Source organism: Peptococcaceae bacterium 1198_IL3148, from assembly GCA_036763105.1.
In the GTDB taxonomy this organism is placed as follows: domain Bacteria; phylum Bacillota; class Desulfotomaculia; order Desulfotomaculales; family Desulfohalotomaculaceae; genus JBAIYS01.
In genome coordinates this window covers 115,343-173,013 of record JBAIYS010000003.1, presented here as the reverse complement: position 1 = coordinate 173,013, position 57,671 = coordinate 115,343, and the positions used below count along the sequence as shown (strand labels likewise).

58 protein-coding genes, 1 other RNA gene, 1 pseudogene and 1 riboswitch (2 of these 61 running past the window's edge) are annotated in these 57,671 nt (G+C 40.9%); of the genes and pseudogenes, 56 read left to right on the top strand and 4 right to left on the bottom strand.

What is annotated here, in order from left to right:
• The 31 genes from V6C27_04700 to V6C27_04550 form a co-directional block, all read left to right on the top strand.
• Positions 1–1,386, top strand: the 3' portion of a protein-coding gene (locus V6C27_04700; GenBank protein MEG6615726.1) for a proline--tRNA ligase. It extends 324 nt beyond the left edge of the window; only the last 1,386 of its 1,710 coding nucleotides appear in the window; its start codon lies beyond the left edge, outside the window; it ends in the stop codon at positions 1,384–1,386.
• A 17-nt stretch (positions 1,387–1,403) separates the two neighbouring features.
• Positions 1,404–2,585: a glycosyltransferase gene (locus V6C27_04695; protein MEG6615725.1), complete on the top strand. Its 1,182-nt coding sequence runs from the start codon at positions 1,404–1,406 to the stop codon at positions 2,583–2,585.
• 22 nt (positions 2,586–2,607) lie between these two features.
• The gene (locus V6C27_04690; GenBank protein MEG6615724.1) at positions 2,608–6,876 is read left to right on the top strand and encodes a PolC-type DNA polymerase III; all 4,269 of its coding nucleotides are present in this window, start codon (positions 2,608–2,610) and stop codon (positions 6,874–6,876) included.
• Between the two features lie 204 nt (positions 6,877–7,080).
• Positions 7,081–7,539 (top strand): ribosome maturation factor RimP, encoded by a 459-nt coding sequence (gene rimP, locus V6C27_04685; GenBank protein ID MEG6615723.1) that lies wholly within the window; start codon positions 7,081–7,083, stop codon positions 7,537–7,539.
• Between the two features lie 20 nt (positions 7,540–7,559).
• Positions 7,560–8,762 carry a transcription termination factor NusA gene (gene nusA / locus V6C27_04680; protein ID MEG6615722.1) on the top strand — a complete coding sequence of 401 codons (1,203 nt, stop codon included), beginning with the start codon at positions 7,560–7,562 and terminating at the stop codon, positions 8,760–8,762.
• Between the two features lie 32 nt (positions 8,763–8,794).
• Positions 8,795–9,067, top strand: a complete 273-nt coding sequence (locus V6C27_04675) for a YlxR family protein (GenBank protein ID MEG6615721.1) — start codon at positions 8,795–8,797, stop codon at positions 9,065–9,067.
• Positions 9,060–9,371, top strand: coding sequence for a ribosomal L7Ae/L30e/S12e/Gadd45 family protein (locus V6C27_04670; protein MEG6615720.1), 312 nt, complete (start codon positions 9,060–9,062; stop codon positions 9,369–9,371). The genes V6C27_04675 and V6C27_04670 overlap by 8 nt, the downstream gene beginning before the upstream one ends.
• Before the next feature lie 31 nt (positions 9,372–9,402).
• The gene (gene infB, locus V6C27_04665; GenBank protein ID MEG6615719.1) at positions 9,403–12,147 is read left to right on the top strand and encodes a translation initiation factor IF-2; all 2,745 of its coding nucleotides are present in this window, start codon (positions 9,403–9,405) and stop codon (positions 12,145–12,147) included.
• 29 nt (positions 12,148–12,176) lie between these two features.
• Positions 12,177–12,539 carry a 30S ribosome-binding factor RbfA gene (rbfA, locus tag V6C27_04660; GenBank protein MEG6615718.1) on the top strand — a complete coding sequence of 121 codons (363 nt, stop codon included), beginning with the start codon at positions 12,177–12,179 and terminating at the stop codon, positions 12,537–12,539.
• A 16-nt stretch (positions 12,540–12,555) separates the two neighbouring features.
• The gene (locus V6C27_04655; GenBank protein MEG6615717.1) at positions 12,556–13,503 is read left to right on the top strand and encodes a bifunctional oligoribonuclease/PAP phosphatase NrnA; all 948 of its coding nucleotides are present in this window, start codon (positions 12,556–12,558) and stop codon (positions 13,501–13,503) included.
• 1 nt (position 13,504) lies between these two features.
• A complete protein-coding gene (truB, locus tag V6C27_04650; protein ID MEG6615716.1) occupies positions 13,505–14,437 on the top strand; it encodes a tRNA pseudouridine(55) synthase TruB in 933 nt (310 codons plus the stop codon).
• A 101-nt stretch (positions 14,438–14,538) separates the two neighbouring features.
• A complete protein-coding gene (locus V6C27_04645) occupies positions 14,539–15,468 on the top strand; it encodes a bifunctional riboflavin kinase/FAD synthetase (GenBank protein MEG6615715.1) in 930 nt (309 codons plus the stop codon).
• A gap of 130 nt (positions 15,469–15,598) precedes the next feature.
• Positions 15,599–15,826, top strand: a complete 228-nt coding sequence (locus V6C27_04640) for a hypothetical protein (protein MEG6615714.1) — start codon at positions 15,599–15,601, stop codon at positions 15,824–15,826.
• Positions 15,827–15,837: 11 nt separating this feature from the next.
• Positions 15,838–16,059: a hypothetical protein gene (locus V6C27_04635; protein ID MEG6615713.1), complete on the top strand. Its 222-nt coding sequence runs from the start codon at positions 15,838–15,840 to the stop codon at positions 16,057–16,059.
• 87 nt (positions 16,060–16,146) lie between these two features.
• The gene (rpsO, locus tag V6C27_04630) at positions 16,147–16,416 is read left to right on the top strand and encodes a 30S ribosomal protein S15 (GenBank protein MEG6615712.1); all 270 of its coding nucleotides are present in this window, start codon (positions 16,147–16,149) and stop codon (positions 16,414–16,416) included.
• A 205-nt stretch (positions 16,417–16,621) separates the two neighbouring features.
• Complete coding sequence (locus V6C27_04625) at positions 16,622–18,841, top strand: polyribonucleotide nucleotidyltransferase (GenBank protein MEG6615711.1); 2,220 nt, start codon at positions 16,622–16,624, stop codon at positions 18,839–18,841.
• Positions 18,842–18,966: 125 nt separating this feature from the next.
• Positions 18,967–19,710 carry a polysaccharide deacetylase family protein gene (locus V6C27_04620; protein MEG6615710.1) on the top strand — a complete coding sequence of 248 codons (744 nt, stop codon included), beginning with the start codon at positions 18,967–18,969 and terminating at the stop codon, positions 19,708–19,710.
• A 102-nt stretch (positions 19,711–19,812) separates the two neighbouring features.
• Positions 19,813–20,940 (top strand): D-alanyl-D-alanine carboxypeptidase family protein, encoded by a 1,128-nt coding sequence (locus tag V6C27_04615; GenBank protein ID MEG6615709.1) that lies wholly within the window; start codon positions 19,813–19,815, stop codon positions 20,938–20,940.
• Between the two features lie 78 nt (positions 20,941–21,018).
• Positions 21,019–22,284, top strand: a complete 1,266-nt coding sequence (locus V6C27_04610) for a pitrilysin family protein (protein MEG6615708.1) — start codon at positions 21,019–21,021, stop codon at positions 22,282–22,284.
• A gap of 154 nt (positions 22,285–22,438) precedes the next feature.
• Positions 22,439–23,365, top strand: a complete 927-nt coding sequence (locus tag V6C27_04605) for a hypothetical protein (GenBank protein MEG6615707.1) — start codon at positions 22,439–22,441, stop codon at positions 23,363–23,365.
• Positions 23,366–23,464: 99 nt separating this feature from the next.
• Positions 23,465–23,758: a hypothetical protein gene (locus V6C27_04600; protein MEG6615706.1), complete on the top strand. Its 294-nt coding sequence runs from the start codon at positions 23,465–23,467 to the stop codon at positions 23,756–23,758.
• Between the two features lie 23 nt (positions 23,759–23,781).
• Positions 23,782–24,051 (top strand): YlmC/YmxH family sporulation protein, encoded by a 270-nt coding sequence (locus tag V6C27_04595; GenBank protein ID MEG6615705.1) that lies wholly within the window; start codon positions 23,782–23,784, stop codon positions 24,049–24,051.
• Positions 24,052–24,243: 192 nt separating this feature from the next.
• On the top strand, positions 24,244–25,044 hold the full coding sequence (gene dapB, locus V6C27_04590) for a 4-hydroxy-tetrahydrodipicolinate reductase (protein ID MEG6615704.1): 801 nt from the start codon (positions 24,244–24,246) through the stop codon (positions 25,042–25,044).
• 113 nt (positions 25,045–25,157) lie between these two features.
• The gene (dpsA, locus tag V6C27_04585; protein MEG6615703.1) at positions 25,158–26,045 is read left to right on the top strand and encodes a dipicolinate synthase subunit DpsA; all 888 of its coding nucleotides are present in this window, start codon (positions 25,158–25,160) and stop codon (positions 26,043–26,045) included.
• A 29-nt stretch (positions 26,046–26,074) separates the two neighbouring features.
• The gene (locus V6C27_04580) at positions 26,075–26,665 is read left to right on the top strand and encodes a dipicolinate synthase subunit B (protein MEG6615702.1); all 591 of its coding nucleotides are present in this window, start codon (positions 26,075–26,077) and stop codon (positions 26,663–26,665) included.
• An 83-nt stretch (positions 26,666–26,748) separates the two neighbouring features.
• On the top strand, positions 26,749–27,768 hold the full coding sequence (locus V6C27_04575) for an aspartate-semialdehyde dehydrogenase (GenBank protein ID MEG6615701.1): 1,020 nt from the start codon (positions 26,749–26,751) through the stop codon (positions 27,766–27,768).
• Position 27,769: 1 nt separating this feature from the next.
• On the top strand, positions 27,770–28,996 hold the full coding sequence (gene dapG, locus V6C27_04570) for an aspartate kinase (GenBank protein MEG6615700.1): 1,227 nt from the start codon (positions 27,770–27,772) through the stop codon (positions 28,994–28,996).
• Positions 28,997–29,082: 86 nt separating this feature from the next.
• Positions 29,083–29,970, top strand: a complete 888-nt coding sequence (gene dapA, locus V6C27_04565; GenBank protein ID MEG6615699.1) for a 4-hydroxy-tetrahydrodipicolinate synthase — start codon at positions 29,083–29,085, stop codon at positions 29,968–29,970.
• A gap of 332 nt (positions 29,971–30,302) precedes the next feature.
• On the top strand, positions 30,303–31,964 hold the full coding sequence (locus V6C27_04560) for a ribonuclease J (GenBank protein ID MEG6615698.1): 1,662 nt from the start codon (positions 30,303–30,305) through the stop codon (positions 31,962–31,964).
• 149 nt (positions 31,965–32,113) lie between these two features.
• On the top strand, positions 32,114–32,971 hold the full coding sequence (locus tag V6C27_04555) for an ATP-dependent Clp protease proteolytic subunit (protein ID MEG6615697.1): 858 nt from the start codon (positions 32,114–32,116) through the stop codon (positions 32,969–32,971).
• Positions 32,968–33,183: a YlzJ-like family protein gene (locus tag V6C27_04550; protein MEG6615696.1), complete on the top strand. Its 216-nt coding sequence runs from the start codon at positions 32,968–32,970 to the stop codon at positions 33,181–33,183. The genes V6C27_04555 and V6C27_04550 overlap by 4 nt, the downstream gene beginning before the upstream one ends.
• Positions 33,184–33,240: 57 nt before the next feature.
• On the opposite strand, the gene V6C27_04545 is transcribed toward V6C27_04550, so the two are convergent.
• Both V6C27_04545 and V6C27_04540 read right to left on the bottom strand, forming a co-directional pair.
• Positions 33,241–33,600, bottom strand: coding sequence for a spore coat protein (locus V6C27_04545; protein MEG6615695.1), 360 nt, complete (start codon positions 33,598–33,600; stop codon positions 33,241–33,243).
• Positions 33,601–33,610: 10 nt separating this feature from the next.
• Positions 33,611–33,811, bottom strand: a complete 201-nt coding sequence (locus V6C27_04540; GenBank protein MEG6615694.1) for a hypothetical protein — start codon at positions 33,809–33,811, stop codon at positions 33,611–33,613.
• Between the two features lie 125 nt (positions 33,812–33,936).
• On the opposite strand from V6C27_04540, the gene V6C27_04535 reads away from it, so the two are divergent.
• The 3 genes from V6C27_04535 (at position 33,937) to V6C27_04525 (ending at position 38,231) form a co-directional block, all read left to right on the top strand.
• The gene (locus V6C27_04535) at positions 33,937–36,195 is read left to right on the top strand and encodes a DNA translocase FtsK 4TM domain-containing protein (GenBank protein MEG6615693.1); all 2,259 of its coding nucleotides are present in this window, start codon (positions 33,937–33,939) and stop codon (positions 36,193–36,195) included.
• Positions 36,196–36,377: 182 nt separating this feature from the next.
• On the top strand, positions 36,378–37,424 hold the full coding sequence (mnmH, locus tag V6C27_04530; GenBank protein MEG6615692.1) for a tRNA 2-selenouridine(34) synthase MnmH: 1,047 nt from the start codon (positions 36,378–36,380) through the stop codon (positions 37,422–37,424).
• A 24-nt stretch (positions 37,425–37,448) separates the two neighbouring features.
• Positions 37,449–38,231 carry a RodZ domain-containing protein gene (locus tag V6C27_04525; protein ID MEG6615691.1) on the top strand — a complete coding sequence of 261 codons (783 nt, stop codon included), beginning with the start codon at positions 37,449–37,451 and terminating at the stop codon, positions 38,229–38,231.
• A gap of 42 nt (positions 38,232–38,273) precedes the next feature.
• Here the strand turns inward: V6C27_04525 and V6C27_04520 are convergent, their stop codons facing one another.
• Complete coding sequence (locus V6C27_04520; GenBank protein MEG6615690.1) at positions 38,274–38,489, bottom strand: hypothetical protein; 216 nt, start codon at positions 38,487–38,489, stop codon at positions 38,274–38,276.
• Positions 38,490–38,605: 116 nt separating this feature from the next.
• Between V6C27_04520 and rimO the strand changes: the two genes are divergently transcribed.
• The 18 genes and pseudogenes from rimO to V6C27_04430 all read left to right on the top strand — a co-directional run bounded on the left by rimO (position 38,606) and on the right by V6C27_04430 (position 54,008).
• Positions 38,606–39,940: a 30S ribosomal protein S12 methylthiotransferase RimO gene (gene rimO / locus V6C27_04515; protein ID MEG6615689.1), complete on the top strand. Its 1,335-nt coding sequence runs from the start codon at positions 38,606–38,608 to the stop codon at positions 39,938–39,940.
• Positions 39,937–40,473 (top strand): CDP-diacylglycerol--glycerol-3-phosphate 3-phosphatidyltransferase, encoded by a 537-nt coding sequence (gene pgsA / locus V6C27_04510; GenBank protein ID MEG6615688.1) that lies wholly within the window; start codon positions 39,937–39,939, stop codon positions 40,471–40,473. The genes rimO and pgsA overlap by 4 nt, the downstream gene beginning before the upstream one ends.
• Positions 40,474–40,550: 77 nt before the next feature.
• Positions 40,551–40,875, top strand: an RNA gene (gene rnpB / locus V6C27_04505) — RNase P RNA component class B.
• A gap of 173 nt (positions 40,876–41,048) precedes the next feature.
• Positions 41,049–41,627: a hypothetical protein gene (locus V6C27_04500; GenBank protein MEG6615687.1), complete on the top strand. Its 579-nt coding sequence runs from the start codon at positions 41,049–41,051 to the stop codon at positions 41,625–41,627.
• On the top strand, positions 41,611–43,083 hold the full coding sequence (locus tag V6C27_04495) for an AAA family ATPase (GenBank protein MEG6615686.1): 1,473 nt from the start codon (positions 41,611–41,613) through the stop codon (positions 43,081–43,083). Before V6C27_04500 ends, V6C27_04495 begins: the two co-directional genes overlap by 17 nt.
• 212 nt (positions 43,084–43,295) lie before the next feature.
• Positions 43,296–44,540, top strand: a complete 1,245-nt coding sequence (locus tag V6C27_04490; GenBank protein ID MEG6615685.1) for a competence/damage-inducible protein A — start codon at positions 43,296–43,298, stop codon at positions 44,538–44,540.
• Positions 44,541–44,666: 126 nt separating this feature from the next.
• Positions 44,667–45,686, top strand: a complete 1,020-nt coding sequence (recA, locus tag V6C27_04485; GenBank protein MEG6615684.1) for a recombinase RecA — start codon at positions 44,667–44,669, stop codon at positions 45,684–45,686.
• Between the two features lie 75 nt (positions 45,687–45,761).
• Positions 45,762–46,241, top strand: a complete 480-nt coding sequence (locus tag V6C27_04480) for a regulatory protein RecX (GenBank protein ID MEG6615683.1) — start codon at positions 45,762–45,764, stop codon at positions 46,239–46,241.
• A 257-nt stretch (positions 46,242–46,498) separates the two neighbouring features.
• Entirely contained in the window at positions 46,499–48,037 is a 1,539-nt protein-coding gene (rny, locus tag V6C27_04475; protein ID MEG6615682.1) for a ribonuclease Y, read from the top strand.
• 99 nt (positions 48,038–48,136) lie between these two features.
• Positions 48,137–48,514, top strand: a pseudogene (locus V6C27_04470) (reverse transcriptase domain-containing protein).
• Between the two features lie 69 nt (positions 48,515–48,583).
• Complete coding sequence (locus V6C27_04465; GenBank protein MEG6615681.1) at positions 48,584–48,913, top strand: group II intron maturase-specific domain-containing protein; 330 nt, start codon at positions 48,584–48,586, stop codon at positions 48,911–48,913.
• The gene (locus V6C27_04460; GenBank protein MEG6615680.1) at positions 48,883–49,404 is read left to right on the top strand and encodes a hypothetical protein; all 522 of its coding nucleotides are present in this window, start codon (positions 48,883–48,885) and stop codon (positions 49,402–49,404) included. Before V6C27_04465 ends, V6C27_04460 begins: the two co-directional genes overlap by 31 nt.
• 12 nt (positions 49,405–49,416) lie before the next feature.
• Positions 49,417–50,193, top strand: a complete 777-nt coding sequence (locus V6C27_04455; protein MEG6615679.1) for a TIGR00282 family metallophosphoesterase — start codon at positions 49,417–49,419, stop codon at positions 50,191–50,193.
• Between the two features lie 116 nt (positions 50,194–50,309).
• Complete coding sequence (locus V6C27_04450; protein MEG6615678.1) at positions 50,310–50,570, top strand: stage V sporulation protein S; 261 nt, start codon at positions 50,310–50,312, stop codon at positions 50,568–50,570.
• Positions 50,571–50,669: 99 nt separating this feature from the next.
• Positions 50,670–51,638: a dipeptidase gene (locus tag V6C27_04445; protein MEG6615677.1), complete on the top strand. Its 969-nt coding sequence runs from the start codon at positions 50,670–50,672 to the stop codon at positions 51,636–51,638.
• A gap of 26 nt (positions 51,639–51,664) precedes the next feature.
• On the top strand, positions 51,665–52,483 hold the full coding sequence (locus V6C27_04440; protein ID MEG6615676.1) for a PHP domain-containing protein: 819 nt from the start codon (positions 51,665–51,667) through the stop codon (positions 52,481–52,483).
• A 17-nt stretch (positions 52,484–52,500) separates the two neighbouring features.
• Positions 52,501–53,670 (top strand): LL-diaminopimelate aminotransferase, encoded by a 1,170-nt coding sequence (locus V6C27_04435; protein MEG6615675.1) that lies wholly within the window; start codon positions 52,501–52,503, stop codon positions 53,668–53,670.
• Positions 53,671–53,741: 71 nt separating this feature from the next.
• Positions 53,742–54,008 (top strand): translation initiation factor 2, encoded by a 267-nt coding sequence (locus V6C27_04430; protein MEG6615674.1) that lies wholly within the window; start codon positions 53,742–53,744, stop codon positions 54,006–54,008.
• Positions 54,009–54,069: 61 nt separating this feature from the next.
• On the opposite strand, the gene V6C27_04425 is transcribed toward V6C27_04430, so the two are convergent.
• Positions 54,070–54,597: an HD domain-containing protein gene (locus V6C27_04425; protein MEG6615673.1), complete on the bottom strand. Its 528-nt coding sequence runs from the start codon at positions 54,595–54,597 to the stop codon at positions 54,070–54,072.
• Positions 54,598–54,773: 176 nt separating this feature from the next.
• On the opposite strand from V6C27_04425, the gene cobU reads away from it, so the two are divergent.
• From cobU to V6C27_04405, 4 genes are all read left to right on the top strand, one after another.
• On the top strand, positions 54,774–55,358 hold the full coding sequence (gene cobU / locus V6C27_04420) for a bifunctional adenosylcobinamide kinase/adenosylcobinamide-phosphate guanylyltransferase (GenBank protein MEG6615672.1): 585 nt from the start codon (positions 54,774–54,776) through the stop codon (positions 55,356–55,358).
• A gap of 70 nt (positions 55,359–55,428) precedes the next feature.
• Positions 55,429–55,553, top strand: a riboswitch (cyclic di-AMP (ydaO/yuaA leader).
• A 112-nt stretch (positions 55,554–55,665) separates the two neighbouring features.
• Complete coding sequence (eam, locus tag V6C27_04415) at positions 55,666–56,925, top strand: glutamate 2,3-aminomutase (protein ID MEG6615671.1); 1,260 nt, start codon at positions 55,666–55,668, stop codon at positions 56,923–56,925.
• 101 nt (positions 56,926–57,026) lie between these two features.
• Entirely contained in the window at positions 57,027–57,350 is a 324-nt protein-coding gene (locus tag V6C27_04410) for a YtrH family sporulation protein (GenBank protein MEG6615670.1), read from the top strand.
• Positions 57,347–57,671, top strand: the 5' portion of a protein-coding gene (locus V6C27_04405; GenBank protein ID MEG6615669.1) for a hypothetical protein. The gene runs 152 nt beyond the window's last position; only the first 325 of its 477 coding nucleotides appear in the window; the start codon lies at positions 57,347–57,349; its stop codon lies beyond the right edge, outside the window. Before V6C27_04410 ends, V6C27_04405 begins: the two co-directional genes overlap by 4 nt.

Sequence of the window (57,671 nt, the reverse complement as noted above, 5' to 3'; positions counted from 1 at the left end):
ACCCATGAAGAAGTGATAACATCTTTAGTCAGGACCGAAATTAAATCATATAAACAACTACCTCAGTTGCTGTATCACATTGGTAACAAATATCGGGACGAACGTCGGCCTAGATTTGGTTTGATGCGGGGACGGGAGTTTATAATGAAGGATTTATACTCCTTTGATCGTGATGAAGCAGGTCTAGACACCAGCTACCAAAAAATGTATCAAGCATATAACAATATTTTTAGTCGCTGTGGCTTAACGTTCCGTCCTGTGGAAGCGGATTCCGGAGCCATTGGCGGCAGCAGTACCCATGAATTTATGGTGCTGGCTGATTCCGGTGAAGCTACCATCTTATATTGTGATTGTTGCGACTATGCTGCCAACGTAGAAAAGGTAACGGCACCGGCGGCGGGCCTTGATCCCCATGAACAGCCGTTAGCAATGGAAGAAATGGCTACCCCAGCAGCCCATACCGTAGAAGAAGTGGCAGAGTTTCTAAAGGTGGAGCCAAAGCAAATTATTAAGACTTTAATCTACAAAACTGATCAAGAAATAGTGGCAGCCTTGGTGCGGGGAGACCGGGAACTTAATGAGATTAAGCTATATAATCTATTGGGCTGTCTAACTCTAGATTTGGCTGGCCCAGAGACTGTACAAAAGGTTACCGGGGCACCAGTTGGCTTTGCGGGGCCGGTAGGCTTAAAGGATATTAGGATTATTGCCGACCAAGAGGTAATGGCAATGGTTAATGCCGTTACCGGTGCAAACAAAGGCGACACTCACTTTATAAATGTAAATCCAGACAGAGACTTTAAAGTGGATCTAGTGGCAGATATTCGCTTGGTAAATGCTGGTGAACCATGTCCTAAGTGTAATGGCACGTTATTAGAAGCTAAAGGCATTGAAGTGGGACAGGTATTTAAACTGGGAGATAAATATAGTAAGGTACTGAAGGCCACTTACTTAGATGAAAATGGTAAAGAAAAGCCACTGATCATGGGGTGCTACGGTATTGGTGTTAGCCGTACCATGGCTGCGGCAGTGGAACAAAACTATGATGAAAACGGCATTATTTGGCCGGTAAATATTGCACCATTCCATGCGGTGATGGTACCGGTCAATGCTAAAGATGATAAGTTGATGGCGGTGGCTGAAGACTTGTACCAACAACTTGCTGCCAACGGTATTGAAGTGCTGTTGGACGACCGGCCAGAGCGGCCAGGAGTTAAGTTTAAAGATGCTGATTTAATTGGTTATCCCGTGCGGATAGTAATTGGTAAGAAAGCTATAGAGACCAACGAGGTTGAAGTTTTTAACCGTAAAACCAAAGAAACCTTTAACATCGCCATCAACGATGTACTAGGCACAACCAAGCAGATGTTATTTGGAAATAAGTAGAGCGTGGTGATTGTTTAATGATTACCGGGGATGTATTATCTAAACACCCGGTTGCACAACATCAGGAGATTGAAAGGGTATTGATACTTACCGTAACTGCCGGAGAGGGACATACCAGGGCAGCAATAGCGGTAAAACAACAGTTATTAAAAAACAATCCCGCTGCCCAAGTGCAAATACTAGATACTTTTCGTTACACCAGCCCTAGGCTGGAAAAAGTGGTATTGGGAACTTATATTGAAGTAATTAAAATTTCACCGGTGCTTTATAAGTACCTTTATAATCAGTCAGAAAAGGGGCAACCCTTAGGGGGTTTTGCTAAGGCAGAATTCACTAAAATTATGACTAGATTGGTGGCACCAAAATTATTGTCCCTTATTGATGACTTAGAGCCACAGATTATTTTTTGCACGCACCCCTTTCCGTTGGGTATTTTGTCTACTTTAAAAGAAAAAGGCCAGTTGACAGTGCCAGTGATGGCGGCCATTACAGACTTTACTGTTCACTCATACTGGGTATATCCCCAGGTGGATTGCTATTGTGTTGCCAATGAACAATTGATACCTCGGTTTGCTGATTATGGTTTTGATTGCCAAAGGGTGACTGCAACTGGTATACCCATTGACCCAATTTTTAACGCAGACAATGATAAAGTTTTTTTCCGGGAGCAATTGGGTTTGGATGCCAAGTTACCCACAGTCCTTATAACCGGTGGTGGCTTAGGCATAGGCCCATTGGAAGAAGTTGTTAAAACACTGGGTTCGAGAAAAGATTGTCAACTAATAGTGGTATGTGGCAAAAATACTTCACTGAAAGACAAGATTAACAAATTACTGGCTAAGATCAGTGGCAACATACAGGTGTACGGCTTTGTAAATAACATTCATGAACTGATGAAAGCCTCGGACCTAATGATAACAAAAGCCGGGGGATTAACCTGTTCTGAGGCATTGGCGGTGGGGTTACCACTATTAATTATCGACCCCATACCAGGGCAAGAGGAAAGGAATGCTGAATTTTTAGTTAATCAGGGTGCAGCGGTTAATGTAAAAAATCATACACAATTATTAATAGAAATTGATAAATGCTTACAAGATAATCAATACTTAAAGGGCTTGACAATGGCTTCTGCAAAAACTGGGAGACCCAGAGCTGCCCAAGGGGTGGTTAATTTAATGCAGCAGTTAATCCAAGGGTAAAAATGACTAGGGGGACAGGATGGTGACTACAGCGGAGAGACTAATTGCTGAATTACTTCCTGGTTCTGAGGTGACCGAAGTGCAGGTAGATACCCAGCAGAGAAGCTGGTGTATTTACCTGATGGCAAAGGGACCCTATGACAATGGAGTCATTAAGCAAGTAGAGCAAGATATGTGCGATATTGTTCCCGAACTTGAAAGTGTTCAGTTAGTGCTAGTTAATCCACTAACTGAACAACAAGTGATAGATAAAATGCCTCAACTTTGGCAAGGGCTAGTTAATTATATTATGGCTGAAATGCCTGCTGTTAATGGCTGGTTAAAAAGTGCTAGGTATAATTATGCCGCTGGTACTTTAACCATCACTGTGAATAATAATTTAGGCCTAAAAGTATTACAAGAGCGTAACTGTCAACAATTAATGGCATTAAAGTTGGCTAAGCAAATTGGTTTTAGGCCTAAGTTGGTATTGCAATGTGAAAACGAAAATAATGAAGAAACCCTAATGGAATGGCAGAAAAAGACCGAACACCAGTTGGTGAAGCAAATCCAAGTCAGCAATCAAGAGGTTGCCACCAAAAGCAGGCCAGTGCCTAATAACAGTAACAAATCTACACCCGCTATACCGGGTGTTTTTGTTGGTCGCGCTATTAAAGACCAACCAGTGCCGTTAATATCTATCCAAGAGGAAGAGCGGCAGGCGATAGTTCAGGGGAAAGTGTTTGGCCGGTCAACCCAAGAATTACGCAGCGGTCGACACTTATTAACCTTTAACATTACCGACGGCACCGATTCACTAACAATAAAAAAATTCGTAGATAAAGAGAACATTGAGGCCATTGATAATATCAAAGATGGCATTTGGGTAAAGGTGCGGGGGCCAGTGCAACATGATAAATATTCCCAAGAACTGACCTTAATGGCTTATGATATAAACCAAGCTGAAGTGTTGACGGAAGAACGGGTGGATCAGGCCGAAGAGAAAAGAGTGGAATTGCACCTACACACCAAAATGAGTGCTATGGACTCAGTGTTGGATGCTGCCACCGCAGTGAAGCAGGCGGCTAAATGGGGTCATCCGGCGGTGGCCATTACTGACCATGGAGTGGTGCAGGCTTTTCCCGAGGCCTATAGTGCCGGAGAAAAGGCTGGTATTAAAGTTATCTACGGTGTGGAAGGTTACTTGATTGATGACGGTGTTCCAGTGGTAGAAAATCCTATCGATAGTGGGTTGGTTGAAACTGAATTTGTGGTTTTCGACTTAGAAACCACTGGGTTTCATCCCCGGACCGACGATATTACCGAAATTGGTGCAGTGAAGCTGCGTGGTTTTGAGGTGGTGGATAGGTTTTCCACTTTGGTGCGCCCCAATAAAAAAATTCCACCCCAGGTGGTCAAACTTACGGGTATTACTGACGAGATGGTTCAAGATGCGCCCATGCCAGCGGAGGCATTGGAAAAGTTTTACCGATTTGTGGGTAAGTCTGTATTGGTGGCTCACAATGCCTCCTTTGATGCGGGCTTTATTAGAGTACACTTTGCCAAACATTTAAATGTGACTATAGACAATGCGGTGTTAGACACACTGACGTTGGCCCGCTGCCTTTATCCCAACCTAAAGAATCATAAATTGAATACACTGTGTGCAGAATTTAAAGTGGCTTTAGAAAATCATCACCGGGCAGTGGATGATGCCGAGGCCACCGCCCATTTGTTAAATATATTTTTAGAACAGTGTCAAAACCAAGGGATTAATCGCATTGTGGATTTAAACAAATTAACTGGTAGCGCTCATATGGATAAGGCCAAACCTTATCATGTGACGATACTAACCCAAAACCAGTCGGGATTAAGGAACCTTTATAAGTTAATTACCCAATCTCACCTTAACTACTATTATCGTCGTCCCCGGATACCCAAAAGCCTGCTCAAAGCTTATCATGAAGGTTTACTGATTGGTTCAGCATGCGAGGCCGGTGAATTATTTAAAGCCATTATGGCTGGTGAACCTGAGGATAAAATTAAAAAAATATTATCCTTATATGATTATCTGGAAATTCAACCTTTGGGCAATAGTAAGTTCTTGGTGGATAGTGGTCAACTGCAAAATATTGAGCAACTGAAGGAAATATATAAAACCATCTATCAGTTAGGTAATAAATATAATAAACCAGTGGTGGCCACCGGTGACGTTCATTTTCTAAATCCGGAGGATGAAGTTTACCGACGAATTTTAATGGGGGGCCAAGGCTTTAGTGATGCCGATAATCAACCACCGTTGTATTTTAAAACCACTGATGAAATGTTAGCGGAGTTTCAGTATCTTGGCCATGAGGCCGCTTATGAAGTGGTGGTGAAAAACCCACAGAAAATAGCAGAACAAATTGAAAGAATACGGCCTATTCCTAAGGAAACTTTCCCGCCAAAAATTGAGGGCGCGGAACAACAAATTACCGATATGTCTGAAAGCAAAGCAGTAGAACTATACGGTTCACCACTGCCACAGGTGGTAAGGGAACGGTTAGATAAAGAGTTAAAATCCATTATCGGCAATGGTTTTGCTGTACTTTATTTAATTGCTCAAAAACTGGTTAAGAAATCCAATGATGATGGATATTTGGTAGGTTCAAGGGGATCTGTAGGTTCATCACTGGTGGCTACATTAACTGGTATTACCGAGGTTAATCCGTTACCGCCTCATTATCGTTGTACCCATTGTAAGCACAGTATTTTTATTCAAGATGGCAGCTATAACTGTGGCCCGGATATGCCCGATCAAAATTGTCCCCAATGTGGTACCAAAATGTTCAAAGATGGACAAGATATACCCTTTGAAGTATTCTTAGGCTTTGAGGGAGATAAAGTGCCTGATATCGACCTAAACTTCTCTGGTGATTATCAAGCAAAGGCCCATAAATATACTGAGGTGCTATTTGGTAAAGGTAACGTATTTAAAGCTGGTACCATTGGCACCATTGCGGAAAAAACAGCCTATGGCTTTGTCAAGAAATATCTAGATGAAAGACATTTGGTCAAAAGGGAAGCAGAAATTTCTCGTTTGGTTGCAGGATGTACCGGTGTAAAACGCACCACCGGCCAACATCCTGGAGGTATCATAGTAGTTCCTGATTATGTAGATGTACATGATTTTACACCGGTGCAACATCCGGCGGATGATAAAAAGAGTGGTATTATTACCACTCACTTGGACTATCACTCCATCCACGACAACTTAGTCAAGTTAGATATTCTAGGACATGACGATCCGACGGTAATTAAAATGTTAGAGGATTTAACCGGAGTAAATGCTAAGGAAATTCCGTTGGACGATCCTCAAACCCTAAGTATTTTTTCCAGTACCGAAGCACTGGGGGTAACCCCGGAACAGATCAGATCACTGGTGGGTTCTTACGGTGTCCCTGAATTTGGCACCAAGTTTGTTAGGCAAATGTTGGTTGATACTAAACCCACCACCTTTGGTGAGTTGGTGCGAATATCAGGGTTTTCTCATGGTACTGATGTTTGGTTGAACAATGCCCAGGATTTAATCAAGTCAGGCACCTGTAAACTTGGGGAAGCAATTTCTGCCCGTGACGACATCATGATTTATTTGATTCACAAAGGATTGCCGCCAAAGCAGGCCTTTAAAATCATGGAGAAAGTGCGCAAGGGTAAAGGGGTGTCAGAAGAAGATGCAGAAGATATGCGACAGCACAATGTACCTGAGTGGTACATTGAATCCTGCCGAAAAATTAAATACATGTTCCCTAAAGCCCACGCCACTGCCTATGTAATGATGGCTTTCCGCATTGCATGGTTTAAAGTAAATTACCCCGAGGCATTTTATGCCACTTACTTTACCGTACGGGCAGATGATTTCGATGCAGACTTAATTGTTCAAGGACAACAGGTGATTTTAAAAACCATTGAAGAAATTGAGGCTAAAGGGGTTACAGCGTCACAAAAGGAAAAGGGTTTGCTCACAGTTTTGGAATTGGCACTGGAAATGTATGCTCGGCAGATTAAGTTCAAGCGCATTGACCTAATGGCATCCGATGCCACCAAATTTTTGATTGTCGATGATCATCAATTGTTGCCTCCCCTTGCCAGTCTACAAGGTGTGGGCGAAACCGCTGCCCACAGCATAGTCAAAGCCAGAGAAGAAGGCCCCTTCACCTCAATAGAAGATATGCGGCTGCGGGCAAAGGTATCGAAAACAGTAATTGAAACTTTGCAACAACATGGCTGTTTGGACGGTATGGAAGCAACCGATCAGTTAAGCTTGTTTTAAAAGAATATTTTTTGTAAAGCAGGTAATAATAGTGGCATATAAAGTAACGAGTAGCAACCGTAGCAGTTATCACTTGTCAACAATTGGTTGTTATGATATACTATCTGTGGTGTTTATTGAGTTGGGAACGTCGTTTTTAAAAGAGTGGGTTGCACCCACTCTTTCGTTTTATCACGATACATGTTGAGGGAGGCCCCAAACTAAATGAGTAAAAAAGTTACCGAACTGGTAGAAGAACTTGCTAAACCTATAGTTGATTCTTTGCAATTAGTACTGGAAGATGTGGAGTACGTAAAAGAAGGGGCACAATGGTATTTGCGAGTGTTTATCGACAAACCTGACGGTATAGATTTGGATGATTGCCAGGCTGTATCAGAACAACTGGAAGAGGTGCTAGATAAACTAGATCCAATACCAAACTCATACATATTGGAAGTTTCATCCCCTGGTATTGAACGTCCGCTGAAAAAACCTGAGCACTTTCAACGCTTTGCAGGAAGTAAAGTATTAGTAAAGACCTTTGCGCCGATTGATGGTAAAAAAGAATTTATCGGTCAATTACAGGGTATAAATGACAATATGGTGTCAGTTGAAATTGATGGTAAAGAAATGATGATTTCTTTGGATAAAATAGCTTCGGCTAAATTAATGGTAGAATTTTGAATTATTTAGGAGGCTAACAAATGAATAGTGAGTTTTTAGATGCATTGTATGACCTGGAAAAGGAGAAAGGTATTTCGGTAGATATACTCCTGGAAGCGATAGAAGCGGCTTTGTTATCCGCCTACAAGCGCAACTTTGGCTCGGCCCAGAATGCCAATGTAGTCATTGATAGAGCAACCGGGGATTTTAAAGTGTTTTCCCAAAGAACAGTAACTGATGATGTTATTGACGACAGATTAGAAATATCTTTAGAAGAAGCCCAGGCCATAGATCCCAATTATAGCCTGGGCGATGTTGTGGAAACAGAGGTGACGCCGAAAAATTTTGGTCGTATTGCCGCGCAAACTGCGAAACAGGTGGTGGTACAACGAATCAGAGAAGCGGAACGCAATGTCATTTATGAAGAGTACGCCAACAGAGAGGGGGATATCATCTCTGGGACTATTCAACGGGTTGAACAGAAAACAGTCTATATTGAACTCGGTAAAACCGAGGCTATCTTAGCACCTTCTGAACAAATACCCACTGAAAACTATTACCCCGGCATGAGATTGAAAACATATATTATTGAAGTGCGCAAAGGCTCTAAAGGACCACAAATTTTAGTTTCCCGCACTCACCCAGGTTTGTTAAAGAGATTGTTTGAAATGGAAGTGCCAGAATTACAAGATGGCGTAATTGAACTTAAATCTGTGGCCCGGGAAGCTGGTACCCGCTCAAAAATTGCTGTGTATTCCAGAGATGAAAATGTGGACCCGGTGGGGGCTTGCGTTGGTCCAAAGGGTATGCGAGTGCAAAACATAGTGGGTGAGCTTAATAATGAAAAAATTGATATTGTCAAATGGGATACAGATCCATCAAAATATGTGGCCAATGCCCTTTCACCGTCTAAAGTAGTGGCAGTTGAAGTTTGGGAGGATGAAAAGGTTGCCCGGGTAATTGTACCGGATTATCAGTTGTCCTTAGCCATTGGCAAAGAAGGTCAAAATGCTCGTCTAGCTGCTAAACTGACAGGTTGGAAGATAGACATCAAAAGCGAATCACAAATGAAAGAAATTTATCCAGAATACAATCAGTATGATGCGACCAGTGAATATTACGATAACGACGACATTGACGATTATATAGACGATTATATAGAGGATTATGTAGAGGAAACCACAGATGAATTGGATGTTGCGGATACTAAGCCCAATGATGATATTGAACCAAAGGACTTATAAAGCGTAACAAGTGGATGGAAGAGGGGTTGAAAGTGCACAAAGTAAAAAAGAAACCATTGCGTATGTGTGTTGGTTGTCAGGAAATGAAACCTAAAAAAGAATTGGTCCGGATCGTGCGTACCCCTGATGAGGCTATAGAGATTGATTATACTGGTAAAAAATCAGGGCGGGGCGCATACATCTGCCCACAACTGGAATGTTTAGTCAAGGCGGAAAAGGGAAAAAGGTTGGAAAAATCTTTCAAACAAAAGATTGGTAGTGATGTTTACCAGGACCTAAAGCAGGAGTTGAGCAAAGGTGAATAAACAAGCTGCCAATATGTTAGGGCTTTGTCAGCGAGCAGGTAAATTGCTTTCTGGAGATTGTCAGGTTAAAAATAGTATTAAGGACAATAGGGCAAAGTTGGTAATTTTAGCAACCGATGCCTCAGAGCGCACCAAGAAAGATTATATATACTTGGCAAAAGCTAATAAAATCCCCTTAATACAATTCTCATCTAAAACAGAATTGGGCTTATCGGTTGGAAAAGCTCGTCGAGCTGCTCTGTCTATTATAGATACCAACTTTGCCAAGGGAATTCATCAGATAATAGGAGGGGGAGAGGCGTAGAGACTCTACGCCATCTTACGGAGGTGGATATATGACAAAAAAAAGAGTGCATGAAATAGCCAAAGAGTTAAACATAGAAAGTAAGGAAGTTATGCAAAGACTTTCTAAAATGGGCATTAGTGTTAAATCTGCTCTTAGTGTGGTGGAAGAAAGTGATTACAAAAAAATAGTACACAGCAATAATAACCCCAAGGCAGTAAACACACACAGTAATGAAAATAATGGCCCAGAAAAAAGGAATGATAATAAGCGAAAAACTAACCAGGATCATACTCCAGGGGTTGTGGACAGGGTACCCTCTCGCCCACCGGATCGCCGTTTTGAAGAACGCAAACCTAATAATACACAGGGTGGTAAAAACAGAACGGGTGCACAGGGTGGACCAAGCAGGTTTAACAATAATGCCCAAAGTGCTCATGGTGATAAAAAGCATACAGGGACCCAAGGTAATAAACCCCAAGGTGAACGCCCACAGGGTAACAAACCCCAAGGCAATAGACCCTATGGTAATCGTCCCCAGGGTAACAGACCCCAGGGAGATAGCCCCTATGGCAACAAGCCCCAGGGTAACAGACCCCAAGGGGATAGACCCTATGGTAACCGTCCCCAGGGTAACAGACCCCAAGGAGACAGACCCTATGGTAACAAACCCCAGGGCAACAGACCCCAGGGAGATAGGCCCTATGGCAACAAGCCCCAGGGTAACAGACCCCAAGGAGATAAACCCTATGGTAATCGTCCCCAGGGTGGGGGTAGACCCAATAATCGTTCCTATAATAAGCCAGCTAAAGATAGAGATATAGCTATACCAAAACCAGATCCAGTGGTGGCTGCCCAGGCTAAGGCCAAGGCCCAGGAAAGACCCCGTAGTGAGCAACGTAAGTCTAATAAGCCTTTTTCCAAGGATTTAAGGGCTGAATCCCATGATAAAAAGGAAAACGTGTTTAATAAACATCAACATCGCAAAAAGCATAAAAACAAAAAAGCTGAGAAACAATTGCCCGGTCAGCCAATGGAAAAGAAACCAATTACCATTGGCGAAAGCCTTACTGTGCAACAATTGGCAGAAAAACTGCGCCGTACAGCTGCAGACGTCATTAAAGCATTAATGAAATTAGGCGTTTTGGCAACTATCAATCAGGAAATAGATGCTGATACTGCAACACTAATTGCTAATGAATTTGGCTATGAAGTAATTATCAAGCATGAAGAAGATATTGAAGAAACTATTATGGCCGAAGAAGCAGATAACGAAGAAGATTTAGAGTTGCGTCCGCCGGTGGTTACAGTAATGGGTCACGTTGACCACGGTAAAACATCTCTGTTAGACGCCATCAGAGAGACTGATGTTACAGCCACCGAAGCGGGTGGTATCACTCAACATATTGGTGCCTATCAAGTTGAAAAGAATGGTAAAAAAATTACTTTCTTAGATACACCAGGCCACGCTGCTTTTACAGCCATGAGAGCTCGAGGCGCCCAGGCAACAGATATAGCTATCTTAGTGGTGGCGTCTGATGACGGTGTGATGCCACAAACAATAGAGGCCATCAACCATGCTAAAGCTGCCGAAGTACCAATTATTGTGGCTATTAATAAAATGGATAAACCCGAGGCCAATCCCGATCGGGTTCGTCAGGAATTGACCAATTATGGCTTAGTGGTGGAACAATGGGGCGGTGATACCATTAGCGTTGAAGTTTCTGCCATTAAACGCCATGGTTTAGATGAGTTGTTGGAAATGATTTTGTTAGTGGCTGAAATGCAAGAACTGAAAGCCAACCCCAATCGGTTAGCCAGAGGTACTGTAATTGAGGCCGAATTAGACAAAGGTCGTGGACCAGTGGCCACTGTACTGGTGCAGAATGGTACTCTGAATGTTGGAGACACTGTTGTGGTAGGTAGTGCCCATGGACGCGTCAGAGCAATGATGGATTATCGCGGTAGAAGGGTTAAAACCGCTGGCCCATCTACTCCAGTGGAAGTATTGGGTTTAAATAGTGTACCCGGGGCTGGCGATGTACTGGTTGCGGTAAAGGATGAGAAAACGGCTAAAGCCGTTGCTGAAAAGAGAGTGAACAAAAAACGGGAAGAAGAACAGAAAATCACCACCAGATTATCGCTGGATGATTTATTTAAGAATATTAAAGAAGGAACTATTAAAGAATTGCCCATTGTAGTGAAGGCTGATGTGCAAGGCTCGGTGGAGGCATTGAGACAGTCTTTAGAGAAGCTTTCTAACGAAGAAGTAAAAGTGTCTCTGGTGCACGGCGGTGTTGGGGCGATTACCGAAACTGATATTATGCTGGCCTCAGCATCCAATGCCATTGTAATTGGCTTTAATGTTAGACCGGATGTTAACGCCCAAAGGGCAGCAGAGGCTGAAAAAATTGACTTGCGCACCTACCGCGTCATTTATGATGCCATTGATGACATTAAAGCAGCAATGAGTGGTTTGTTGGATCCTGAGTATAAAGAAGTGGTAATTGGTCAGGTAGAAGTGCGTAAAATATTTAAGGTATCTAAAGTAGGGACCATTGCTGGTTGCTATGTGGTTGAAGGTAAAATTAACCGCGATGCCGGTGTGCGAGTAATTAGAGATGGCATTGTTGTACATGAAGGTAAATTGGATACATTAAAACGTTTTAAAGATGATGCCAAAGAGGTAGCCCAAGGTTATGAATGTGGTATTACCATTGAAAGATTTAATGATATTCAAGAGGGAGATGTTATTGAGGCTTTTGTTACCGAAGAAATTAAAAGAGAATTGGCCTAATAATATCTAAATTACAGGAGGTGTGTTGGATGTCACACCGCACAAGTAGAATGGCGGAAACCATTAAGCAACAAGTGGCTGAGATAATTCAGCACGGGCTAAAGGACCCGCGAGTGGGATTTGCCAGCATCACAATGGTGGAGGTTTCCGGTGACAAGCGGCATGCAAAGATATATGTTAGCGTGTTGGGTGATGATGCCAAAGCTAAAGAAACGATTAAGGCACTAAAAAATGCCCAGGGTTACATTCGTACCGAGTTAAGTAAACGGTTAAAGGTGCGTTTCACACCAGAAATTATTTTTGAATTGGATTCATCCATCAGCCATGGAGTTAAAATCATGGAGGTATTAAAACAAGTAGAAATTAAAGAGGATCAAACGCGCAATGAATAGTCTGGCGGATATTGCAATGGCCTTAAAAGCCTCACAAAATGTTATTATTTCGGGGCATATAACGCCCGATGGGGATAGTATTGGTTCAACCATTGCATTGGGGTTGGCTTTAAAGAAGGCTGGTAAAAAGGTCACCATGGCCAGCCCTGATCCATTGCCAGACAACTATCTGTTTTTGCCCGGTGCTGATTTGGTGGTTCATGGTTTGCCGGCACAACAGTACGATACGTTCATTGTGGTGGACTGCTCGGTACCTGACCGTCTAGGTAAGCATCTGGTTAGTCTACTTAATGATGGGGTTACGGTGGTGAACATAGACCATCATGCCAGCGAATCCACCTTCGGTGATCTGAGTTATATTGACTCTCAGGCCGCTGCCACCGGTGAAATAATCTATGATTTATTAGTGGAAATGGGTACTGTGATCGATAAAGAGATGGCGATCAATTTATATACTGCCATTGTCACCGATACAGGTTCCTTCAGATACGAGGGAACCTCTGCAGAAACCCATAGGCGTGTGGCATCTTTACTGGAGTGTGGGGTGCCAGTGGCTAGGCTTTCTAAATTAATCTTTGATGAAAAGCCGTTAGAAGTGATCAAAGTACTTAAGGAAGCATTGCCAACTTTAACGGTATCCCAATGTGGTAAAGTTGCTTGGATTTCCTTTGACTGGACCAGCAAAGAAAAGACCGGGGCCAAGGACGAGCATACCGACAACCTAATTAGTTACCCCCGACAAATAAAAGGTGTGGAAGTGGCACTTTTATTTAGAGAGCAGGCCCCTAATATGATAAAAGTTGGTATGCGTTCCAATTATTATGTCGATGTCAATCAGCTGGCTGGGTTATTTGGCGGCGGTGGACATAAAAGAGCTTCTGGTTGTCAAATGGCTGGCAATATAGAAGAAGTAAAAGAAAAAGTGATCACAGCTGCTTTGGCTGCAGTTAAAAGAGGACAATAGCATGAATGGAACAGGTGTTGTAAATATTTTAAAGCCACCTGGAATGACATCCCACGATGTGGTGGACTTGGTACGCAAAGTGTTTAAAACCAAAAAAGTGGGACATACTGGCACTTTAGATCCTGCCGCTGCAGGTGTGTTGCCGATAACAGTGGGCAGGGCCACTAAAATTTCCCAATATATTACAGGTGCCGATAAATTTTATCGAGCAGAGATAACACTGGGAATTAAAACTGATTCTTTGGACGCAGAGGGGCGGGTGTTGAGGAATATAGATGCCTCGGCCATCACAGAATTGGATTTTAGACAGATATTAAATGGCTTTGTGGGCAATATTCAACAGGTACCGCCAATGACTTCCGCCATTAAAATTGGTGGTAAAAAATTATATGATTTACACCGTCAAGGCGTTGAAATAGAGCGACCGGCCCGCAGTGTCAATATTTATAGTATTGATCTGGTGTGGTCTACCGGTTGGGGTACCGAGCATCCCCGGGTGTTGTTTGATGTTCATTGTTCTAAAGGGACATATATTCGGACACTATGTGATGATATCGGTGATAAATTAGGTGTTGGCGCTCATATGAGTTTTTTACTGAGGACTGGTGTCGGTGCTTTTAAAATAGAAAATACAGTGACTATTGAGGATTTGCAAAATAGAGCAAATGCCTCTGAGGTTTTAATTTCAATGGATGATGCCCTGTTAGATTATCCACAGGTATTGGTGAAAGATAAAGCAATTAAGTCGGTTTTGTCCGGTGCTAAATTGTACCCCCCAGGAGTGCAGCAGCAGCCAAAACAACTTGAAGTTGGAGAAATAGTTAGGCTAAAGGCTAACAATGAACTATTGGCTTTAGCGGAAGTGCAGATGGAAATTGAACCGGAAACACGACTGGTGTATAAACCAATATGTATATTGCAAATTAATCTCTAAACTGATATTTTCTACATACCTATAATAAAGCAACGTGTTATTTATAAAGGGACCAGGCGGGCAAACTTAATGCCGGCTGTAACTTTAGGAGGAATGCACTAATGATTGTCTTAAATTCCTTCAAAGGACTAAAAAATAAATTCCACAACATTGTGGTTGGTATAGGAAACTTTGACGGAGTACATATTGGTCATCAAAAACTGATTAAGCAAGTAATCAATACTGCCAAAAATAATGAAGGTACTGCTATTGTTATGACCTTTGACCCCCATCCATTGGCAGTACTGTCACCTAAAGATGAGCCACCCAAATTGTTATCTCAGCAGGCTAAAGAGAAAATGATGCAGTGCTTGGGAATTGATGCTTTACTATCTATTCCCTTTAATCTTGACTTTGCCAACATGACCCCCGAACAGTTTATAAATGATATATTATTTGAGGAGTTGGCTGTACAGGGAATAGTTGTAGGTTATAATTATACTTTTGGCAACCGCGGTTTGGGGGATGTTACTACGCTAAAGAAATATCAAGAAAAGTATGGTTATACTCTACAAGTAATCGAGCCGGTAACTATAAATGATCAGGTGGTTAGCAGTACATTAATTCGCAAAATGCTCTTAGAAGGTGAAGTGGAAAAGGCCACCAAGTTTTTAGGTTATACCCCCTTTGTTGAAGGGATTGTGGTAACCGGTGACCGTAGAGGTAACACCATTGGCTTTCCCACAGCTAATTTGGAGTTGAGCGACAAACTGTTATCCCCTGCCAATGGGGTTTACAGTGTACATGTGGAAATAAATGATGACACTTATTTAGGTGTTGCCAATATTGGTACCAAGCCAACATTTAATGGCCAAAGTAATTACCGCAACTTAGAAGTACACTTACTGGATTTTAATGACGATATTTATGGTGACACCATTGTAGTTAAATTTTTAAGAAGATTGCGCAATGAAAAACGTTTCAATTCAGTGAGTGACTTAATTACTCAAATTAATCAAGATATTGAAATGACCATAAGCAATCGAGTGTAAAGAAATACCAAAAATATTTTGGCCACTCCCCTAATATAAATAATTTAAAACATTAATTTACAATCGCTCTAGTTTATGCTACAATTAAATGCGGCAAACGTCTGTACACAAAGAAAGGAGACGGTTGCCAGTGGGAGTACCCAAATGTGATTCCCCTGATGAAGAGATTAAACTTTGGCTTAATCATATAGCTTTAATATGCCTATCTGATGAATTTCAAAGCCTAAAAAGAGAACTTGAAACCCAATATGTAAAGTCCAATATGGATAATGTAAGGTTGGTGGCGTTTCAAGATGCGTTATTTGCATTTCTGGCTCAAAACGATGAAGAATTTGGACAGCACAGCATGGGCTGTTAGTCAGGCTAGTTATGCGAATAATTGTAACCGAGCACGCTCGCAAGAGACTCAAGGATATGCGACAGGATAAAATAACCACCCAAGATATTATTATTGCTGCCAAGGGTATACCTGGACGCATTCCTGCTGCAACACGTTTTAGGGGTTTTTTTGCCAAATCAGGCCGAATGTTTGATATTGTCGCCAAGGACATCCCAAATGGCCGTTTGGTAATTACCATAATTGGAAAGTAATTTTCCAAATAACTGCTAGCTAGGGAATTCGTTAACTCCGGCGGTTTGCTTGGCTAACGGTGATACTAATTTAGGAGGTGAAACTACATGGCGTTGAATGCAGAAAAGAAACAAGGTATTATTGAAAAGTTTAAAACTCATGAAAATGATACCGGTTCACCAGAAGTTCAAATTGCAATTTTAACTGAGCGCATCAATTACCTCACAGACCACCTGAAAACCCATAAGAAGGACCACCACTCTCGTCGTGGTCTGCTAAAAATGGTTGGTCATCGTCGTGCTCTATTGAACTACTTACGTGACCGTGATTTCGATCGTTACCGTGCAATCATTGAAAAATTAGGTTTGCGCAAGTAAGAAAAGGCGGGTTTTTACCCGCTTTTTCTTGTATAGTAGTCACTTGTAGTTAATTTTAGTATTTAGCTGTATTTTATCCATAAATAAAAGGAAATAATATTACATATGTAGAACATGCAGACAATAGGTAATTAATGGTGCAGCACAACCAAATATTTATTAAACAACACATAAAACTTAAATGAAATATTCAGGAGGTAATTCAATGACGCAACCCAACATCCTCAGAAAGGAGATAAACCTTGGTGGTCGCAATCTTGTGTTAGAAACCGGACGGGTGGCTAAACAAGCTGGTGGTGCAGTTTTGGTGCGCTATGGGGAAACTGTGGTGTTAGTAACTGCTACCATGTCAAAAAACCCCCGGGAAGGTTTAGATTTCTTTCCATTAACGGTAGATTATGAAGAAAGAATGTATGCTGTAGGTAAAATTCCAGGCGGCTTTATTAAAAGAGAGGGTCGCCCCAGTGAAAAGGCGATACTTTCATCAAGGCTTATCGATAGACCTATCAGACCTTTATTTAATAAAAAACTGCGCAATGAGGTGCAAGTAATTGCCACTGTGTTATCAGTGGATCAGGACAATGCACCAGAAATTGCAGCGATGATTGGCGCCTCTGCTGCGCTACATATATCAAATATCCCCTTTCAAGGTCCCATTGGCGGTACCATTGTAGGTAGAGTGGACAACCAGTTTATCGTTAATCCAACGGTGGCCCAACAGGAACAAAGTGAAATGCATTTGGTGGTTGCCGGAACTAAAGATGCCGTGATGATGGTAGAGGCCGGTATTAATGAACTGCCAGAAGATGTCGTGTTGGAAGGCATTATGTTTGGTCACAGTGTAACCCAACAAATTGTAGAAATGATTGAAGAATTTCGCCAAGAAGCGTTAGCCATGGGATTGGCTAAAGAAAAATTTGTTTTAGAATTACCAGAGTATGATCCAGTGCTGGAACAGAAAGTAACTGCGTTGGCTGATGAAAAATTCACTGAAGCAATTCATAAATGTTCCGCAGAGCGACTGTCTAAGAAAGAACGGGAAGCCCTACTGGAGGAAGTGACAGAAAACCTAATTAATCAACTTGTGGAAGAATTTACTGAAGATGATCTGCCAACAATCCATGAGTTGATCAGTATGATGGAAAAGAAAGTAATGCGCAGAATGATCACTGAGGAGAGAGTACGCATTGATGGTCGTGCCATTACCGAAGTACGTCCCATTTCAGTGGAAGTGGGAATACTGCCCCGTGCTCACGGCAGTGGTTTGTTTACCCGGGGGCAAACGCAAATTCTTTCAATAGCCACATTGGGTCGGGTTAGTGAAGAGCAAATTTTAGACGGCTTGGGTGCCGAAGAAACCAAACGTTACATGCACCATTACAATTTTCCTCCCTTTAGTACTGGTGAAACTAAGCCAGTGCGTTCACCGGGAAGACGAGAAATTGGACATGGTGCGCTAGCGGAGCGAGCTTTAGTACCAGTTTTACCACCAGAAAATGAATTTCCTTATACCATTCGTGTGGTATCTGAGGCCTTAGAATCCAACGGTTCCACTTCCATGGGTAGTGTATGTGGTAGTACTTTAGCACTTATGGATGCTGGAGTAAAAATAAAAGCACCGGTGTCCGGTGTTGCTATGGGTTTGATTAAAGAAGACGATAAATTCACTGTTTTAACAGATATCCAAGGTATCGAAGATGCTCTGGGTGATATGGACTTTAAAGTTGCTGGTACCGAAAAGGGTATCACAGCTCTGCAAATGGACATAAAAATAGCTGGAATCAGCAGAGAAGTTTTTGAACAAGCTTTAGCCCAAGCCCATGAAGGCCGGATGCATATTTTAAACAAAATGTTGGCAGTGATCTCCAATCCGCGTGAAGAAATTTCTGTTCATGCTCCGGCAATTATTAGCACACACATCGATCCCGAAAAGATTAGAGATGTCATCGGGCCTGGTGGCAAAATTATTAAACGGATTGTTGAAGAAACCGGTGCCGATATTGACATTGAAGATGATGGACGAGTATTTATTTCCGCCGTTAATCGTGACGCTGGTAAGAAAGCCCACGAAATTATTGAAATGATTACCTCTGATGTACAAGCTGGTGAAATATACACAGGCAAAGTTGTCAAAGTAACTGACTTTGGTGCTTTTGTGGAAGTGATTCCCGGAGTGATGGGATTACAAGGAAAAGAAGGTTTAGTGCATATTTCACAACTGGCCTACAACCGAGTAGAAAAAGTGGAAGACGTTGTTAAAGAGGGCGATCAAATTACAGTAAAAGCACTGGGTTATGATAACATGGGTCGCTTAAAGTTATCTAAAAAAGAAGCGATGGAACCACCCGAGGGTTATGTGGAAAATGAAAAAAAACCTGCTAATCGTCCTCCGCGTAAACCAAGGGTACCAAATAAAAAGTTTTAACGATGGCAAAACCTCATCAACTTGATGGGGTTTTTATTGTGTTTTCATTTCTTTCCACCCTTTTGTATATTGGAAGACCATTACGCATAAATTTGTCTTAGTAGAAAGGGAGGGATTAGAAGAATATGAGAATATTGTATTTTAGAAAAAATTTTGCCTTTCGGCTGATAGCCTGGTTATTGCTACTGACAATGTTTATCACCATCGGCTATTTAGCTATGCGCGATCGTTATGCAGAAACAACCCTTGCCCCAATCTATCAAGGATCTGATACAAAAAAAGAAATTGCGTTAACGGTAAATGTATATTGGGGAGAAGAGTATTTGCCTCAGATGTTAAAAATTATGCAAGCAAATGATATTAAGGCAACTTTTTTTATTGGCGGTCAATGGGCAGAGAAGTATCCTGAATTATTAAAAGAGATTTCTTACCAAGGGCATGAGATTGGTAGCCATGGCTATTCGCATCCCCATCCCGATCATTTAACTAAGGATGGAAATTTGCGTGAAATAAAAAAATCAGAAAGTATTATTACCCAAATAACTGGTAAACCTATAAATTTGTTTGCTCCACCTTATGGGGAAAGGGGTAAAGCGGTGTTAGCGGCCTGTGAAGAAGCTAATTACCAATGTATTTTGTGGAGTGTGGACACTATAGATTGGCAACGGCCGGCTCCGGAAGTCATTACCCAACGGGTAACTCAAAAAGCCCATAATGGTGCCATTGTCTTAATGCATCCCACTGCTCCTACTGTCAAAGCTCTACCAGAGATGATTAAAGAATTAAAACAGAACGGCTACAAATTTGTTAAAGTTTCTGAAATGATTCAATCCACTGCAGAAGAGCAAAACCCAACGGCAGAAAAATAAAATATCACAAAGAGGGCTCAAAATGGGTCCTCTTTGTGGTATTAAGTAATATTTAATCGGGTACGCTTAACATCAGGGCAAAACATACTGGAGTGATTTACATTGAAGTATCGAATTATATTTTTGATTGTGGTGGCGTTTTCCCTGGTTAAATTTGATACCGCCTATGGACAAAATGTATCTATCAATGCACCCAATATAACAGCTGATGCTGCCATATTGATTGATGGCAGAACTGGCCAAGTTTTATACGAAAAGAACAGTCAACAAAAATGCCCCCCGGCCAGCACCACCAAAATAATGACTGCAATTATTGCTTTGGAAGGTGGAAATTTGGAAACGCTGGTTTCTGTCAGTCCCAAGGCTGCAGCAATTGGGGAATCCAGTATTCACCTGACACCTTACGAAAAACTTACGTTAAATGATTTGCTCTATGGTGCTATGCTTCGCTCAGGCAACGATGCCTGTGTAGCGATAGCAGAACATATTGCTGGCAGCGAAGATATGTTTGTAAATTTTATGAACCATCATGCTAAAATTTTAGGCGGATACAATACCCACTTCTGTAATACCAACGGGTTACCCAATGATTTACACCACTCATCGGCATACGATTTAGCAATGTTTGCTAAATACGCCATGACCAACGAAAAATTTTGTGACATAGTACGTACCCGCCAAAGGGTAATAGCAAATGCCGATGGTATGGATCGCTATTTGCGCAACACCAACAAGCTACTGTGGAGCTACAGCTGGGTTGACGGTATCAAAACCGGTACCACAAACGCTGCGGGTTGCTGTTTGGTTACATCAGCCAATAAAGAAGGCCGACACTTAATTGCGGTGGTGTTGCATAGCGATGACCGTTATGGTGATACATTAAAGTTATTAAACTATGGTTTGGAGAATTTTGAAGAAGTGGTGGTATTGACAAAGGGGGAACACTTTACAACGGTAAGGGTAGAAGATGGTTATCACCAAACAGTGCCAATAGTTGCTGCAGAAAGCATGAACATACTGGTACCAAAGTGGGATAAAGGCACCTTTGAGCAAAGGTTGACTTTAGAAAGACAAATGGTTGCACCGGTGAGGGCACACTGTAAAGTGGGGGAGGTAACGGTAAATGTCAATGATCGGGAAGTGGGCAGAGTAGATTTAATTACCGCGTCCGCTGTCACAAAATTGCCGAAACATTTACTGATTTATCAAAGAATGTGTGATTATTTATAGAAAAGTTTGCCAAACGGGGATAAATTTATGTATTATTAGTAAGGAGTGTAACTGCACATATTTTGAGGAGGTTATTTGATGTACCAAAAGACCACATTAGATAATGGTGTTCGTATATTGTCTGAAGAAATACCCCATGTGCGCTCGATATCTACTGGTATTTGGGTAAACGTAGGTTCAAGGGATGAAAATGATGAAAATAGTGGCATATCCCACTTTATAGAGCACATGATGTTTAAAGGCACCCATAAAAGAACTCCTAAGCAAATTGCTGAAGAATTAGATGCAGTGGGTGGGCAACTCAATGCTTTCACCACTAAGGAATATACTTGTTATCACACCAAAGTGTTGGATGAACATTTCGATTTGTCGGTGGATTTGCTATCCGACATGCTTTTTAATTCAAAATTTTCGCAAGAGGATATAGATCGAGAAAAAAATGTAATTATTGAAGAAATAAAAATGTATGAAGATGCACCGGATGAGTTGGTGCATGACATCTTTACTAAAACAATGTGGCAAGGCCACCCGTTAGGACGACCAATTATTGGTACTGCTGAAATTATTAATTCTGTCAATCGGGACCATTTGATCGATTTTTATCAAAAACACTACACCCCTAATAAAATGGTGATATCGGTGGCGGGAAATATTAAGCACGACAAAGTGGTGGATAAGCTAGCACCTATATTTGGCAGGTTAAAGGCTGATGATACTCCCCGTCAAAGCAAAGTACCGAAGGGTGTCAGTGGTTTAGCTTGCAACAATAAGGGCACAGAACAGGTACATATGATTATTGGCGTTCCAGGATATCACATAGAACATAAAGATATATATGTATTGCAAATAATGAATACTGTTTTGGGTGGCGGTTTATCCTCCAGACTGTTTCAGGAAATACGGGAACAGCGGGGTTTAGTGTACTCAGTTTATTCCTACCATAGTTCATATCAAGATGCAGGTATTTTAGGTATTTATGCTGGCTTGTCAAAAGAAAATGTCAATCAAGCGCTGGAGTTAGTTTTAAAAGAAATCAAGGATATTGCACGAAATGGCATTACCCCTGAGGAACTAAAAAGGGTTAAAGATCAGTTGAAGGGCGGTTTATTACTTTCATTAGAAAATGTGAACAGCCGCATGAGTAGGTTAGGCAAATCCGAGCTGTATATGGGCAAAGTGTTGCATCCAAATGAAATTGTTGAAAGGGTCTATAAAGTAACCAATGAAGACATTCAACGGGTGGCGGGCGATCTGTTTAAAGGGGACCAATTTACCATGGCTGCCATTGGTTCCTGGGAAGATTGCGGCGACTTAGAAAATGCTTTTAAAAAATTTAACTTCTAAAATTTAGATAAAGGGGCTGTTGCAAAACTTTGCAACAGCCCCTTTTGTGTTTATAGCCTCAGTTTATGTAATACCCAGCCGGTAATTTAATATATATTCATAATAGAACAATGATCCAGACCAAATATTAAACGGTGAGGAAGGTTTTGAGAATATGTGGAGATATAAGCATGGGGTCTCAAAACTAAAGTATTTGCTGTTAGCAGTAATGGTTTTATTAATTATTGTATTGGCGATGAAGCTATTTTTGCAAAACAATTTACCGGTTATAGAAATTAACTCCCAAACGGATATACCAGCCAATTTGCGTTTTGTTATGGAAACCACTGTTAGCGATCTGCCTGTTGAAGGGGAGTTATATAAAATAAAGGCAAAGGAGTACAGCGATGGCGAGGCTAATTCATTGGCTCAAGCCTTTGGCATAGCTGATGTTATTACTTATAATGGCGACAGCAATGAGTGGATGGCTTATCAAAATGGCGAACTGCTGATAATTAATGGTGCTACCAGTTGGTGGTTTTATCGCAATTTAGCGGCCAGTAAAAATACTTATAACATTAATGTAGCAGTTCCAACAGATGAGGAGGCCATAGTTTTAGCCAAGGAATATATTGCTAAATTAGGTATTGACACCAACAGTCTAAATACCATTGCGGTGGGCTCAACAATAGCATCAGATAAAACATTGCAAAAGGGTATTTATTTTTACCAGAATGTCAACGGACATGAACTGTTAGGTCCACCACAATTAATAGTAACCATTGGTGATAAAGGGCAGTTGGAGGGTATTACCAGTTATTACTATGAATATGAAGCTGATCAAATATTTCGGTTTAAAACCATTGACCAAGTGATGAAGGAATTACAATCACAGCAGGTGGTATATTACGGCCCTGAGACGGTATTGAGCGAGGCAAAAATTTATGATTTCAATCTGGCCTATTGTCAGTCAAACGATATTAATTTACAACATAATTATTTGGTGCCAGTATTTTTGTTTAACGGTGAGGTGGAAACCCAAGGTGGACCGATGCAGTTTAGTGCATTGGTACCGGCAATTAAAGGAATAACCATAAATTAATTGCCATTATTAACTTTATCTGGAATATTTCGCTCAACACTATAATATGATTTACTAGAGGTGGCATAGGTGAAGTTAAGTATTATTATATTTACTCTTGTGATACTAATTTTAGTTATCTTATCCGTCAGAGAACGGATTAAACGCACTCCCACCCTAACTAGAAATTGGCAAGATAATAATGCCATGGCATCACCGGTGTCCAAAGCATTGGCAAATTTGGTGGGCACTGCTGGTGGTATCTACTTATCGGTGGTTATGCTGATAGACTTTTTAAAACTAAATGTACCACCAAAGGTAGAGTTAATGGACATTAGCTTGGAACCGCTGGCAGCTATATCTATATCAATTGCCATTGTACAACCATTTATACTGAGGATGTTAGGCCGTTAGAATAAGCGAAGGGGTGACCATAGTTGAGGTTAAGTGATCTTGTGGGCAAAGAAATCGTAAATATTGTTAATGGCTCCAGGTTAGGAATTATTGGAGATTCGGACTTATCCATTGATGTTGATAGTGGCCAAATAAAGCACATAATACTACCACGGCGGGCTAATATGTTAAATTTCTGGGTAGATAGACAAAGCATGGTTATCCCCTGGGATCTAGTGCGTAAAGTGGGGGAAGAAGTGATTATAGTAGAATTGGATCAGGGAAATCTAAATTTTCAAAGGTATTCAGTATAAGCCAAAGGCAAATATTGCCCTTGGCTTATATTTTATTAAAGTTTATGTAAAGTTTTTATGTCACTTGGCATAAAATATGGCGTTAATAAATTAAACTATTAAAGTTGACAAGCAGTCCTATTTATAGAATAATTAACCACAAGTTAAATATTAATTTTAAAAATATATACATAGAACATGGGGGTTTAATAGATGATTAGAGTGGTGGTTACTGGTGCAGCAGGTAAAATGGGGCAAGAATGTTGCCGTGCAATATCACAGGCTAAAGATATGGAACTGGTGGGGGCGGTAGACCCAGGACGGGCTGGCATGGATTTAGGGAAAATAATTGGTATTGAAGATGTAAACATAAACATCCATGATAACCTTGAAATGGTTTTGCAACAGCTAAAACCAGATGTGTTAGTGGACTTCACGACTCCAGAAGTGGTTTTTGAAAATGCAAAAATCTGCTTTAATAGTAAAGTCAGGCCGGTAATTGGCACCACTGGCATGACCGGTGAACAAATTCAAGAATTACAAGATTTGGCTAAAAATAATCAAATTGGAGGGTTACTGGCCCCCAACTTTGCCATTGGTGCGTTGTTGATGATGAAGTTCTCTGCCATGGCCGCTAAATTTTTTCCCAACGTAGAGATTATTGAACTGCATCATGATCAAAAAATAGATGCTCCATCAGGTACCGCTATCAAAACTGCCGAGGCCATTGCTGATGTAAGGGGTAATTTCCGTCAGGGTCTGCCTACCGAATACGAGAAAATTGCTGGTGTACGGGGGGGCGATTTTGAAGGAATGCATATCCATAGTGTAAGATTGCCAGGATATGTAGCTCATCAAGAGGTTATTTTTGGCGGCACTGGCCAAACCCTAACTATTCGTCATGATTCGATATCCAGAGAATCCTTTATGCCTGGCCTCTTGATTGGCATTAGAAAAGTGATGACCATCCAAAAGCTGGTTTACGGTTTGGATAACCTTATATTTGAAGAATAACATAAAATTGCATTAGCTGACAGAGTAATACATTGGATATACAAGCACCTCCTTTGGCAACGCAACATATAGTGAAACATATCAGAAAGTTGTCGAAAGGAGGCCTTCCAGGCATGCAACCTGACCTGCAGGGAATCAGAATAGCTGTGTTGGGTGGGGATGCTCGGGAGATTCTATTAGTGTCTGAATTATCCCGTTTAGGTGCCCATGTACAGGTGGTAGGCTTACCAGTACAGGGAACCGAAAATGTGACAATTTACCCAGACGTGCAAGCAGCTTTGGGTAATGTTCAGGCTGTAATACTTCCAGTCCCTGGTATTAATAAAGACGGCACGGTTTATTCTATTTTTACCGAACAGCCACTGGAATTGTCCGAAAAACATTTAGTCTCACTACCGGCCAACACACCGGTATATGCCGGCTTTGCCAGAGAACGTCTTGCCGAAATGGCCAGACGGTGTAATCTGAAACTGGTGGAGGTTCTCAAAAGAGATGAGGTGGCTATACTTAATTCAATACCTTCGGCAGAAGGGGCAGTGCAGATGGCTATGGAAGCTACACCGATAACAATACACGACAGCAATAGCTTTGTATTGGGATATGGTCGAACTGGCGCGACGATAGCAACCCTACTTAAGGGGATGGGTGCTAAAGTAACAGTGGTGGCCCGACGGGATGAACATTTGGCAAGGGTTTATCAACTGGGTATGACTCCAAGAAATTATGCTGAATTACCATTGGTAATTAAGGAAGCCGACATTGTTTTTAATACAGTACCGGCGCTGGTACTAACTAATTGTATTTTAAGTAAGGCTTCCAGTGAAATGGTAGTGATAGATGTGGCTTCCCCTCCTGGTGGGACTGATTTTGAAGCAGCCAAGAGATTTGGTATTAAGGCATTACAAGCGCCGGGCTTGCCCGGTAAAGTGGCGCCTAAATCAGCAGGGAGAATACTAGCCCAGGTTATACCCCGTTTGTTGGCCGAAGAACTGTTCCAGTAGAATTATGTATAGCCACGGAGGTGCTTTGTATGAGGTTAAAAGGTATTAGAGTGGGCTTTGCTCTAACGGGATCTCATTGTACAATAGAGGAAACATTACCACAAATCGAAAGGATAATTCAACAGGGTGCAGAGGTTCTGCCAATCATTAGTCAATCAGTGGAAACCACCGATACGAGATTTGGCAAATCTGAAACATGGCTAAAGAGACTTAAAGAAATTACTGGCAAAGAGCCGATAGCTACCATTACAGATGCTGAGCCCGTTGGTCCTCAAAAATTAATTGATATTATGGTGATTGCACCATGTACGGGCAACACTGTAGCTAAACTAGCCAATGGTATCACCGACGGTGCTGTGTTGATGGCCACCAAAGCCCATTTACGGAACCAAAGGCCGGTGGTGATTGGTATTTCAACCAATGATGGTCTGGGAATCAATGCTAAAAACTTAGGCCTGTTAATTAATTCTAAAAATATATTTATGATTCCCTTTGGTCAAGATAGCCCAGTGGGCAAACCAAACTCGCTGAAAGCCAATATGAATTTAACACTGGAAACCATTGAGGCGGCATTGCAGGGTAAACAGTTACAGCCATTAATTATCAGTTATACCAAATAAAATTATTTAGACCACCGCCCAAAATTGCCCGGAAGTGATACAATTAATGTACTTACTGAAATAAATTAGTGGAGGGAATATTTTTGAAAAAATATAATGTTGCTGTTGTAGGTGCGACTGGAGCAGTGGGACAGGAAATTTTGACCATACTGGAAGAGCGAAAGTTCCCGCTGGGAGATTTGCGTTTATGTGCCACATCCCGCTCTGCAGGTAAACAGATTTCTTTTATGGGTAAAACTTATGTGGTAGAGGAAACAACACCAGATTCCTTTAATGGTATGGATATTGCACTTTTTGCGGGGGGTAAGGCCAGTGTTGAATTCGGGCCGGCAGCAGTTGAAAGAGGTTGTGTGGTCATAGATAACAGCAGTAATTACCGGATGGATCCTGAAGTACCATTAGTGGTTCCTGAAGTCAATCCCGAAGATGTCAAAGAGCATAAAGGGATTATTGCCAATCCTAACTGCTCAACAATTATTATGGTGGTGGCATTGAAACCGATCCACGACGCCGCTGGTATAAAACGGGTGGTGGTGTCTACTTATCAAGCAGTGTCTGGTGCTGGTAAGGAAGGTATTGATGAATTAACAGAGCAAACCAAAGCGGTTATCAATGGTGATGAGTACCCGCCCAAAAAGTTTATGCATCAAATCGCCTTTAACTTGATTCCCCATATCGATGTCTGGCAGGAAATGGATTACACCAAGGAAGAATGGAAAATGGTTAAAGAAACGCAGAAAATTTTTCATCAACCGGATATGAGAATTACGGCCACCACTGTCAGAGTACCAATCTACCGCAGTCACTCGGAAAGCATTAACATTGAAACCGAGCGCAAACTCACTGCTGCAGAAGTTAAAGAGCTATTTGCTAAAGCTCCAGGTGTGGTGGTTGTAGATGACCCAGCCACCAATAGCTATCCGATGCCGCTTTATACCTCCTATAAAGATGAAGTTTTTGTGGGCCGTATTCGCGAAGACAATTCCCATGATAGCGCTGTCAACATTTGGGTGGTGGGAGATCAAATCAGAAAAGGTGCAGCAACCAATGCGGTACAAATTGCAGAACTGGTAATAAAATACCAATGCTTATTGGGGAGATAATATGCGTTTTTTGATACAAAAATTTGGTGGCACTTCTTTAACTACACCGGAATTTAGAAAAGAAGTGGCAGCCAAAATTCTTTCAGCACAAAACCAGGGATTTAGCCCTGTGGTGGTGGTTTCAGCAATCGGCCGCTATGGAGCACCATATTCAACAGATACATTAATCAATTTGGTTAAACAAATCAACCGGGATGTACCCAGTAGAGAATTGGATTTATTAATATCATGCGGAGAAATAATTTCCGGTGTCATTATGGCTAACACCCTGATGGAAATGGGTTGTCAGGCAGTTTTTCTAACCGGCGCCCAAGCGGGAATAATTACAGACCAAAACTTTAGTGATGCCAAAATACTCAGGGTGGAACCGAAAAAAGTACTTGAACTGGCTGAACAGGGAAGGGTTGTGGTGGTTGCTGGGTTTCAAGGTATTTCAGAAAATGGAGAGATTACCACATTGGGTAGAGGTGGCAGTGACACCACCGCTGCCGCTTTGGGAGTAGCTTTAGACGCTGAATGCATCGATATCTATACCGATGTTGAAGGGGTAATGACGGCAGATCCCCACATCGTAGATGATGCTAAGATTCTTGAAAAGGTGACCTATAACGAAATTTGCCAACTGGCCCATGAAGGTGCTAAGGTAATTCATCCCCGGGCGGTTGAAATAGCAATGCAAAAAAACATCCCTCTCCGGGTAAAGAGTACCTTTAGCGATGCTCCTGGAACTCTGGTGACCAACCATGGCGAAGTCTATGGTGCCACCATAGACATGACGCTGGATCGAACGATAACGGGCATCACCAATGTGACAGATGTTACCCAAGTGATGATAGATATGAAGGGTCAGTCCATTGATAATATTTGTTTAAAGGTTTTTAAAGGTATGGCGTTAGCAGACATAAGCGTTGATTTTTGGAATGTTAATCCTCAGTACATTGCCTTTACAGTTAAAGATACTGTGGCTGATAAAGCTAAACAAATATTGGAGAATATGGGTATTTTCCCTGAATTAAATTCTGGTTGTGCCAAAGTGGCTGCTGTAGGTGCCGGAATGACTGGCGTACCGGGGGTAATGGCCAATGTAGTGGCATCCCTTACTGCAGCGGGTGTAGAAATTCTTCAATCATCGGATTCCCATACCACAATATGGGTTTTAGTTAAGAATGAAGATATGAAAAAGGCAATTGTAGCACTGCATAAGCAATTTATGTTGGGTAATAAATAGTATATAGAAATAGATAAATAATAGTTTTAAAAAACATAATGGTACGGCTGCTACAGGGAAGAAATATATTAGGGAAGGTGAAAGCCGTGTCTGTAGATTTTGGTAGGGTATTAACTGCAATGGTTACGCCCTTTGATCGGGAACAAAAAGTAGATATCAATCAAGCTAAAAAATTAGCTCGCTATCTGGTGGAAAACGGATCAGATGGCATCGTGGTTTGTGGAACCACTGGAGAGTCGCCAACGTTAACCAAGGACGAAAAAATTGCTTTGTTTAAAGCGGTTGTTGATGAGGTGGGTGGCGATGCAGCTGTAATCGCTGGTACTGGTAGCTATAATACCGCCGAAAGCATTGCCCTTACCGAAAGTGCTGAAAAAACCGGTGTAGATGGGGTAATGTTAGTGGCACCTTACTATAACAAGCCGTCTCAAGAAGGTTTGTACCAGCATTTTAAAGAAGTGGCCCATTGCACTAAGTTGCCAATAATGCTCTACAATATTCCGGGACGTACAGGAATCAACGTTTTGCCAGCCACAGTGGCCAGATTGGCCAGTGACGTGCCCAATATTATAGCGATAAAGGAAGCAGCGGGTTCCATGGACCAAGTAAGTGAATTACGACGGATATTGCCTGAGGGCTTTGCCATTTATAGTGGTGATGATTCCTTAACCTTACCGATATTGGCTTTAGGTGGTAAAGGCATTGTCAGTGTAGCATCACATATTATTGGCAATAAAATACAAGAGATGGTGCAGGCTTATGTAAAGGGCAATGTATCGAAAGCTATCCATTTGCATAGCGAATTATTTCCAATTTTTAAAGGTATGTTCATCACCACAAACCCGGTGCCGGTAAAGGAATCCCTTAATTTATTGGGCATTAACGTCGGCGGTGTCAGGTTGCCACTGGTTAACATTAATGCCGAAGATAAAGAAAAATTAAAAACATTGTTGACAGATAATGGCATTATTTAACACCAAACATCAAAGGGTGTGCAGTTGCTGCACACCCTTTGATGTTGTTGCCGAAAATTACTAAGCATGTGGGTGCATGGCTTTCTAGCAAGTGGAGAAATTATTACTGCATTAATAAGCAACAGGTATTAATCTGCTAAATATTGGTTATGATAACAATGTTTGATTAATTACCCTTGTTAAGTTTAGGCAATTTAAGTATAATAAAGCAGATGGTTAATTTGTACGGCTATTCTATCCCAAAAACCATAGCAATATAATCCCGCCTTCTCCTGGTAATTATCACTTATAATGTTTTAATCAGATTGATTTCAGGGTTAGGGGGTGCATTTTTGGCACGAGAAGCAAAAATTTCGATAATTCCTTTAGGTGGATTAGGCGAGATCGGCAAAAACATGATGGCGATAAGGTACGGGGACAATATATTGCTCATTGACAGTGGTTTATCATTTCCAGAAGAGGAAATGTTGGGTATTGATATAGTAATCCCGGATATTACTTATTTATTAGAAAACAAACACATGCTACGTGGAATACTGCTAACGCACGGACACGAAGATCATATTGGGGCGTTACCGTATGTATTGAGACAAATTAATGTACCGGTTTACGGGACAAAATTGACGTTAGGAATACTGGGTCATAAGTTAAAAGAACACAACTTGACCAATGTGGTTTTAAATCCAGTAAAGGCCAGAGAAACCATTCAAGTTGGGCCCTTTAAAGTTGATTTTATAAAAGTGTCCCATAGTATTCCTGATTCAGTGGGTTTGGCAATCCATACTCCGGTGGGCACCATTGTGCATACTGGAGACTTTAAAATTGACCAAACCCCGGTTGATGGTGAGGTAACAGATTTTTATAAATTGGCCCAATTAGGAGAAAAAGGCGTCTTAGTAATGATGTCTGATAGCACCAACGTGGAAAGGCCTGGATTTACTCTTTCAGAAAAGGCAGTGGGTCAAACCTTTGAACAAACCTTTGGCGAAGCAAAGGAACGTATTATTGTAGCCACTTTTGCCTCCAATGTTCATCGTTTGCAGCAGGTGATATTGGCAGCGCACAAATATGAGCGCAAGGTAGCAGTAATTGGCCGTAGCATGATCAATGTGGTAAACATCGCCTCTGAGCTTGGTTATTTACAGATACCAGAGGGCACGTTAATTGAATTAGATGAGGCTGCCAGATTGCCTAAGGACAAATTGGTGATGTTGTGCACCGGTAGTCAGGGCGAACCAATGTCAGCTTTAGCAAGGATTGCCATGTCTGATCATCGGCAAGTGGAAATTGTGCCAGGGGATACCGTAATTATTTCCGCTAACCCGATACCGGGTAACGAGAAAACGGTAGCCCGGGTGATAGATTTGCTTTTTAAACGTGGTGCTAAAGTAATATATGAATCAGTTTCAGGAATACACACCTCTGGTCACCCAAGCCAAGAAGAATTAAAATTGATGTTTAATTTACTGAAACCTAAATTTTTCATTCCAGTGCACGGCGAGTATCGGATGCTGGTAAAACATACCGAATTAGCTCAGGAAATGGGTATCCCGCCAGAGAATACCTTTGTTGCGGAAAACGGTATGGTGTTAGAGTTTACTAAAAAGCATGGACGGTTGGCAGGTCGGGTACCTGCAGGTCGGGTATTGGTTGATGGTTTAGGAGTGGGCGACGTTGGAAACATAGTACTCAGAGACCGCAAACAGTTGTCTCAAGATGGAATCCTAATTGTGGTTGTTACCATTAGTAAAGAATCTGGTCTGGTGGTGGCCGGTCCAGATATAGTTTCGCGTGGTTTTGTTTATGTCCGGGAATCAGAAAGGTTAATGGAAGATGCTAAAAATAAAGTAAAGAGCGCTTTAGAAAAGTGTTCTGAACGCAATATAACAGAATGGTCTTCCATTAAATCACAAGTGCGGGAAGCATTGAGTAGGTTCTTGTTTGAAAAAACTAGGAGAAGACCAATGATCTTACCAATCATCATGGAAGTATAAGCCGAACTCTATAACCGTAAATCTCTATTCTTTATCGAGATTTACGGTTATTATTTTTGTCTCAAAAAACCATCTCAGACAAAAATTGTGTATTTTTTAAATTGCTGTGCCATACTATGGGTAACTATATGTTAAGGAGTGGATATATCATGTATGATATTTTTCAAGAGTTCCCAGTGGCGCAGCCAGGGCCTAATTTTAATCCAAACTTGCCGCCGCCCGGCCCTAACGTTAATCCCAATCCCAATGTGACCTTTCCTGGTACCCCTGACACCTATCCGCAAACATTTAACCCAGATGCAAACAAGAGTAAACGTGTTGTGGGTAAACCTAAGGGGTCCCTTGAAGCAATACGTGAATTGGGAACCACCGATGTACCAGAAATTAAAAGCAATATTCATTGTGTGACCATAGTGGGTCAAATTGAAGGTCATTTAACGTTGCCACCACAGAATAAAACAACTAAATATGAGCACGTGATCCCACAGCTAGTGGGTATTGAGCAAAGCGACGACATAGAAGGAGTATTGCTAATCTTAAATACAGTGGGCGGAGACGTGGAGGCGGGTTTATGTATAGCTGAAATGATTGCCAGCATGAGCAAGCCCACAGTAAGCATTGTGTTGGGTGGTGGTCACAGCATTGGTGCTCCGATAGCTGTCAGTAGTGATTATTCCTTTATTGCCGAAACCGCCAGCATGACAATACATCCCATCAGACTAAATGGTTTAGTTATTGGGGTACCGCAAACCTATGAATATTTAGATAAAATGCAGGATCGCGTGGTTAATTTTGTTACCGGTCATTCCAACATCACTGAATCGAAATTTAGAGAACTAATGTTTAGAACCGGAGAGCTGGCCAGGGATATTGGTACGGTGTTAATTGGCAAAGATGCGGTAGATGTGGGTCTAATAGATGAAGTGGGTGCCGTGGGACAAGCAGTGAGAAAATTAAAAGAACTCATCGAAGAAAATAATAACATGAGGGGAGTGCCTTTGCAGTGATCCTCTATACACCAATGCAATTGGAATTGGTATTGGCAGGGATGGATCAGTGTAACCAATATGCTCAGCAACGGGAAGTATTATTTAATGGTTCAACACTGGTGGTGGCCGATAATGGTCAGGGAAGCTCCCAAGTTGTGCGATTAATATCCACAAATCCATACGATTATTTAAAACCAGAATTTAGCCCAGGTGCCGAAATTAAATTATAGTAGCGATCAAAATCCAAAACCGCCTGTACATGTTGTTATTGTACAGGCGGTTTTGGATTAATATAATTGATGTCCTTGATTGCCCCTTTGATACATAATGGGCTGTTGATATTGTGGTTGATAACCAGTGGCATTTACTGTTTGCATAACTTCATTTTGCGTATTGCTAATTTTAGTAATTATCTGATTGTGTTGTTGGGGCGGGGCCATCATTGGCTGATACCAGCCCCGTTGGGTCATCAGATCAAATAATTGTTTGTGTTCATTAAAAGTTTCGTTTAGAATGTTGATGTAGTTTTGTCTCAATTGTAGGTTGGATGTTTCCAATATTTTTTGGTTTAGGCACTGACAGGTAAACTTTAAATCATTTAACATGGCTAAGGCCAAGTCTTTGTCTTCGATGTTATCGATAACCATTATTTACCCCTTATTGGATGTTGGCGCCCACACTGTTGACTAACATTTGAAAGGCCTGCATGCGACGGGTTGCCATTTGTTGGCAGATGGCCTTTAATTGTGGGTCTTGGCACTCTCTAGAATAATGATTGAAAGTGCGAATGTTGTTACTTTCCAGTTGTAAGTGTGCTTCCAAATCTATCAATTCTCTGAGGGCTAGGTTGTTATGCATGATTTACCTCCTTTCAAGAACGGTCGGTTGTATTATGCTCAAAATAAGGGGTGTTATACTGGGCTTTGCCAATGAAACAGGAATATGGAAATTTTTGTGGTATAATAAAAGAGGAGGTGTATCATTTGGGTCTTTTTAAAATCGTTAAAGAAGATTTGAAATATGAAATTGCTGGCATAGTTCTATTAGCGCTGGGGCTTTTAGGACTAACTAGTTTTTATAATTCGTCGCTGGGCACCGTCGGAAATTTCATTGGCAGAGTATTAAAGGGAATATGCGGCGAAGGCAGAATAATTTTTCCGATATTGTTGTTTATTCTGGGTATAAGATTGATAGCCCAACGCAACCGAGCAGCGTTATCCACCAAGGTCTACGGTGGCCTATTGATGTTTATCATTACCCTGACTGTTCTTCACCTCCAGTACCCTGTAGATCAGGCCTTTATGCTAGGTTATGAAGGTGTAGGGGGCGGCTTAGTGGGAGCAACTTTTAGCTTTTTGCTGCAAAAAGCCTTTGGACAATCCGGAACATACATAATTTTGGCGGCCTCCACCTTGGTGGCGCTATTGTTATTAACCAATAAACCTTTGGCAATTATGGCTAAGGATGTAGTGACGGTCAGCAAAAATAGCTGTATAAATTTTAAAAATTCCTTAGTGAATTTCTTGTTTACCGACAGTGCAGACACCACTGAACCAAAAGAACAGCATCTGCAAACCATCGAACCTGAAACAATTTTCATTGATGGGTTGAATCAACATCAGCAGGATAGGATAAAAACGGACCAAACACCTGTGGATCAACCAACTGGCCCATTACCGATAATTAGGACAAAAACTAACAAATCCACCATCGCTAAAGAGTTAAAGGAAGTTGAAGAACCATGGAACGATCAGCAACAGCCCATTAATTATACGCAATTGTCAATTGAGGACATGCCAACCTATCAATTACCACCAATAACATTGCTATCGCGACCAAAGAGCAAAAGCAATGTTAGCACTAAAGACATCACCGAGCGGATACACACGTTAGAAGATACTTTGGCCAGTTTTGGTATCAAAGCTAAGGTAACCCAGGTTTCTCGCGGTCCAACCATAACTAGGTTTGAAATTCAACCGCCAACAGGGATAAAAGTAAGCAGAATAGTTGGGTTGGCTGATGATATTGCCTTGTCGATGGCCGCACCCGACGTGCGCATAGAAGCGCCGATACCGGGCAAGGCGGCAATTGGTATTGAAGTACCCAACAAAGAGGTCACAATGGTGCACATTAGGGATATTTTAGAAAGCAGTGAATATGTGCAATCCACGTCAAAACTTTCCATAGCTTTGGGAAAAGATATTGCGGGTAATTCGGTGGTGGCTGATTTAAGCAAAATGCCCCACTTGCTTATTGCCGGGGCCACCGGGGCCGGTAAGAGTGTATGTATTAACACATTAATAGCCAGCATACTATTTAAATCTACCCCCGATGAGGTAAAGTTGCTGATGATTGACCCTAAAATGGTAGAACTGGCTATGTACAATGGTATCCCACACCTGGTATCTCCGGTGGTGACTAACCCCAAAAAGGCGGCGGCCTCCCTTAGGTGGGCGGTTAAAGAAATGGAAAGACGTTATAATTTATTTGCAGAAACCGGGGTTAGAGATATTACTAGGTATAACAATTTGATTAGAACTAATGACGCCGATGCCGAAGACAAGCATTTGCCTTTAGTGGTTGTAATAATTGACGAGTTGGCTGACCTAATGATGGTAGCACCGGCTGATGTGGAAGATGCGGTTTGTCGTTTGGCGCAAATGGCCCGTGCTGCGGGCATTCATTTAGTGGTTGCCACCCAAAGGCCTTCGGTTGATGTTATAACAGGCTTAATTAAAGCCAACATACCTTCGCGGATTTCCTTTGCGGTGTCGTCCCAAGTGGATTCCCGTACCATCCTAGATATGGCCGGTGCAGAAAAATTATTGGGCAAAGGAGACATGCTGTTTTACCCAGTGGGTGCATCTAAACCGGTGCGGATACAGGGTGCGTTTCTTTCAGATAAAGAAGTGGAAGAACTGGTTAATTTCCTTAAAAAACAAGGTCAACCGGTGTATGATGATAAAGTTACCAAGGATGTTCCTAACGAAACAACGGTGGAGCCGCCAGTTGAGGATGAATTATTGCCACAGGCGGTAAAGATCCTAATTGAACAGGGACAGGCGTCAATTTCGATGCTACAACGGCGCTTACATATTGGCTATGCCCGGGCAGCGCGATTAATTGATATTATGGAGCAACGAAAAATAGTGGGACCTTACGAAGGCAGTAAACCACGAGCTATTTTGATGACGTTAGAACAATATAATCAAGTGTTTGGCGAGAAAACATCCCCAGATTAAATCGGGATGTTTTCTTAATCCTTACATAACTTGACCATTTATGACAGATGATATATACTCGTTTATATGTAAAAAATGTAAAATATTTAAATTATAGGTTTAAAAATTGCCTGAATTAGTTTTTTGGCAAAGCAGGATTGTCTGACAAAGCATAGAATAAATTGTAATATGGAAGGATAACCATGGGTAGAAACGACATAACTATTGAAGAAGCATTAAACATGAACAATGTATGTTACGTAGACTTACGTTCTGAGGGAGAATATGCAGAGGACACCATACCGGGCGCCATTAACATACCGATATTTAACAACCAAGAACGTGCATTAATAGGTACAACCTATAAACAAATTGGAGTGGAGCAAGCTAAAGAATTAGGGTTGGAAATTATTGCTCCTAAATTGCTCGTTATATATAAACAATTAAGGGATATCGCAGCCACCAAAACTTTAATAGTATTTTGTTGGCGCGGGGGAATGCGCAGTAAATTTGTGTTATCGGTGGTGTCAAGCCTAGGTATACCGATGTTGCGTATATCTGGCGGTTATAAATCATATCGCAAATATGTTGTTCAATATTTAGATAGAGAAAAACTACCACATAAAGCAGTGGTTTTGCACGGACTAACCGGTGTGGGAAAGACAGAAGTATTGGAAAAATTAACATCAATGAAAGAACCGGTTTTAGATATAGAGGGCTTAGCAAAACATCGTGGTTCGGTGTATGGAAAGATTGGTATGCCTGCATCACCATCTCAAAAATCCTTTGAGTCAATGATTGTAGATAAACTGAGAAAGTACGAAAAAGTAAATTATTTTTTAGTGGAGTGTGAAAGCAGAAGGCTGGGGAAACTGCTGGTGCCACAAATTGTTCTAAACACTATGGCCGATGGATATAAAGTGCTTTTATATGCAAAACTAGGCAAAAGAGTTGCAAGAATCACTAAGGATTATACAATGGGTAAAGATCACAATATTGAAGCGCTTAAAAGTGCCACGTCGTTGTTGTATAAAAGGCTTGGTAAACAAAAGGTTGCTGAATTAAACCAAATGCTAGATGAACATAAATTTGATGATGTCTTTTCATTTCTTCTAACCACATATTATGATCCGCTATATAAATATCCACAGCAGCCTGATAATGGTTTTGATCTTTGTGTAGATACTGGCGACATTAAGCAGGCTGTAAAAGAAATAGCTGCTTTTACTAAAAAAATATCTAATAATTAAGAGTGTAAACGGGAGGTGATCTTTTTGGAAATTGGGGACTTGCTAAAACAAACCAGGTTGACAAAGGGTTATTCATTGGATGACATAGAAGAGGCAACTAAGATTAGATCACGCTACCTAGAAGCGCTGGAGAATGAAAAGTTCGATTTGTTACCTGGACAAGTATACGTTATTGCTTTTTTGAGAAATTATGCCCGTTTTCTTGGCTTAAATGACGATGAATTGGTGGAGCAATATAAAAGTAAATTCCAAAGTAACATCAACATAGCGGCTAAGGAGACTGAAGAAAATAAACCCACTGTTAAGGAAAGACCGTCGCGAAGGCGCCGGAGGCGGGGACAATCACAAATAGCAAAACTGGTTGCTGCGGTGGCAGTTATCGCAGTGATTTTTGCCTTTGCATCTGTCTATAAAGCCTACGCACCGGGACATAATGTGCCCGAACTACCCAATGCAGTACAGGATAATGATGATAACGATCAGCCTAAAGACAATAATGGTGATGTAAACAATACACCACCTGAAAATAATCAATCTGAACCCCCTGAACAACCCATTGAGGGGGTTGAATTAGTGCTTAATGTTACCGATGCTAACTGCTGGATGAGAGTAGATGTTGACGGACAAATCGCCTTTGAAGGCACAGTTACTGCGGGAACCAGCAAGGAGTTTAGCGGGTCGGAAAGCATTAATATCATACTAGGGAATGCTGGTGTGGTTGACGTTCAATATAACGGTGAAAACTTGGGTAAGTTGGGTCCGATGGGACAAGTGGTCAATGAACAATTTAAAGCCCAGCAAGGCTAATGCAATAATAAAAGAAGACTAAAGGGTTCGGTAATGGACCCTTTAGTCTTCTTTTAATGCTATACCACAATTTGGACAAAAATTGGGACTGCCAGTGTAGTAGGCACCACAATTATGGCAAGCGATGGCAGATTCTTCGGTAATGTCTATACCGCTGTGTCGATCTCGGCTTGCATTGACAATTTTATTTAAAATAAAGCTGCGGGATAACCAAAAAACTAATCCAATAAGCAACACTAAAGAAATTAAAAGATGCATTTTATCTTCAACTCCTTAGTAATATTATGCCATAAATAAATAAAATAAGTAATAGCTTTGACAGTATAATTGCGCTGCTGTATACTTTAAATGCAATCGAAAATGGAGGGTAATTAATGACAGGAAAGAAAGTTGCAGTTGTTAGTCTTGGTTGTAATAAAAATTTAGTGGATACTGAAAACATGTTAGGATTACTAAGTGAACGTGGCTATAATGTCACTGCTAATGAAAACGAAGCCGATGTGCTAATAGTCAACACCTGTGGCTTTATTGAAAGCGCTAAAGAGGAATCCATTCAAGCTATATTAGAAATGGCTAAGCATAAAGCGCTAAAGGGTAGTAAACTTATTGTAACTGGTTGCTTGGCTCAACGATACAAAGATGAGTTAATGGAGGAAATGCCAGAAATTGATGCCATAGTTGGCACCGGTGGTGTCAGTAACATTGTAGAAGTTGTGGAGCAAGCAGCGGGGGGCGCCAGAGTTAACGCAGTATGTGATCCTAGTAGTGTGACCGATACTGCTTTGCCGAGGGTGCTTTCCAATCCAGGCCATAGCGCATACGTAAAAATTGCTGATGGGTGTAACAATCGGTGCGCCTACTGTGCCATTCCTGCAATCAGAGGTGCTTATACCAGTAAACCGATGGAGGTTATTGAACAAGAGGTCAATTATTTACTGGATAATGGAATTAAAGAAATTATTTTAGTGGCCCAGGACACCACCCGTTATGGTTATGATCTTTATGGACAATATGTTTTGCCAGAGCTGGTGACGAGACTAACCAAGTTACCAAAGTTAAAGTGGCTGCGTTTACTATATTGCTATCCCAGTTATCTCTCTGATGAGTTAATTAGTGTTATCGCAAAAGACCCGAAGGTTTGTAAGTATATAGATTTACCACTGCAACACGCGTCTGATAACGTACTGAAAAAAATGCATCGCCGGGGAAATGTTCAGCAAATCAAAAATCTTATAACTAAAATACGGACAGCTATTCCCGATGTAACTTTGAGAACATCCTTTATAGTGGGTTTCCCAGGTGAGAGCAATGATGATTTTCAACAGTTACTAGACTTTATGCAGGAAATAAAATTTGACCGCGTGGGAGTATTTCAGTATTCTCAGGAAGAAGGTACACCGGCTGCAGAAATGCCTGATCAAATAGATGAAAGTGTTAAAGAACAACGTTACCATTCAACAATGCAGTTACAACAACAACTATCCTTGGAAAAAAATAAAAATAAAATTGGCCAAGTTTTAGAAGTACTTATTGAAGGTGAAGTGGTTGACCAAGAGGCCACCTATGTAGGTAGGAGTCATGGAGATGCACCAGAAATTGATGGGCAAGTATATTTTCAGGCAGGAACAAAGATTCATGCTGGCGAATTAGTTCAGGTAAAAATAACAGATGCAACGGAATATGATTTGATAGGAGTACTGAGCAAATGAATTTACCGAACCGTTTAACTATGGCCAGAATATTTTTAATCCCCGTATTCTTATTAATAGTCTCCATTAAAATACCCTATGGAGATATTTTAGCTGCGGGAGTTTTCATATTAGCTGCCAGTACCGATGGTTTGGACGGTTACATCGCTAGAAAAAAGAAAATGATCACTAGGTTTGGTAAATTGATGGACCCTCTGGCGGATAAGTTGTTGGTGACCGCTGCTTTGATTAGTTTGGTAGAACTGCAACGTCTTTCAGGTTGGGTAGCGGTAATAATTATCGGAAGAGAATTTGCAGTTACTGGGTTAAGGACATTGGCTGTGGGTGAAGGGGTAGTTATAGCGGCCAGTAAATTAGGGAAATATAAAACCGTTTCCCAAATTATTGCGATTGTGGCATTGTTTTTGCCACAGTTGCCCTTTTATCCCTATACCGGCCATTTTGCCATGTCCATTGCTGTAATATTTACCATTTGGTCCGGTATAGATTATTTCAAAAAGAACTGGCATGCCATTAAAAAAGGCGGATTTTAGCATATAACATGGAATTTATGTTAATATTTACATATTGATATTTAGCATAAACATGCTATAATAATATTTCCAAAGAGTACAGCGAACAGTCGCTGCCATAATGGTAGAGGAAAGTCGAGACGCACACAGCCCAAAGGCTGTAGTACGGAGCCCAGTGTAAGCTGGGGCAGGGCGACCTGACGACGGTGAAAGAAGCTCTAGTAGTTTCAAGTAGCTGTAAAGTGCCACAGAAACGATGTCACTGGGCGACCAGTGAGTGCAAATGGTAAACTCCTCCAGTGCGCAACCCAAATAGGCGAGCGGCGTTGCCAATCGCGGGTAGGGGCACCCCCTAAATGGGGAAGGAATGAAAGATCATTCCTTAGATAGATGACTGTTTAAAACAGAATCTCGCTTACAGCTATACTCTTTGACAATTAACAGACATTTAGATAACATTGCAACTAAAGCCACCTCACATGAGGTGGCTTTAGTTGTCTGCACCCGATGATGGAAGTTGTTTCATAATGATGCTTGTATGTTATTGTGTTATAATGGTAGTTGTTTATTGGCTAACTTTAGAGAGGGGGATGGCTGTGGAGTGGCGCGGTCTCCGGATACCAATAATTATCTTAGCACTATTAATCGGTTTAATTTTATTTTTTGGTGGTCAATTTTTATATAATAAATACAACATAGAAAAACCACTGGAAGAATTAATAATGGAGAATAAATCAGTGCAACAGGTCACCATTGATGAAAAAGCTGATATCACTGTGATCGAAATAAAATTAAAGGATGAAGGAATAAATAGCGCTGAATTGTATCAAGAGATATATTTTGAAGCTAGCAAAGTGCTAAAAAATCAGTCCTTTAGAATTAGCTTTGTGGATAATCCTGACCAACAGCTATATCAACTTTGGCAGCGCAGTCAGTACTACATTCATCAAGCGATAATGCAGGGAAACTTCCCTGAGATGGTTGATAATATAGAAAAAATGGCCACTGAAGCCCAGGTAAATGCCGAGGTATATGTAAGTGGCGACAACATTTTTATTCAATTATTTAACGAGCACACCAATAAAAGTTTAATCAGAATAGTAGCGAGACAAAACTACATGGTAACGGGACAAGTTGCCAATATTGGAGGTGAGGCCAGTGATCAAAGAAATTAGCCTTGGCTTGACTTTAGCCTTAATTATATTTGCTTTCATTGCTGGCTATGATATCTTTCCCTTATTTATTTTGGCAATTGCTGGCGGTACTTTATATTTTATTGCTCAAACAAAGGGTTTGGTAAAGGGCTTTGAGAGTGGTGGTACTGCAATTCCCAAAGTTACCTTTGAGGATATTGGTGGTCAGGATACCGCCATTAATGAGTTAAAAGAAGGTTTGGACTTTATTAAAAACTACCAGCAGGTTAAAAAGTTAGGCATTCGTCCGTTAAAAGGGATACTTTTTACCGGGCCACCGGGTACTGGAAAAACATTGTTGGCTAAGGCCGCCGCCAATTATACGGATGCTGTGTTCTTAGCATCATCTGGCAGCGAATTTGTGGAAATGTATGCTGGTGTTGGTGCTCAACGGGTGAGAAAATTATTTAATTCAGCCAAAGAAAAAGCAAAGAAAGTCGGCAAAACAACAGCATTAATATTTATAGACGAAGTGGAAATTCTTGGTGCTAAACGGGGTCAAAACAGCAGTCACATGGAATACGATCAAACTCTGAATGAATTATTAGTGCAAATGGACGGAATAAAATGTGATGACACAGTGAGAATATTGGTGATAGCTGCCACCAACCGAGTTGATATGTTAGACCCCGCTCTGACCCGTCCCGGCAGATTTGATAGGCAAGTAAAGGTGGAATTGCCTGACCGAAATGGCCGATACCAAATTTTAAAAATTCATGCCAAGAATAAACCTTTGGCAAGGGATGTAGACTTAAATGTCATCGCAAAAGAAACCTTTGGCTTTTCAGGTGCTCATTTGGAGAGTTTAACTAACGAAGCAGCGATTCTTGCCATGCGGGAAAACTCTGAATGTATTTATTATCGGCATTTGCAAGAAGCGGTGGATAAAGTAATTATGGGAGAAAAGTTGGATCGTCGCCCAACAAATGAAGAACTACAGCGGGTGGCCATACATGAAACTGGTCACGCCCTAATCGCGGAACTGGTACGTCCCGGGTCAGTGGCGACATTAACGGTGACACCAAGGGGAGGAGCTTTGGGGTATATGAGACAGCACAATGAAGAGGATAGTTACTTATATACTAAGGAGTATCTAGAAAACCAAATTGCTATTATGCTGGCAGGAGCGATAGCTGAAGACGTGGTAATGGGTAATCGCAGCACTGGTGCAACTAACGATTTTGAAAAAGCTTTTCAAACAGCTGAAACAATCATTAAAACCGGCCTCAGTGATCTAGGCATTATTGACATAAACTCGCTGTCTCAGGAGCAAAAGTTTAAAGAGGTTAAAAGTATTTTAAATCAACAGGAAAACCGGGTTTTGGAGTATATCAAAAAAATGATTCCTGTGATAGAGCAGAATGCCAAAAACCTTTTAGAAAAAGAAAAGGTAACTGGTAAAGAATTTCGCTATCTAATTAATCAGGCAGTGGCATAATGCAATAATCAGTGTTAGTGGAGCCGATGGCTCCACTTTACTTTTTAATTATTTAATTTATAATAAATAGAAGAAAATAAATTAAGGGTAGGCAAAAATCAAAATCAATGTTAAAATGAAGCGGTAAGTAATAAATTTCACATACCCTTAAATGAATTACAGGTGTCAGAAAATTTTTAAGCAACAAAAAAATGAATAAATGGTGGTCTTATATGAAAGCTGAAATGATTTTTACCGGTACTGAACTACTATTGGGACAAAGTTTAAATACACACGCGCAATATCTAGGAAGAAAACTGTCTGATTTGGGGATAGAAGTAACACTACATACCACAGTGGGCGACGATTGGGATCAAATGGCTATGATTCTACGCCAATCACTGGAACGTTCTGATATTATTATCACCACCGGGGGATTAGGCCCTACATCCGATGATTTGACCAAAGAAACCATAGCGGAAGTGTTGGGCTTACCAATGGTACTGCATGAAGAATCGTTAGTATCAATCAAACAATTTTTTATTAGCCATAGCAATGATATGCCTGACAGTACCGTTAAACAGGCATATTTCCCCAAGGGAGCAATGATTTTACCCAATCATTGCGGCACCGCGCCAGGGGCAATCCTTGAGACATCCAAGGGTAATGTTGTGATCGTACTTCCTGGCCCCCCTTGGGAATTGGAGGCTATGTACGACAACTATGTTGTATCGTACCTTGCATCTCTATCGGGGAGAGGAGAAGTTACTCGCTTTACTACAATTAAAGTCACTGGCATTAGGGAAGACAATGTGCAAGAAATGTTAAACGGTCTGGATGGCATAGATAATCCCGAGCTGGCATATATTGCTCGTCCGGGTGAAGTACATGTAAGAATAAGTGCCCATGCTACCACCACTGAGGAAGCGGACAAACTGGTGAAGCCATTGGCTGAGCAGGTGAAGGCTCGTCTAAAGCCCTATATTTTTGCCATGGATGATGAAAAGATTGAAATGGTTGTTGGGGATTTATTGAAAAAATATAACAAGACCATAGCGGTGGCAGAATCATGTACTGCAGGTTTAGTAGAGGCTCGGTTGTGTGATATTCCTGGGTGTTCCAAATACTTAAAGGGTGGAATTGTTTGCTACAGCAAGGATGCCCAAGAGAAACTGTTGGGTATTGATCCTGTGGCCATAGAGTCCCATGGACTGGTGAGCGAATGGTCAGCCACTAACATGGCTAGAAAGGTGCGCCAACTTCTGAGGGCAGATTTAGGGCTAGCTGTTACTGGTATAGCTGGGCCGGGTTACAATGAGAAGAAACCCATTGGTTTAGTTTATATTGCATTGGATACAGCCGAAGGCACAATTTGCCGCCAATATAAACTACCCGGTCGGCGGATGGCCATTCGTCAAGGTAGCGTTAACGCATCATTAAAAATGATTAGGCACTATCTGGAAAAAGTTGAGTATTAAAGAGGGTTCATTGCGAACCCTCTTTGCGGTTGTAAAGGGATAAATTTTCATTGACAATCCAATAAAGTCGATAATATAATTGATACATAATGCGCGCGAACATGCGTTTTGAGAGGGGATGAGCTTTTGACGGATAAAAAGTCGGCCTTAGAGGCAGCGCTGGCTAAAATAGAAAAGGACCATGGCAAAGGTTCCATTATGAGACTGGGAGAAGTAAACGCAAAATTACAGGTGGAAAAAATACCCACTGGCTGCATGGCTTTAGATTTAGCTCTGGGCATTGGGGGCATACCACGGGGTAGAGTTACTGAAATATACGGTGCTGAATCATCAGGTAAAACAACCATTGCTCTGCATGTTATTGCCGAGGCCCAAAGAGCTGGAGGAGTGGCGGCAATTATTGATGCTGAACATGCTTTGGATCCTACATATGCTGAGGCTTTAGGTGTAGACATCGATAATCTGCTTATCTCACAGCCCGATACCGGTGAACAAGGTTTAGAAATTTGCGAAGCTTTAGTGAGAAGCGGTGCTGTGGATGTGGTAGTAATTGACTCTGTGGCTGCGTTGGTACCACGGGCAGAAATAGAGGGCGAAATGGGAGATGCACACGTTGGCTTACAAGCCCGTTTGATGTCCCAAGCGTTAAGAAAGCTAACTGGTGTAATTAGTAAATCAAAAACCGCGGCGATTTTTATCAACCAGTTAAGGGAAAAAGTTGGCGTAATGTTTGGTAACCCGGAAACTACACCTGGTGGACGGGCATTGAAATTTTATGCTTCCGTTAGAATGGAAGTACGCAAGTCTGAGCAATTAAAACAGGGTACCGACGTTCTGGGTAACCGTACCAAAGTAAAAATAGTAAAAAATAAAGTGGCCCCCCCTTTTAAAGTGGCGGAATTTGATATTATGTACGGAGAAGGGATTTCAAAAGAAGGCAGCATTGTTGACATAGGCGTAGAGCTAGATGTTGTTCAAAAAAGTGGTGCTTGGTATGCCTATAATCAAGAGCGTTTAGGTCAGGGGCGTGAAAATGCCAAAGAGTTCCTCAAACAAAATCCAATTATTGCTGAAGAAATTGTGCAAAAGATAAATGATAAAATTAACCCCCCGACGTTAGCGGACGGGGTGGCTGATGCTGATTAGAATCGGAATAATTGCATAACAAAAGCTTAGGCGTTTGCCTAGAGGCTTGGCCAATGCCAAGCCTTTCTAGTTATAATGAGGTGGTTAAAAATAGATAGGGATTTGGTAAAGGCAAAAAACTATGCTTTAAGGTTACTGACATACCGCCAACGGAGTCAGCATGAAATAAAGAATAGGCTGGAACAAAAGGGTTATGATCAGTGTATAATTGAGCAAACCTTAGATTTTCTAAAAGATTGTAAACTGATTGATGATTACCAATTTGCCCAACAATATATATACAATAAAATTTCTAGTGCCAAACCAGTGGGCGTAAATCGTATGAAATATGAATTGGTTCAATTGGGAATAGATAAAGACATTGTATCAGATGCTGTTGCCACCATTGACTATCAAACAGAATTGGATTTAGCCAAAAAACTGGTAAAAAGGACCATCAATAACAAAACCAGCCCACCGAAATCACAGAAATTAGTTGCCCTTTTACTGCGCAGAGGATTTTCTTATAACATTATTAAAGAAGCCCTTAGGGACTTTGATTTGGATGTAACTTGACACTGAACAGAAAAACTTGTAAAATTGAGGATGGCAGAAAATAGGATTTATATCGCGATATGGCGGTTTTATATAAATTATCTTAATTTAAAAACCGAATAAATCAAGCAACGTACATATATCATGATTTTTATAATATATGTAGCTTGATATAACTATATCCATATTAAATACTTTTTCTGCCGAGGCGACTCGGTATTTTTTATTAAAAAAATGTTAGTTAGAAGGATATCTAAGCGACAGGAGGTGAACTAAAAGTGGAATCACAAAGTATTCTAATTGCCATTGTAGCTATTATGGTTGGCATGGCGGTGGGTTATTTCGTTAGAAGATCCATTGCAGAAGCCAAGATAATCAGTGCTGAAACAGAAGCAAAAAAAATAGTTGAAGATGCTCAACGTCAAGCAGAGGCTAAGAAAAGAGAAGCGATACTGGAAGCAAAAGAAGAAACGATTAAATTTCGAAACGAAGTTGAGAAGGAATATAAAGATCGACGTAATGAATTACAACGGTTAGAAAGACGTCTTACTCAAAAAGAAGAGGTTCTAGATCGTAAAGCTGACGCCATTGAAAAGAAAGAAGATATTTTACAGCGCAAGGAAACTGAAATTGATAAAATTAAAGTAGAAACCGAAAAAACTTTTAAACAACAATTGACTGAGTTAGAGCGCATATCAAATATGACTTCTGAAGAGGCCAGACAAATGTTGCTGGCGGATATTGAAAAAGAAGTCCAGCATGATGCAGCATTAATGATTAAGGATATCGAACATAAGGCGAAAGATGAAGCGGACAAAAGAGCAAGGGATATTATTTCATTGGCTATTCAGCGTTGTGCTGCTGATCACGTTGCTGAGGCCACTGTGTCTGTAGTTGCTTTGCCTAATGACGAAATGAAAGGTCGTATTATTGGACGTGAGGGTCGTAATATCCGATCATTTGAAACGTTAACAGGCATAGATTTAATTATTGACGATACACCAGAAGCGGTGATTGTATCAGGTTTTGACCCGATTCGGCGAGAAGTTGCGCGTATTGCTTTAGAAAAACTGATATCCGATGGACGTATTCATCCGGCTCGAATTGAAGAAATGGTGGAAAAAGCGCAAAAAGATGTAGAGGTACAAATTCGAGAAGCTGGAGAACAGGCTACTTTCGAAACCGGTGTTCACGGTTTACATCCTGAGTTAGTCAAGTTGTTAGGACGCCTAAAGTTTCGTACCAGTTACGGACAAAATGTACTTAAACATTCTATTGAAGTATGTCATTTAGCTGGCTTAATGGCGGCTGAACTGGGAATTGATGTTCAGATTGCTAAACGTGCTGGTTTATTACATGATGTTGGGAAGGCTGTGGATCATGAAGTGGAAGGTCCACACGTTACAATTGGTGTTAATTTGTGCCAAAAATACAAAGAAAGCCCAGAAATTATCCATGCCATTGCTGCCCACCACGGAGATGAAGAACCACAAACCATTGAAGCTGTTCTAGTACAAGCTGCAGATGCGATTTCTGCTGCCAGACCTGGTGCCAGAAGAGAAACGTTAGAGTCCTATATAAAACGTTTGCAGAAACTGGAAGAGATAGCTAATTCTTTTGAAGGTGTGGACAAGTCCTTTGCTATTCAGGCAGGACGGGAAATCCGTATCATGGTTAAACCGGATAAGATAGATGATCTAGGTGCTGTGAGAACTGCACGGGAAATTACCAAACAGATTGAAAATGAATTAGATTACCCAGGACAAATCAAAGTAATAATAATTCGTGAAACCCGTGTGGTTGATTATGCTAAATAAATAATGAAAATAAACGACCCCATTTTATGGGGTCGTTTTTACACTATGTGCGCCCGGCATGGGCATTATCTATAGGGTGAAAGACCCGAGAAATTCTTTGATAAAGTCAACCACGACATATTAATGTCAAGAGTGGCAAAGAGAGTTTCAGACAAGAAAGTGTTACTACTAATTCGCAAATACCTTCAAGCTGGAGTAATGGTTAACGGATGTTGCATAGCAACCGAGGAAGGGGCACCGCAGGGCGGACCCCTGAGCCTGCTATTGGCCAACATCATGCTGAATGACTTAGACTGGGAGCTTTGGAAACGCGGGCATCGATTTGTCAGATACGCAGATGACTGCAACATCTACGTTAAAAGCCGTAGAGCAGGAGAAAGGGTAATGGCGAGTGTCAAAAGATTTGTAGAAGGTAAACTAAAACTCAAGGTCAATATGCAAAAGAGTGCAGTTGACCGACCGTGGAAGAGAAAATTTCTAGGATTTTCATTTACGTCCAACAAAGAACCCAAAATCAGAATATCCCCAAAGACAAAACAGCGATTCATGGACAAAATACGGGAATTAACGAGCCGTAGCAAAAGCCAGTCAATGAACCAAAGAATCAAGAAAATCAACACCTATATAATTGGGTGGATTGGTTATTACAGACTAGCTGATACAAAATCCGTATTTCAATCCCTTGATGAATGGCTACGACAGCGGTTACGAATGTGTTATCTAAAACAATGGAAGAGATCAAAAACGAAAAGAAAGAAGCTGGTGGCGCTAGGTATACCGCAAGAATGGGCAATGCTGATAAGTGGGTCACGTAAATATTATCAGCCTATAGGTGGTGTCAAAGGTTGGATTTTCAAAACACAGAGGATAAGCTGACTACTGATGCAGTAAATTTAATTACTAACATATTGTACCGATATCAGGAAGTAGCAATGGTTAACTTAAAGCCCTTAGATAAAGCTTTACAGATTGGTTTCTGGCTATCAAATAAAGCAGGCAATTTGAATGTGGCTGATATTAAACAACAGCTTATGGAAAATATAGAGGTTTTTAACCTTTTAGATAATAGAAAGCCCACCATCATAAATATTAATCATCAATTTATTGATGACTATATCATGTTAGAAGTAGAGCGGGATTTGGATACGCTAGTGCAGAGGGAAATAACATTAGTTGTATTAAGTTTGCAGCAGTTGGTAAAAAACAATATAATTATTGAAAATACTTATGATGATCAAGTGGATGAAGAAATGCATGAGGACATTATAGATACCATGCTGTTTAGAGTTAAAAATTTAAAGGACAATCCACCGTTACTAGCTTTCCGTGAAGAGGGGCGGGTTTTGGTATATAACAGTAAAAATTAGGGGGATTAACCATTGCGCATTTTAATGATTGGGGACATTGTCGGCCGTGCCGGTCGTAGAGCTGTAAAGGACTGTGTGCCAAGTATAAGAAATGATTTTAACGTTGATTTTGTAATAGCCAATGGCGAAAACGCTGCTGGCGGCAATGGTATAACTAAAGCAATAGCCAATGAACTGTTTTCATATGGTGTGGACATGATGACTATGGGCAACCATGTGTGGAATCAAAGGGAGATATTTACATACATTGCTAAAGAAAATAGAATCATAAGACCGGCAAATTATCCGCCCGGCACACCGGGAAATGGTTACAACTTATATTCCGTTAGCGGAATAAAGGTGGCAGTTATCAATATTTCTGGCAGAGTATTTATGCCAGAAATGGATTGTCCCTTTAGAAAAGTTGATGAGATTTTGCTGGATGTTGGGCAGCAAACCAAAGTAATAGTTGTAGACTTTCATGCGGAAGCTACTTCAGAAAAGGTGGCTATGGGCTGGCATCTAGCCAGCCGGGTAACGGCGGTTGTTGGCACCCATACCCATGTGCAAACCGCTGATGAACGAATTTTACCCGGAGGCACTGCTTATATCACCGATTTAGGTATGACTGGTCCTCGGGATTCGGTCATTGGGGTGCAGAAGGACATAATACTAAAAAAATTTAAAACTGGACTTCCTCAAAGGTTTGAAGTGGCTAATACCGATTATCAATTTAATGCTGTGCTAATAGACATAGATGAGTTAACCGGTGAAGCCACCAACATCACTAGAATATATAATATAGAATAGTTATGTACAGAATTTTGCGAAAAGAAAGAAGGAATATTTTTCTCAATAACGAATATATATTTAATTAGGTAACTTGGAGAATAAGTGATAACAATGCCTTGAGGAGGGTTATAAAAATGGAAGTATTAAAAGTTTCAGCAAAATCCAATCCAAATTCTGTAGCTGGTGCCTTGGCCGGTGTGCTAAGGGAAAATGGTTGTGCAGAAATGCAAGCAATTGGAGCTGGGGCGTTAAACCAAGCCGTAAAAGCAGTTGCCATTGCCAGAGGGTTTGTTGCTCCAAGTGGAATTGACTTAATATGTATCCCAGCCTTTACTGATATTATGATTGATGGTGAGGAAAGAACCGCTATAAAATTAATCGTTGAACCACGTTAGATTTTATACATTTAATTAGTTATTAAATAACCTGTTCATGTCTGACATGGACAGGTTATTTGTTCATTATAAATTGATATATTTTGGGGGGTAATGTTATTGGATAAAGAACTTCATCAATCCACAGTGCTGTTGGATGCCCACTGTGATACCCTACTGAAACTTCATCAACATAAGAAATCATTGGGAGACAATTTAACCAATGGTCATATTGACTTAGGTAAACTAAAGGCTGGGGGAGTGAATGTTCAATTTTTTGCAATATTTATAGATCCTGATTATGGCGAAGCAAGGGGTTGTCAGCGGGCGCTGGAACTTATTGATGTGTACTATCAACAGTGTGACCAATATCAGGATCAGATTGTGCCAGCTACTAGCAGCAACGATATTCGGTTGGCGGTGCAAAATAAACAAATAGCCACTGTTTTAGCCATTGAAGGCGGAGAGGCGTTAGGCGGTAAATTGCATATGCTGAGAATTTACCACCTTTTAGGCGTACGTTGTCTAACGCTAACTTGGAATGGTCGTAATAGTATTGCCGATGGAGTGGGGGAGGGACAAACAAAGAGTGGTCTAACGAAATTTGGTCAATCAGTGGTAAAAGAAATGAACCACTTGGGGATGATAATTGATGTATCACATATTTCTGAAACAGGGTTTTGGGATGTGGTTAAATTAACCCATCAGCCTTTAGTAGCTACCCATTCTAATTGTGCCGCCCTATGTCAGCACCCCCGAAATTTAACAGATCAACAAATTAAAGCAATTGCTGCAACCAATGGAGTAATTGGCATTACTTTAGTACCTCAATTTGTTTCTCCAGAAAAACCAACCATAGAAAGCTATATTGATCACATTGATCATGTGGCTAACTTGTTAGGAAATACTAAACATATTGGTATTGGTACAGATTTTGACGGGGTAGATAAAACAATACCAGAAATATATGACTGCTCTATGTTACCGTTGATTGCGGAAAAACTGCTACATAGAGGGTATTCAAAGGATGATATCAACAATATTCTAAGTGGCAATTTTTTAAGGGTTTTCAGTGACGTGGTGGGGTAAAGCTTAATTGATTTGAGGTGATTATTGTGGCTGCAGATTTGCATATTCATACCACAATCTCTGATGGTACTGATACTCCTGAGCAGATAGTAAAACAGGCTTTGGCTTTGGGTTTAGATGCCATTGCCATTACTGATCACGACATAATGGACGGGGCAATAATAGCCAGTAGAGTAGCCACTGGTAAAAATATCACTGTCTTGTCAGGGGTAGAAATTAGCTGCTATTATAATACTGATGAGGTACACATCCTAGGATATTTTGACCAGGTTGTTAGTTCAGAGCTCACTAAAACCCTTGCGGAAATGCGAAACTTTAGATGGCAAAGGGCTAAGCTGATTGTTGAAAAACTAAAGCATGTTGGCATTAATATTAAGTGGCAGCGGATTCGGGAAATTGCCGGTGACGGTTCTGTGGGCAGGCCCCACATTGCTGATGCCCTGGTGGAAAAAAAGATAGTTCCCAACAGAGAGACTGCCTTTAAAAAATATATTGGCACCGGGTGTCCTGCCTATGTACCGCGTAAAAAGATTAGCCCAATAGAAGCCATTGATTTAATAACTCAGTCCAAGGGGGTTGCGGTATTAGCTCATCCCGGCACAATTAATAGCCAATTTTTTTCACAGATAGGACAATGGATAAAGCATGGATTACATGGCATCGAAGTATGGCATCCCCACCATAGTGTTATGCAATCACAGTATTTTTTAAATCAAGCTAAAGCATTAGATCTGATACCCACCGGCGGATCAGATTATCATGGTTTAAAACATGCCTCTTGTAATAGTTTGGGTGCAGTAACTGCACCTATGGAATCAGTAGAGCGGATAATAGAATTACTTTAAAACGGAGGAAAATCACTATGTTAATTGCTAAACGTATGGACAAATTATCCTCGGCAATATTTGCTGAAATGAATAGCAGAAAGCAACAATTGGAAGCCAAAGGGATGCGAGTAATTAATCTTGGCATTGGCAGTCCAGATCGTAGCCCCGCTCCACATATTATAGAAGCAATGCAAAGGTCTCTACAAATGCCCGATGCCTATACATATCCAATTGGTGGTAAACCTGAATTACATCAGGCGCTGGCCCATTGGTATCAAAGCAGATTTGGTGTTACCCTTAATCCTGAAAACGAAGTTTTGGTGTTGATGGGCTCCCAAGATGGCCTGGCCCATATTGCCATGGCATACATTGATCCAGGCGATATAGCATTGGTGCCTGACCCGGGTTACCCAATTTATTCCGCCAGCATATTGTTGGCCCAGGGCGAAATTGTGCCGATGCCATTGCGGGCGGAAAATAATTTTTTGCCCAATTATGAGGCCATTCCGGAGGATGTGGCCCAAAGGGCGAAACTAATGTGGTTAAATTACCCCAATAATCCGGTGGCAGCAGTGGCAGATTATAATTTCTTTGAGAAAACGGTGACTTTTGCCAAAAAACATGACATTTTGGTTTGTCACGATGTGGCATATTCGGAATTGGCTTTTGATGGTTATCGCCCCATCAGTTTTTTACAAGTACCCGGGGCGAAAGATGTTGGCATTGAGTTTTACTCAACTTCTAAAACCTATAACATGGCTGGTTGTAGATGCGGGTTTGCCGTGGGCAACGCAGAGGTGATTGCAGCCTTGGCTAAGATAAAATCAAATATTGATTATGGTGTTTTCAGCGTGGTACAAGCAGGTGCCATAGCTGCTTTAAACGGCCCCCAGGACTGTGTATTAGAAAACGCCCGAGTATACCAAAAACGTAGAGATATATTGGTAAATGGCTTGGCAGCTATTGGTTGGTACATGCCTAAGCCCCAGGCGTCAATGTTTATCTGGGCACCGCTGCCTGAGGGATATACCAATTCCAAGGAATTTGCCATTGAGTTGTTAGAAACCACAGGGGTGCTAGTGATCCCTGGCAATGCTTTTGGTAACGAAGGGGAAGGCTATGTGCGCATTGCCCTAGTACAACCAGAGGAAGAGCTAAGGGAAGCGGTTAAACGGATTAGCCAACATTACAATTTTAAAAACTAATCAGCTAATGTCTATTTACCCCCATATTTGCATATACTGTTTTTAGATGCTGGTGAGGGGGCGGTGATTTATTGACCGAGAATGAACTAGTTCGCTATCTTCAGCATAGAGTCCAAGAACTGGAAGAAAAGGTTGAACAATTGAGGCTCAGTCGGCGGGTATTAATGAATTTAATCGAGAAAATAGAAAAAGAAAAAAACGACCTTTTCGCTAAACTGGAAAAGGAAAATAAAAAGTTACAAACCAATAATTACAAATATGCAAAATCTTTACTTAATAAAAATAGAATTATTATGGAACTGGAAACTAAGCTAAAGTACCGAACTAATTCTAAATAAAATAGCCAACAAAGGTTTCGTGAAAATATTTAACACGAAACCTTTGTTGGCTATAATTTTTTTAATTCAATTCGTCTGCTTGCTGCAATATTAACAATTCAGGTGGATATTTAATATTACCATTGTGATGTTCTTTGATGAGCACTATCACTGGTAATTCAACATCGGCCTGTTGTGCAAAATAGGCACCTCTGGCACTGTGGATAGAATTTATATAAAAAGCTCGACACAAACTACACCTGGAACCACTTTGTCCACGTTGGATCAGCTTATCCCTTAGCGTGGGCAAAAGTTTATTCACCACCACAAATATTACCCGATGCCATGTTTTTACCTCGCCGGCTAGTTTGCCACAATCGTGTAGTAAAGCTGATCGCAATAATAGGGTCCTGTTAATGCCAGTTTGTTTTTCAAGCAGATGTTGGCAACTATAGGCTACGTTTAAACAGTGTTTTTGGGTGGGTACATCCATGGCCATAAATAAAGCCTGTTCGTTAGGCTGAAGATGTTTCTTTAAGAACAGCTGGTCCTCTTCGGTAATATTACTGAAAATGGCAGAAAAAAACTGTCTAATTCTATTAGTAATCATTGCAGTGGCTTCGTCCTCTCTTACACCTAAATTAATTATATTTCATAAGAAATAATATTCAATAATTCCACTAATATTTAGCAGGAATTTTATCACCTAATATTGAATAACAAAATAGTTTGTTAAAATTATAACAAACTTAATGACCTGTAATGCGCAGGAAGGTGAAATGAAAAGTGAAAAATACCCTAAAAAGTAAATTTATATTGGTACTGGGTGGTGCACGCAGTGGAAAAATTAATTTTGCAGAGAGATTTGCTGCCAATATCTCGGAAAATGTAGCCAATATTGTTACAGCACCGATAACTGAAGAAGAAATGGTCAGGCGAAATCATATTTACAAAGTAAAAAGGCCTGGTCATTGGGTGACCTATGAAGAAACCAGAAATATAGTTCAATTAATGGATAAACTAAAGGATGAACCCCAGGTAATATTGTTAGATTGTTTAACATCATGGTTATCTAACCTGTTAATAAATTCCACTACCTCCTCAACTGGAATCTCATGGCCTGATAAAGAAAATTATATTTTAAAAGAAGTGGAAAAGCTAGGGCGCTTAACAGAAAATTCCTTAGCTACCATTATTGTTGTGGCTAACGAAGTGAGTTGGGGATTAGTGCCAGATAATCGATTGGGTAAAGCTTTTCGTGATGTGGCCGGAGCAGCTAATCAAATATTGGCGCAATACGCTGATGAAGTTTATTTAATTGTGGCAGGGATACCGATAGAAATTAAATCCCTTGCTATCCGGCAAGTTTAATTCATTAATAGGGTAATTCACAGCGGTGCTTGTAACTAATTGGAAAACATGATATAATACAATATATAAATTAATATGGTCGCTGAGTTCTTAATTAAGAAGCGGAGGACCCATTATTTGGGGTGAATCCTTTTATTAGGTAGGGTATTGTCCACCCGAACCCGTCAGCTAACTTCGTAAGCGCTGGATGCTTTAGGCAAATTTATACTATATAAATTTTGCCTTTATTAGAGGTGCATAAACCTCATCGGCGCTTGCGGATGAGGTTTTATTTTTGCCTTTATAAAAAAATAAAAGGGGGAAGTTTATGGCGTTACATCCGATGCCAAAGGGCATTTTAACCGACAAAGAAAAGCGTGGAATAGCATTAAACCGTGCAGAGGAATTGAGATTAAAAATTCTCGACTATTTAAAAGAGAAAGACACTATTAAAACAGGCTTTGATTTACAAGATCAAATTCAACAGCGAAAACAACTGATCCTAGAGGTACTTGGCGCCAGCGAAGAACAATGGAACGATTGGAAATGGCAAATGGCCAATCGAATACGAGATGTAGAAACCCTGGCAAAAATATTTAATATCAACAAACAAGATAGGGACAATATTGAGCAGGTGGGGGCTAAATATCGCTGGGCAATATCTCCATATTATTTGAGTTTATTGCAATATAACTTGGCAGACCCGCTTTGGATGCAATCGGTACCCAGCCGATTGGAATTACAAAATGATTTCGGTACCGACGATCCCATGGGTGAGGAATTTACATCCCCGGCCCCTTGTATAACCAGGCGCTACCCAGATCGGTTGATTATTAATGTTACAAACCAATGCGCAATGTACTGTCGTCATTGCCAACGCAGACGAAATATTGGCGAAATAGACCGAAATAAAAGTAAGCATATGCTGGAAGAGGCGTTGGATTACATTAGAGCTAACAAAGAAATTAGAGATGTGTTAATAACAGGTGGAGATGCTCTTTTGTTATCTGACAATATGTTAGATTGGCTGCTAGGGGAGTTAGATAAAATTGACCATGTAGAAATTAAGCGCCTAGGAACCAGGACATTGGTGACATTGCCACAACGTATTACGCCCCAGTTGTGTGCAATATTAGAAAAACACCCACCCGTATATATCAATTCCCAGTATAATCATCCCAGAGAAATTACTCCTGAGGCAAAGACAGCCTGCGACAGGTTAATTAAAGCAGGTGTGGTCTTAGGCAACCAGGCTGTATTGTTGAAGGGTATCAATAACAATCCACATGTAATGAAAAAGTTAAATCAGCAGTTACTGAAGATTCGCGTTAAGCCTTATTATATCTTCCATGCCAAGGCTGTAACTGGCACCGGTCACTTTATAACTTCAGTAGATGAAGGAATGGAAATAATGGATAAACTGCGAGGTTACACTTCAGGGCTTGCTGTACCTACCTATATAATAAATGCACCAAAGGGTTATGGAAAAACTCCGATATTACCTCAGTATCTGTTAAACAAAGCAGAAAATGAGGTGGTACTGCGCACTTGGGAAAAAAGAGTAATTCATTATCAAACTAAACATTAGTGATATTATATAAGCAGGGATAATTAACTCCCTGCTTTATTAAATCATAAAACCTCCCGATTATTAATAACATGTAGAAATAGTTATTGGGAGGGGTAACGGTGACCTTTGAACAAAAGATGGTCATCATTTTTTTTACTGCCTTAGGAGTGGTTTTAGGGGCATCTTTAATTGGTTCTGCTGCCGCAATATTTGTAAAGCAACCACCGGCAACCACAATGGTAAGATTGGCTGATGAAATAAAGATCTGGGCGATAGTGGCTGCCATTGGCGGCACCTTTACTGCCATTGAGGTGTTGGAATCAGGAATCTTTGATGGCGAGTTTAGAGCGGTGATCAAGCAATTGCTGTACGTATTAAGTGGTTTTGCCGGGGCGCAGATCGGTTATTTTCTAATACTCTATTTGGCTGGTGGCAAACATTGAGTAAAGAGTTAAAGAGAGTTACGGCAGCCCTTTTGATTGGTATAATATTAGGATTAGCTGGAATGAATGCCTATGTCAGTAAAGAATTTGAACGACTTTCCGCAAAAAACAAAGCATTGGAACAACAGGTAAGAAATCAGCTTATGGATTTGGAAGAATTGAAAGCGGAAAAACAGCAAAATAATAAAATAATTAAGGACATCAAAGTCACAGTGGAATTATTCGAAGATAATAATTTGCCAACCTTTGAAAGAACCTCGGTGATTTTAGATGGAGAGAGTAAAATAGACAATTTGTTAATGGATCTTAAAGGTCAAAAGA

Excerpts from the sequence above, each read along its gene's own strand:
- V6C27_04695 (MEG6615725.1), top strand. The coding sequence starts at position 1,404 with ATGATTACCGGGGATGTATTATCTAAACACCCGGTTGCACAACATCAG.
- rimP (MEG6615723.1), top strand. The coding sequence starts at position 7,081 with ATGAGTAAAAAAGTTACCGAACTGGTAGAAGAACTTGCTAAACCTATA.
- nusA (MEG6615722.1), top strand. The coding sequence starts at position 7,560 with ATGAATAGTGAGTTTTTAGATGCATTGTATGACCTGGAAAAGGAGAAA.
- infB (MEG6615719.1), top strand. The coding sequence starts at position 9,403 with ATGACAAAAAAAAGAGTGCATGAAATAGCCAAAGAGTTAAACATAGAA.
- rbfA (MEG6615718.1), top strand. The coding sequence starts at position 12,177 with ATGTCACACCGCACAAGTAGAATGGCGGAAACCATTAAGCAACAAGTG.
- V6C27_04655 (MEG6615717.1), top strand. The coding sequence starts at position 12,556 with ATGGCCTTAAAAGCCTCACAAAATGTTATTATTTCGGGGCATATAACG.
- truB (MEG6615716.1), top strand. The coding sequence starts at position 13,505 with ATGAATGGAACAGGTGTTGTAAATATTTTAAAGCCACCTGGAATGACA.
- V6C27_04645 (MEG6615715.1), top strand. The coding sequence starts at position 14,539 with ATGATTGTCTTAAATTCCTTCAAAGGACTAAAAAATAAATTCCACAAC.
- V6C27_04635 (MEG6615713.1), top strand. The coding sequence starts at position 15,838 with ATGCGAATAATTGTAACCGAGCACGCTCGCAAGAGACTCAAGGATATG.
- rpsO (MEG6615712.1), top strand. The coding sequence starts at position 16,147 with ATGGCGTTGAATGCAGAAAAGAAACAAGGTATTATTGAAAAGTTTAAA.
- V6C27_04625 (MEG6615711.1), top strand. The coding sequence starts at position 16,622 with ATGACGCAACCCAACATCCTCAGAAAGGAGATAAACCTTGGTGGTCGC.
- V6C27_04620 (MEG6615710.1), top strand. The coding sequence starts at position 18,967 with ATGAGAATATTGTATTTTAGAAAAAATTTTGCCTTTCGGCTGATAGCC.
- V6C27_04610 (MEG6615708.1), top strand. The coding sequence starts at position 21,019 with ATGTACCAAAAGACCACATTAGATAATGGTGTTCGTATATTGTCTGAA.
- V6C27_04605 (MEG6615707.1), top strand. The coding sequence starts at position 22,439 with ATGTGGAGATATAAGCATGGGGTCTCAAAACTAAAGTATTTGCTGTTA.
- dapB (MEG6615704.1), top strand. The coding sequence starts at position 24,244 with ATGATTAGAGTGGTGGTTACTGGTGCAGCAGGTAAAATGGGGCAAGAA.
- dpsA (MEG6615703.1), top strand. The coding sequence starts at position 25,158 with ATGCAACCTGACCTGCAGGGAATCAGAATAGCTGTGTTGGGTGGGGAT.
- V6C27_04580 (MEG6615702.1), top strand. The coding sequence starts at position 26,075 with ATGAGGTTAAAAGGTATTAGAGTGGGCTTTGCTCTAACGGGATCTCAT.
- dapG (MEG6615700.1), top strand. The coding sequence starts at position 27,770 with ATGCGTTTTTTGATACAAAAATTTGGTGGCACTTCTTTAACTACACCG.
- V6C27_04555 (MEG6615697.1), top strand. The coding sequence starts at position 32,114 with ATGTATGATATTTTTCAAGAGTTCCCAGTGGCGCAGCCAGGGCCTAAT.
- V6C27_04545 (MEG6615695.1), bottom strand. The coding sequence starts at position 33,600 with ATGGTTATCGATAACATCGAAGACAAAGACTTGGCCTTAGCCATGTTA.
- V6C27_04540 (MEG6615694.1), bottom strand. The coding sequence starts at position 33,811 with ATGCATAACAACCTAGCCCTCAGAGAATTGATAGATTTGGAAGCACAC.
- mnmH (MEG6615692.1), top strand. The coding sequence starts at position 36,378 with ATGGGTAGAAACGACATAACTATTGAAGAAGCATTAAACATGAACAAT.
- V6C27_04520 (MEG6615690.1), bottom strand. The coding sequence starts at position 38,489 with ATGCATCTTTTAATTTCTTTAGTGTTGCTTATTGGATTAGTTTTTTGG.
- rimO (MEG6615689.1), top strand. The coding sequence starts at position 38,606 with ATGACAGGAAAGAAAGTTGCAGTTGTTAGTCTTGGTTGTAATAAAAAT.
- pgsA (MEG6615688.1), top strand. The coding sequence starts at position 39,937 with ATGAATTTACCGAACCGTTTAACTATGGCCAGAATATTTTTAATCCCC.
- V6C27_04490 (MEG6615685.1), top strand. The coding sequence starts at position 43,296 with ATGAAAGCTGAAATGATTTTTACCGGTACTGAACTACTATTGGGACAA.
- V6C27_04480 (MEG6615683.1), top strand. The coding sequence starts at position 45,762 with ATGAGGTGGTTAAAAATAGATAGGGATTTGGTAAAGGCAAAAAACTAT.
- V6C27_04465 (MEG6615681.1), top strand. The coding sequence starts at position 48,584 with ATGGACAAAATACGGGAATTAACGAGCCGTAGCAAAAGCCAGTCAATG.
- V6C27_04450 (MEG6615678.1), top strand. The coding sequence starts at position 50,310 with ATGGAAGTATTAAAAGTTTCAGCAAAATCCAATCCAAATTCTGTAGCT.
- V6C27_04435 (MEG6615675.1), top strand. The coding sequence starts at position 52,501 with ATGTTAATTGCTAAACGTATGGACAAATTATCCTCGGCAATATTTGCT.
- V6C27_04425 (MEG6615673.1), bottom strand. The coding sequence starts at position 54,597 with ATGATTACTAATAGAATTAGACAGTTTTTTTCTGCCATTTTCAGTAAT.
- eam (MEG6615671.1), top strand. The coding sequence starts at position 55,666 with ATGGCGTTACATCCGATGCCAAAGGGCATTTTAACCGACAAAGAAAAG.